Source organism: Pseudoalteromonas sp. TAE56, from assembly GCF_000497955.1.
Classification (GTDB): domain Bacteria; phylum Pseudomonadota; class Gammaproteobacteria; order Enterobacterales; family Alteromonadaceae; genus Pseudoalteromonas.
In genome coordinates this window covers 1-57,058 of record NZ_AUTN01000073.1, presented here as the reverse complement: position 1 = coordinate 57,058, position 57,058 = coordinate 1, and the positions used below count along the sequence as shown (strand labels likewise).

The window sequence follows — 57,058 nt, the reverse complement described above, 5'->3', positions numbered from 1 at the left end:
TGCTTTATACAAGCAGCCAATATTAGTCGTAATAGTAAGGTTATAAAAGTACCAGCTCTGTGGTGTATAACACCTCGGTCGGTGATCCATTTGGCGAGCCACCAATAGGTTCTAAACTTACTGCTAGCAATGCAATATCACTTGCGTTGAAGCGGTTATCTTTTAATAATATTTTACTTCCTTGCTTGGGAAGTAAACCCAATGAAATAGGCGCATCTTGCCCTTTTAAAATCATCCAAAGTTCATAATCTTTATTTGTTTGAGCAACCAATTGGCTACTGGCTTTGATAGAAAGCCCTTTATCGTTAACATCAATAAACCATAATGATTGTTTGTCTTGATTTTGGACCAAGGCAATTTGTTGCGTTTGAACAACATTATTAGAAGGTTGAATAATCAAAAAGGCTAAAACAATACACGCGGCTGTTGCAACAAAAGACCATGTACGCCAAATAGAAGGCTTAGTATGTATAACCGTTTTACTTGTTTGTGGCCTGTTTTCAATGCGCTGTAGAATATTTATCCATACATCGTCATGTGGCGTTTGCGGTGTAATAGCACTCGCTAAGTTATTTAGGTTTTGCTCCCACATACTTGTTGCTTCACGTGCTTGATTCGAACTAAGCAAAAGACGCTGAAAGCGCTTACGGGCAAGTCCTCTAAGTGTGCCAAGAACATACTGCCCAGCAAGTGCGTCTAATAATTCGGGTTTATTATAATTCATAATGTTAAACACCTTTGTAGCTGCATGAGCCCACGCCTGATCCAGCTTTTAACTGTACCTAATGGCGTTTCGATATGATCCACTAACTCGCTATGGCTCAGCCCTTTGTAATAAGCTAAGTGAATAGCTTGTTTTTGTTGCGGCTCAAGTTGTTCGATACAATTAACCAGTTTTGTTTCTTCATCGTAATTAACGTCGATGCTTTCATTCTCATATTCGTCATCGCCTAACGACTGCTCTTTTCGTACTTTGTGATAGCGCAGCGAGTCGAGACTTCTGTACCTAACTATACTTATCATCCAGCTTATAACAGTGCCTTTTGAAGCATTATACTCAGATGCGTTATGCCAAATTTTTATAAAAGCATCTTGTAATGCTTCCTCGGCATGGGCTCTATTTGTGAGCATGTTTAAACTAATAGCAAAAAGTTTGCCGCTAGTTTGCTGGTACAAACTCGAGAAAGCATTTTTGTCACCTTGTGCTGTTGCGCACAAAAGAGGGAGTAAATTATCGTTATCCATAGGGGTCCTGTTTTTCTTATTATCATTGAGTAAACGGTTGAGGGCGTGATTTGGATGCAAAAAATTTTAATTGATTTTTAGATTAGCTGCTTTATACGTTAGTACAAGCAATAACCGATCAGTATTTGAAATTTAGACGTGTAAGTATAATTTATTCACATGATTGTAAAAAATGCACAAAGAGCAGATTGCACTTAAATTTATTTTATTATTAATATTATATATCAATAGCTTATGATTTTAATTTGAATTTAAAATGCCGTTTATATGGCGTGATATTTGCAAAAGGGTACATAAAGCCGTTTAAATTAAAATTAGAAAATCGGAATTATTTACACAAAGGAGAGACTATGTGGGCTGCAATTGGTTATTCACTTTTAGCATTACTACTTATTTTTATTGGTTGGGAAGTAAACTCTGTTTACTTTGCTATTGTTTTTTATTGGACTGCGCTGTCACTTTTATTAGTGAGTACCGCATATATTTTTAATACAGCAAAAATATTTAGAAAACGTGAAAATGGGGTGATCCCATTTTATATACGTTGGGCATTTGTACCGTTTTTATTTGGTGTGCAAATATATAATGCATGGTCACGTAAGCGCGATAAAGTGCCGCCCATTCAACAAATAAACGAAAATCTATTTTTAGCTTGCCGATTATTTCCCTCAGACATAGACACATTAAAAGATAACGGAATTACGGCGATTTTGGATGTAACGTGCGAGTTTGACGGTCTAGAGTGGAGTTCAACGCAAGAGAACTTTAATTACTTAAATATTCCGGTGCTTGATCATAGTGTCCCTTCACATTCGCAGCTGAATCAGGCTATTAATTGGATACATCACCATATTAAAGAAAATCGTCGCGTAGTTGTACATTGCGCCTTAGGCCGTGGGCGGTCTGTTTTTGTAATGGCGGCTTATTTATTGAGTCAAAATAAAAATGCAGATGTGCATGAAGTACTTGCGCAAATAAAAGAAACCCGCGAAACCGCAAACTTAAATAAGCATCAACTTCGTCATTTAGCTAAGCGTCATAAAAAAGGCGAGTTGCTGATTAAAAACAAAGCTGTTTTAATTGCAAACCCTGTTTCGGGTACGCGATTATGGCAAGAAAAAGAGCATTTAATTGTTGCGCGGTTATCCGCCTATTACGATTTAACAGTATTGACTACTTCACAATACGTTAACGGTATTGAGCTTGCTAAACAAGCAATAGCGCAAAAGCCAGACATTATAATTGCGTGTGGAGGCGATGGTACAGTGGCCGAAGTTGCAAGCGTACTTGTAAATACACAATGTAAGCTAGGAATCATCCCAATGGGGACTGCAAACGCACTTGCGCATGTATTAATGGGTATAAGCTCTAAGTTTATTCCAGTAGAACAAGCCTGTGACCTAATTATAGATGGTCAAACAAGCACAATAGATACGGCTTATTGTAATAATGAATTAGTACTTTTATTAGCGGGTATTGGTTTTGAGCAATCAATGATTGAAAAAGCAGATAGAGAGTCAAAAAATAAATCGGGACAACTTGCCTATTTAAATGGTTTTTTTGAAGCTTTTGGCGAGCAAAAATCACAGCTACTTAATGTAAAACTCGACGATAATGAGCCCAAAGAAATATGTACAAATAGCTTTATTGTGGCTAACGCTGCGCCTTTTACAACGTTATTGGCTCAAGGTGGTGGGCAGCCAGATCATAGTGACGGGCTTCTTGATGTAAATTGGCTAACACCAAATGACGAAAACTCAACCACAGTATTGAGTATTGCAGAGCTAATGTTTAGCAGCTTAACGCAAACACATTTAGCTATAAACTCACACCATACAAATGCTAAAAGAGTCGAGGTTACAGGCGAAGGTGAGCTTAAATACGTACTTGATGGTGAAATTAAAACTGCTCACAAACTCGTTATTACTATTGAGCCGGCCTCATTAAAAGTGATTTGCAAAGAGCAATAAATCGCGCTTGTTACAATCAAAAAAGGAGCTAAATTAGCTCCTTTTTTACATCATTTTTTAATTGATGGCCAAACAAACCCTGTTGTATCCGGCGCTTGAGAAGATGTTTCTCTCGGTGCACTTTTTGGTCTACGAATAGGTTTATTATTTATAGTGTGAATATAAAGTGCTTCCACTTTATCGCGAGCCCAAGGCGTTTTACGCAAAAACTTTAAACTCGATTTAATGCTGGGTTGATCAGTAAAACATTTAATTTTTACTTGTTCGCCAAGTGTTCTCCAGCCAAGTCGCTGTTCTAACTCAACAAGTATTTGTTCTAACGTGACCCCATGTAAAGGGTTTTTAGGTTGATTATTCATAGCCATACTACTTATTTAAACTGCGTGCATTGTAGCTCAAATCAGCTTTTAGCGCTAATTCACAGTGATTGTTTTAGGAGCTGTTGGGTAAATAGCATTACCTTGTTTATCTATTTTTAGCCAAATGAGTTGGCTGTTACTGTGCTGGGGTGTTTTAGCACCGCACAAAAGTGTAAATGAGTGAATTTGTATTAATGCGCCTTCGCTATAGCGTTTGTTGTCGTACCAACAGTTAGATTCTTCATTTACAAACTGGTTTTCATCAATAATTGAATGGGTTTTAAGAGTTGTTGCTTCACTGAGTATTGAATACGATAAGCTGCTAAAACAAAAGCATAGAATTAAAAAGTTACGCATTAGAGGCCTTTAAATAGGGTGGGTTAAAAATAATACATTAAGCTAAAAAACGTGCTAGTGTAAAGTACACAAAGTGATTTTAATTATAAACTTAGTTACACACAGAACAACTTAGATTCAAATAAAAAGGTGCACACAATGCAATTTAATCAAACAATGATCGAAGAATTCACACTATTAGCAAAATTTCCTCGAGACAGTAAAATGCAGGGTATTAAATTACACTCAGACGCAGAACCAAGCTTACTTAGTGCAGCGCAACGTTTATTTGAAAAAGGGATTATAGATAGCCCAGATGGCGGATATTTAACTGATCTGGGCTTAGATTTAATTGAGCATATTACGGTTATTCATAGTGCGCTACAAAGTTAGACTAAATTAGTTTAATTTGCATCGGGTTGATTTTGCGGTGCAGCATCATTAAATGCAGCTAATTTATTACAGTGTTCGTAAATAGCTGCAATTTTTGGATAAACGTTCATATTTACGTTAAAACGAAGTGCATTAAATACTTGCGGCACTAAACAAATGTCAGCAAGTGTTGGTTGGTTACCAAAACAGTAGTCATCATTTTTGTTTAGCATCAGTTCTATTTTTTCAAAACCAACTTCTATCCAATGTCGATACCACTTATTTTTAGCCTCGTCATTAACACCTAATTCGCTTGATAAATACTTCAGCACGCGTAAATTATTAACAGGATGAATATCGCAGGCAATGGCAAAGCTTAAATTTCTTATTTGTGCTTTTTGCCACGCAGTCCCTGTAAGTAATGGCGATTGCGGATAAGTTTCATCAAGCCATTCCAGTATTGCAAGCGATTGCGCTAAAACACCATCATCGGTTTCAAGTGCAGGTAGTAACCCTTGGGGATTAGTTGCTAAGTATTCCTCCCCAAGCTGCTCCGATTTTAAAAGGTTAACAATAGCAAGTTTATGATCGATTGCTTTTAAGTTAAGCGCTATACGCACTCTATAAGCCGCTGATGAGCGAAAGTAGCTGTATAATTTCATAACTAATCCTCTGCACCTGTAAATTGTTTTTTTATAGTACGCCAGCAATCGGTGTAATTTGGTTGGCGTTCTTTACCTTCTAGTGCATATTTTGTCGGTGAAATTATATAGCGCGACTCAAACATAAAGGCCAATGTGTTTTCGTATTTTTGTGGTGTAAGCTCAGCGTTTGAGGCTTTTTCAAATACGTCGGCTTCAGGTCCATGTGGCGACATACAATTGTGTAAACTTGCGCCACCAGGTACAAAACCATGCTCTTTTGCATCATATACACCCTCAATCAAGCCCATAAATTCGCTCATAATGTTGCGGTGGTAGTACGGCGGGCGGAATGTATTTTCGGCTACCATCCAACGCGGTGGAAATATCACAAAATCGACATTTGCCATACCCTCAGTAGCCGAAGGAGAGGTTAGCACAGTGAATATAGATGGGTCGGGGTGATCAAAGCTCACTGTATTCATTACATTAAAACGCGATAAGTCGTATTTATAGGGGGAGCTATTACCCGTCCATGCAACAACATCAAAAGGTGAGTGTTTTATTTCACAGCTGAATAAATTACCGTTAAATTTAGAAACAAGCTCAAAGTCGCCTTCTTTATCTTCAAAGGCAGCAACGGGATATTGAAAGTCTCTGTCGTTGGCATAACCATTGGCACCAACAGGTCCTCGCTCTGGAAGCTCTAACGCATGGCCGTAATTTTCACAAATATAACCACGGGCTGTATCGTCAATTAAATCAACAGCGAACTTAATTCCTCTGGGAATTACAGCAATTTCACCTGGTTTAATGCTTAACTTACCGCACTCGGTGTGAATTAATAACTCACCTTGCTGAGGGACGAACAATATTTCGCCATCGGCATTACAAAAGTAACGCCCTTGCATTGACTGATTAGCGACATATACATGAATGCCAATACCCGATTGCCCATTGGCACTGCCATTAGCTGCCATCGTTACCAAGCCATCAATAAAGTCAGTAGGCTGTGAAGGCATATCAATAGGGTTCCAACGTAGCATTGTTGGTGGTGTTATGGCTTCAGTAATTGGGGCTGTTCTTATTAAGCCGTTATCAATTTCTTGGTAATCACCTTGCACTACCGATGGACGAAGGCGGTAAAACCAAGTACGACGATTTGAAGCACGCGGAGCCGTAAATGCAGTCGAACTAAATTGTTCGGTGTATAAATCGTATTTAACCTTTTGTGGGCTAAATTGTCCTATTGGTAATGCACCAGGTAGCGCTTGTGTTTCAAATTCATTCCCAAAACCTGTCATATAACTTAATTGTGTCGCCATTACTGACTCCTGTGAGAGGGGGTTGGTTTAATATTATTATTATTTCAGTTAAGGTACTCTCAAGTGAGACTAATATCAAATGTGCAACTACGCATCTGTGTAAATATTAATGAACACCAAAGTAAACCTTACAAAGCTGGGATAACCAAAAATGAAAATTGATTTAGCAACGTTTTTACCTTATCAATTAACGAATATAGCAACACATGTAAGTAACGATTTTGCCAAGGTTTATCAAACTAAGTACGGTTTAAATATTCCCCAGTGGCGAATACTTGCTAATTTAGCGCAGTATGGGCAAAGCAACGCAAAGGATTTATGCACACAAGCAAATATGGATAAATCGACAGTGTCGCGCGCGGTAAAAGTACTAATAGACAAAGGCTTAGTGAGAAGTGAATTAAATAAGCAAGACAAACGCGCGGCCTTACTTGTACTGAGTAAAGAAGGCCAAAGCTTATATGAGCAAATAACACCCGATGCACTAAATTGGGAAAAACAATTACTGAGCACTTTAACCAACGAAGAATACGAGGTGCTAGTGAGTATACTTGAAAAGTTAAATAACAAATTAAAGGCATAAAAAAGCCCACCAAAGTGGGCTTTTAAAAGATGTTTTAGGTTACAGTTCTAAATTAGAAAGTGTAACGAAGACCTACACGCATTTGCCATACAGATGCATCTGATTGTACAGATGTATTTGCATTATTCGCATTAAAGTCAGAGTAAACGTAACGACCCTGATCATCAAGTGATGTTGAAATCATGCTAGCACCAACGAAAGGACCTTTCTTAAGTACGCCCCAATCATCGTTTAACAGATTTGTAAGGTTATCAATTACGAAGAATGCTTCACCTTTGTGACCTTCCATAAAACCAGGAAGCTCTTGAGTTAACTTAAAGTTAAACTTAACAAACCAATCAGAGTTTTCTGCGTTACGGCTAGTCGTTTGACCACGTTCTAAACCATTTGATGCAATAAATTCATTGAATTCATTGATATCAGCAGCACTCATGTTGTAAACAACGTTTGGATCGTTTTCAAGTGGAACGTAAAGTAGTTGGCGGTTACCATTCCAGTTTGCATCGCCCCATACATTTTCGTCACTGCCATCAAATGTGTAGCTGTATGGTAAGCCTTTATATGCTTCACCGAATAGATTAAAGCGAGTAGCAAAACCATCAACAAACTCATGAGTATAACCAAGAGTCATAGTGAAACGATGTGGAATTTCGTAATCAGATGAAGCAACACCTGGGTTACCTGGATCTGTTAGGGCAATGTTACCGTAGTTTGAACCAGCTACAGAGCTTGTCATTGGGTTAACATCGTCTGAGTCTGTATATGCATAACCAAAGTTTACGCTTACGCCATTATCAAACATTTTGCTAACAGCTAATGAGATAACAGATGAATCACCGCTATCACCGCTCACATTTGTTAGTAAGTATTCGTTTTCACGACCTTCAATTGATTCGTAAATAGGGCGACCATCAAATGTAGTTTCGCCAGAATCTTGAAGTGCGATGTCACGCATTAACGCAGCGTCTTTCTTCTTCGAATATAAGTAATCAAGAGAGATTACGTACTCGTTTTCAGTTGTGTATGTTGCACCAAGTGAGTATTTCCACTCTGATGGGATTTCAAAGTCAGGGTCAACAGCGTTTGCAGTTGAATCGCCTGAGCCGATTACTGTGTCAGCTACTGCATCAAATTGAGACTGAGGTACTTCAAATCCTGGAGTACCATTATTTACATTAGGTGTTGCGAACAAGTCGATAGAACCAAACTGGTTTGCGCTAATGTTTGTAATGCCGTCGTTTGAGTAAGAGTTAGATAACCAAACGTTAGGGTTACCGCCTGAGAACAAGCCAACACCTGCACGGACTTCAAGTGCATCTGTAGCGTACCATTGGAAGCCTACACGTGGTTGAATTAAATCGATACCATCAAATGTACTTTGGTTACTGTAGCCATAGCGGTCAGTAAAGTTTTGATTTAAGTTAGGTACATCATCACTTGTATATTTGTCATAACGTAGACCAAACGTGATGTTTGCATCTAAATCAGTGAATGAATACTCGTCTTGCACGTAAAATGTATGCTGAGCGTACGAAAAGCTTGCAGCTGCATCGTTAGGATCATTTGTACCAGCAGCATTGTTGTAGTAAATAGCACTTGCAATACCATTTTCAAAATCATCAACATTGTTGAAACGGTACTCACCTTCAGTATGCTGAACGAATAAGTTAAATACATCTAACTCTTCAAACTCGTAACCAGCAGTAATTGTATGTTGATCTAGGTAATAAGTACCTGCAACTTTAAATGTAGTTGTATCGTAATCTAAATCGTTTGATTGGCGTGAGTCATCTGGACCAATATAAACTGTACCACCATCTTCGGTACGAATTTGCATTTCACCAAAACTGCTTGCTGCATCTAGTGATTGTACTGTTGCATCAAGCTCAGACTTACCAATACGAACTTCAGTAGAGAAGTCATCTGACCAATCAGAGTAAACAGATGCAATGATTGAAGTGAATTCTGCACTTTGGTCATAAAAGTGGTTAGATAGTGATACACGGCTAGAGCCAGTATCAGACTGTGAAACAGTATTACCATCGTTGTAGTTATAGATTAAGTTTGCACGGTGATCTTCGTTGATGTTCCAATCTAATTTAACTAAGATTTTTTCATCTTCAACAGGCATACTTGAAGGCATTCCGCCTACATCGTAACCATATACAGTTTGAGCAACGCTTGTGATACGCGAGATATCATCAGCAGTTACACTGCCGCTGCTTAAACCATCGTAGTTAAACTGTTGAACACCTTCAAGTTTTTCATATGAAGTGAATAAAAATAGTTTATCTTCAATTAGTGGAAGACCTACGTTGAAGCCGTAACGTTTTTCAGTATAGTTACCGTTATCAACGTCATCACCTTCAATTTTATCACCCTTGAAAGAGTCGCTAGTGTAATCGTAGAAAACAGCGCCATGAACATCGTTGCCACCAGATTTGGTTACAGCGTTAATGTTACATGATGTAAAACCACCGTATTGAACGTCAAACGGTGCAAGTTCAGCTGAAACTTGTTCAATTGAATCAAAAGAGAAAGGGGCGCGAATAGTAGGGTAACCATTTGAGCTTAAGCCGAAGTTATCGTTCATACGAACGCCGTCTAGCGTTAAGCTGTTGTAACGAGGGTTACCACCACCACAATTAATTGAACCACGGCTGTCATCAATTGTGATACGCGGGTCGATACGAATAATATCTTTTAAATCACGGTTAATAGCTGGAGTATTTTCAAGATCTGTTAGCGTGAATGTAGACGCCGGACCAGTTCCGCCAGACATAGAGCTAATTGGTGCCCCAGTAACCACAATTTGTTCCATGCTTGATTGTGACTCAAGAGAAACATTTACAGGGTAGTCGTTACCAATGTTTAATATAATGTTATTAAATTCTTGGTCTGCGTATACATCTGAATCAACAACTACTTTATAAGGACCGCCAACACGCAGGCCTTTAGCTGTAAAGTAACCAGCGTCATTTACTTCAGTTGTTTTTACTGATCCAGAAGGCACGTGTAAAATTGTTACTTTAGTGCCGGCTGCTGGGTTACCGTTAGGCCCCATTACTTGACCTTTAATTGCAGAGGTCGTTTCGTTAGCCATTGCAGCGCCACTTACACCAACACATGCTGCAATAGCAAGTGAAAGAGCTGTTTTGCGTAATTGAGTTTTCATTTAATTTTCCCGTGTAGTTATTAATTAAATTTTTATATTTTTATTTTAAAATTTTGTAAAATAAACAGTTGAAGTTCATTTATTCAAAATCCGTTACTAGTGTACCTTATTTATTCGTTACAAATAAAATACAACTGCAATATATTTTTAATAAATAGTAATATATTTGTCTATTTGAGTGTTTTTTTGAGCAATAACTCTATATCGGGGTATATATTACGTGGGCTTTATGACAAACATGTGAAATTGTAGGGGTAAAATAAAAAAACCCATTACAAATTTGCAATGGGTCTATTGTAACTTACAAATAACTTAACAAGTTATTGATGCAGTTTTAAGAACTAAAACTTGTAGCTAATACCAACTTTAGCCTGCCAAGCTGATGACGATGAACTGATTTGCGAGTAATTACGCACATCTGCACCGCCAAAACTGTTGTCTATTTTATATCTGCCTTGATCATCAAGACCACCAAAGTCATAAATAGTTTGGTTAGAGTAACCTAGGCGTTTTTCTACACCCCAATCGCTGTTTAGAAGGTTTGCGAAATTATCAATCATTAGATAAACCTCACCAGTGTGACCTTCAGCAAAGCCAGGTACTTCTTGCTTAATGCTAACGTCCATTGTAGTAACCCAAGGTTGCGTTGCTGTATTTTTACCTAAAATACCACCACGTTGAGATATACCAGCACGCTCTAATAACGGTTCTAACTCAGCCCAAGTCATATCTGATTCAGCCCAATTTACATTCGGATCATCAGCACCTGTAGGGATATAAGGTAAGTAAGCACCATTAGTGAATAAAGAACTAGTATCACCTAAGTCTTCATCTTTATACATATTCATTGTGTAACTAAACGGGCGACCTGAACGACGTTCAAAATAAACATTGAACTTGGTTGCGTATCCTTCAAAAAATTCAGTGTTATATGCTAAGTTAATTTTAAAGCTGTGCTCAACTTCGTAAAATCCACGTGCTGCAATATCTTCATTACGATTTACTGTAATATTGTGCTTATAGTTACCTTCTGCCTGAGAAGCTGAACCTGCTGATGATTCTGTAACATCTTGGTGAGCATAGCTTGCCGATACAAACAGGCCATTGTCCCATTGTTTAGCAATACCCGTTGAAATAATAATTGAACGACCATCATCCGATGAATTAGTCATTTCTATGTCAACATTATCGCCACTGTAAATACTCTGATTGATAACACGTTCGCCGTCAGCAGCTAAGCCGACTGGGTTAATAGACGAATTATGCCATACCGCTTCATTCTCTTTTTTATGGTAAGCAATTTCTGCTTGCCATTTAAAGCCATCACCCAATAGTTCAGAGTCAAACTCATATTCAAAACCTATTTGAGTACGAATGCTTGAAGGCAATTTAAAGTCAGGGTCGATATACGCAACACTTCCTGCACCTTGCTCTAATGTATTTTTTATTTCATCAGGAACCTGAGTAATATCAGCTGTGTTATTTGCATAGTAATCATTAATTACATCGTTTTGTGCTGTTACTAAAGTAATGCCATCACTTTGGAATGAATTATTATACCAAACATTTGGAATACCACCTTGGAAACGACCAATACCACCATTAATAGTAAGCGCTTCTGTAACGTAGTACTTAAAGCCAACACGAGGAAGTATAATGTCTAGACCATCAAGATTTTCTTGGTTAGTAAAGCCATACGTATTAGCAAAATTTTCATTTAGAGTTGGTTTATCATCAGATGATAAGCGCTCATAACGAACACCTGCAGTGACTTCTAAATCATCACCTACATAAAAAGTATCTTCTATGTAAAGCGCTAGCTGGTTACGCCTTACATCATATGCTGTATCAGCTGAATCATTAGTGTAAGCATTTTGATAAGAGAAATCATAAGAACCAATCTCACGGTTTTCAAAATTTTCTAAGCTATCAAATTTCCACGTTCCAAGAGAGTTTTGAGCAAACAAGTTATATAAACGAAGTGACTCGTACTGAGCTCCAAAGTTTATTTCATGCTCATCCATTAAATACGTAGCGTCTAACGTAAAAGTTAGGTTTTGTGTTTCTGAACGGTTTGCATGGCGGTATTGATCTGTACCAAAGTTGTAAGAAGGACCATTTCGACCGTCTTCCTCAACAGTAATGCTTCCTAAGTTAGAGCGAGTTGCGCTATCAGAAGTAACATCTTTATACGACACACCAATTTCTGTTGAAAAGTTTTCGCTCCAATCAGAGTAAAGTTTAGATGAAAAGTTATTAAACTTAGTTACGTAGGCATAAGTGCTTGAAACTAAAGCTATGTTGTCTCCGCCCGTACTAGAGTTACGCTCATCTTGATCGTCTTGCCATTGATAAGTGAAATCTAAACGGTGGTCATCACTTGCGTTCCAGCTTAATTTAACAAGCAAGTTTTTGTTTGTATCTTCTGGCGCACCGGCCAATGAATCAGTTAAGCCGTATTCATTATTTAAGATAGAGATGAAACGATTATAGTTAGCTTCAGAAGTATTAAATTCATTTGAAGCACCAGAGCCATCAAAGCCGTAATCTAGATCTAATTCACTTGACCATTCTGCATAGTTAACAAAATAAAACAGCTCATCTTCAATAATCGCTCCACCGACATTAAAACCAAATCTTTCTTCAGTTTTAATTGGCTCTACTTTATTTGTAGAGTAAGTTTTATGACCTAGCTCATCAAGATCGTCTTCTTGTACAATATTATCAACATCACCAGCTATCTCAGGAGTAGATATTTCATAAAAGCCAGAGAACTTAAACTCATTTGTACCAGATTTTGTTACGGCATTAATAGTACCGCCACCAAAGTTACCTTTAGAAGCCGAAAATGGAGATACATCAACAGAAACTTGCTCAATAGCATCAAGTGCAACAGGAGGCTGAGAAGTAGGGTAACCACCAAAGTTCAAGCCAAAGTCGTCATTTTGACCAATACCGTCAACAGTTAAACCGTTTGTACGTGGGTTACTACCTGCAAACGTTAGCTCGCCATTGCCATTAATACTAGCAAGTGGATTTAAGCGCGCAATATCTTTAATGTCGCGATTAAAGCTTGGCATATTTTCTATAGTATCAGAGCCAAATGTACTGCTAGAGCCACCTGATTGTTGAACAATCTTATAACCAGACACTTCAATCTTTTCGATGTTTAGCGGAGCAAGCTGCGAGCTTAAGCGGTAAGTTTCACCAAGGTTCAAGTAGATATTTTCAACAGTCGTATCGTTAAACGTATCAGAGTCGATGATAACCATGTAAGGACCACCTACACGTAAACCATTAGCGATAAACGTACCACTTTCGTTTGTAGTTAGTTCGCTAATAGTTCCCGTTGGTTGGTGAACTACTTTGATTTTAACGTTTGCAGCATTGCCACCTGATGGCGTTGTAATTTTACCACGCATTGCAGATGAAGTATCAGCAGCCATTGCGCTTGTAGAAACACCTAGAGCTAAAATTACCGCTCCAGTTAATTTCGAAAGGCGAAGCTTAGTCATAATGTTGATTTCCCGTGTGTAGGTTATATAAATTTAATACTGTTTATTTGTCAGTCGTCATTTTTAATGCCGTTTCTAACTCTTTTGCAGAAGGGTCAAATAAGGCGTTTAATAGTCCAGCTAATCGGATACCCGCTTGCTGTAAGCGTGTTTTTACAATTGGAGTGTTGTTATAAATGTAGCTGTACCCAACTTCGTCGTTGGTATATTTATAAATTTTTGTAGCTAAATTATGAGATTCTTCAACCCATGTCATAGGTGAGCTTTGTAAATACTCAGCAATTAACTCGCTGTTATTTGTATCAATAAATTGTGCGTACTCAGTAAACGACAAATTCTCGTTCTCAACTAACTTTGTATCCCAAAGGCTGTGAAGATTTGTTTCTTCGTTAAAAAATGAAACCTTAATACGGTTACCACCTCTGTCTTCACCTCTACCAGCATGAAATGGTTGGTGACTGTCGCCCACCAAATGTACTAAAAAACGTAAACTGAACTGTTTAGCATCTAACGTGCTGTTGGTATCAGTAAGTGTTTGCATTGAATAGTGAATGCCTTCTAGGATATTACTTACAGATTCTTTGTTTTTAGTGTGATCGTGATTGAAGCTGAAAGATTTTCCTGGTGCTGCATTAATATAATGCCAACGAGATGATTGCTTTTGCCAAAACTCGCCAGGAGCTGAGCGCATTTCATCAGGCCAGGTTGATATTTGTGCTAGTGATTCACCATCAAGGTAGGGTTGTATTGCTGCTTTAGTTGTTTCGCTTATATGAGATTGTGCAATCTGCCCTACAATACGGTGGCCATTTTGACCCCAAGCATGTGAGTCAGTGCTTGTAAATATTGCACTAATTAAAAGCGCAGAAGATATCGAGTACTTTATATTGCTATGCATTAGAACTTCCTTAATGAATATTTCATGGCGTTGCTATGGGCTAATGCGGTCAATTGTCCTTACTTTTGGTGTTGATAGGAAGGACTCATTAAAATTCATAATTTCTTATTAACATTACTTTTAAATCAATGGTTTATATTTAACAGGTAAAATTACTTATTGTAATAAGTAAGCGAAATTGTTCAAATACACTATATCGTCTATTTTTGAGTGGCATTGCTTTGAATTTTAAAAATATTGTGTTGCACAAAATGTTAATTGTTACATTTTTGTTTCTGTTGTTGGTCGTTACGTGGGTTTGCGGTCAAGTTAGTGTATACAATGATGAATTACACTTTCCAGTTATGATAGAAACCTCAACTGAGTGTCAAACAACTGCAACAAGTAATAAAGGCCAATTAATTGTTTTTACACAATCAAAAAAAATAGCTAAGTTACTAACACAAAAGTTATGCTCTGATAACGTAGTGGCTAAGCAATATGGCTCTGTAAAAGGGTATTGGGGATATAGAACGGCAGACAGCTTTGAGTTCGTGGGTAAAGGAATTGCTGACTTAATTTTGGCTAAAAACAATATTATGGCAGCCTTTAAAGCGGAGTCGACCTATAACTACCAGCCCGTTGTTGGTTTTTCTGACTACACGGCTTTTTTTATATCTTCTAAAGAAAAGCCTCGACTCACCAAACAATACTTTTTAGATAAGCGCATAGGTTTACTTGATTATCCGACCAGCCGATCAGGGCATATTTTACCAAAGCAAACGTTTAAAGAGTTGGATATTAATATAGCCAATTTGAAAATCACTTATGCGAGTTCTCATAACGAATTACGTGATTTACTCGCTAATGGAAAAGTAGATATTATTGCTTCGTTTTGGAAAGAGAGCGACGAAAAGCGTTTTTCAAAAAACTATATTACGCCTTTGAGTAATAATATTTCTGGAACAAGGTGGTATTTAAAAATGCAGCAAAACAACACTGATTTATTATGCGCAGTGCAGGAGAACTTGCTTGATATGTCTAAAGATCAAAGTTTGCATTACTATCAAAACGTACAGCCATTTTGGCGTTGCGGTGCCAACTTAGTAAGCTTAAAAGAGGGGGATGGTGATGAGTAAGTATAAGCAACTAATTGTTATTATAAGCTTATTTTTTATTTTATCGTCAGTCTTTTATATTTCTGTAACTCAGAAAGGCCAGCAAGTAGTTAAACAAAAAATAACGCAGATAGAAAGGCAAATAGCACTCGACTTACCATTACTCGATTTATCAAATGAGCTGCTAAAGCATTCAGGTAATAAAGATGCTGTTAACAGCTACATTAAAACTTTAAATAGCTACATTAATTCGAACGAGCTTAAAGTTGTTGCTATTGCACCAAAAAGTGAAGTGGTAACGCCTGTAAACTCAGACCAAATAATACGTAGTTTGAGCACTAATAACGGACTCGTATTAGTTGTATTTAACGTACAACAAACGCACTTTACATTAAGCCATTTTATTTACTATTTTATATTTTTAGTATTAAGTGTGCTGATTAGTTTTTGGGTAAAGTTTGCGTTTATTAAACAAAGCAATAAGCAGTTTAATAATGCACAGCATCAACTAATTACTGAGCCTACGCCGCTTGTACTTATAGTTGATCTTAACGATAAGACATTCTCAAGTAGTTGTAATACAGAACAAAAAATGTGTTTAGCCAATAAGCCATTGTGCTTTTATTTAGCACTTGTAGAGTATTGTACAAATAACGATGACGTCGCGCTTAGCCATAATAAAGATGTACCAGAGGAGCTGCTAGAGCTTGCTAACAAGTATTTTTATAGGTTGGTCGAACTCGGCCATACGGTTAGAAAAAGGCCTAACTTTAATAATAGCCTAGAAAAAACCCTAAGCGAAATACGTGCGGCATTAGATGAAGTACTCAGCGAGTATCCTGAAGAAAAAGAGTTATATTATCCACCTAAAGCATACGGGGAGGGGTCTCGCTCTCGTCTGCATAGTTATGGGCTGGTCAATATTAGAAAGGGCAATATTGAAATAATAGGAAAGTAACAAGGTTACTTTCCTATTATTAGAGGCTATTTAGGAGTAAATTCAGCCGTTTTAAGAGGGCTGTTTTTTGAGATGAAATCTTGAAGTGCTTGGGCATCTGTTTCGTCTGTACTAACAAAGCCTTTTTTATTTGTAAGCGCAGGATAGCCATCACCGCCTGACGCGTTATAGCTATTTAAGCTCATTCTATACGTTTTATTTTTGTTCAAAGGTTGGCCGTTAATAACAACATTAACTAACTGATTATTTTTACGCTCAAACGATAGTTTATGGTATTGCAAATAAGCGCCAGCATCTGGTGGGAAGCTCGTTACTGTATTTAAATAATCCCATAAATCGCTGCCTTGCCAATCCATATAAGTAATACGGTTTTTAAAAGGATGTACTTTTAAAATATCTTTATAGCTTACTTCACCAGCTTCTATTGAGCTGCGAATACCACCACCACTTATTAGTCCAAAGTCTGCACCCACTACATCCATTTGAGCTTGAATAATTACGCGTGCAAGATTTGTTTGTTGGTAACGAACTTTGTTTCTGTCACCTTCTAAGCGAGCATCTACTTCACCAATGGTACCTTCAATTTGTTTAGCGCCTTTTGCTTGGTATACCGCTAAATAAGATTCAAGTTTTGAGTCTGGTTTAATGTACTCGTTTGCTAATACTTCTTTAGTTGAGCCATCAGCTTGTACTTTATCTACATACAAATTAACTGGCATCAGTTTGTAGTCTAGTAACGTTAATTTTCCGTTTTCAAGCTTAAACTCAGCTTTACCAACATACTTACCCCATTCATGGGCTTGCATAATGTAAGTACCGTTTTGTTGGTCCGGTTTACAGGCAAGACCTGGTTTAAAACTATTGTCATTTACATTTTTATCGCTCATACAAACAGGTTCTTGAGAGTGGCCACCAATGATCATATCAAGCGTGTTCGCAGGAAGTGAGCGAGCAAGTGTTACATCGCCGGGTGCGTTAATACCAAAGCTAGCATCAACATAATGACCCATATGAGTCAGGGCGATTGTAATGTCTGGGTTGTACTTAGCTTTTATTTCTTTAGCTAGTTTTGCTGTAACATCAACAGGGTCTTTAAACTCCAAGTGCCCAATATATTGAGGATTACCAATTTTAGCTGTGTCGGTTGTTGTTAAACCAATAACAGCAATAGTTAAGCCATTCTTTTTGAATATTTTGTAGCTATCAAACGCGTGTTCGCCTGATTCTTTTTCAAATATATTAGCTGATAGAAAAGGGAAATTTACCCATTCTTGTTGTTGATTCAGTACATCAATAGGATTGTCGAATTCATGATTACCCAATGCCATCGCATCGTAACCAATCAGCGACATACCTTTAAAGTCAGGTTCTGCTTTTTGTAAATCTGACTCAGGAATACCTGTATTTATATCGCCACCAGAGAGAAGTAATACTGCATGACCTTGCTTTTGAGCTTCATTGCGTAATGAGTCAATTAACGTTTTGCGAGCTGCCATACCGTATTCGCCTTTTTCGTTTTGCCAAAAGCGCCCATGGTTATCATTCGTATGAAGTACAGTTAGATATTGAGTTGCAGGAGAGTTGCTTGCACTTGGGTCGGAAGTTGCCGATGTGCACCCAAGTACGCTTAAAAAAACTGAAAATAAAATAATTATTCGCATAAAATACCTGTCTATTAAGGCCCACTTAATTTATTGAGCGGCTAGTTTAAACTAGTTTTATGCGAAAAAAACGTACTTATTTACATTTTACCTTAATTACGGCTTGTTGCAGCTGTTTCTCTGCGCTTTAACTCTTCACTCGCATATTTAGATTTTTCATGGTTTGTTGCAATCATCCACGTTAAAAAGCTAGCGGGTAGTTTTGTGTAAGCTTCGCCTCGGTGTAAACCAAAGTCGCAAATTGTGTGTTCAGTATGTTGCATTGTCAGTTCCTATTGTTTTGTGTTTTTTAAAGGTAACAAAAAGTAGGTATGCTTTTAAGATGATTTAATTTTAAATGATTAGATTTATATAGCTAAAAAGAATATAAGTAATACTATATGTAATTAATTTGTTATCAACGCGGTCTAATTTGTATCAACTCACACTTTATAATCGATTTTAGTCGCCTATGGTATTAATGTGTTAACACATTAATAATTAACTAAAAAATATAACAACGGGAATATAACATGAAAAAACTTTTACTTGGCTCAGTACTCGCTGCAGCAAGCTTTACAAGTGCTGCCACTATTGTCGAAATGAACACGAGCCAAGGTGTCATAGAAATTAACTTGTTTGATCAACAAACACCTAAAACAGTCGCCAATTTTTTAAGTTACGTTCAAGACGATTCATATAACGAAACAGTAATTCATCGCTCTGTTAGTAACTTTGTTATTCAAGGTGGTGGATTTACATACTCTGATTCATTAGATGCGATTACTACAAAGCCAGCTGTAGAAAATGAGCCTGTTTTTTCAAACGTTAAAGGCACCATTGCAATGGCTAAATTATCAGGCAATGAAAATAGCGCTACAAGTCAGTGGTTTTTTAATATGGCTAATAATAGCGCAGGAAGTGCAGCGCTAGATACGCAAAATGGCGGNCCGCGAGCCAATCAACCTTAGATAAAATTGCTGCTTTAGTGCATTGTGGTGATACACCGGTGGTTGGTATTACCACTGAGCAATGCTCAAGCAGTGATGTAGCCATTAGTAGTGCTAATTTGGTAACTATTCAAAGTGTAACTGTTATGGATGATGATCCTAATTCAGCCGTAGGCCTTACTGTAACTGAAAACACGTTAATTGATTCAGGTGCACCAATAGGTTCAGATAGTAGTTCTGGCGGTGGGCTAGGGTGGCTTTTAGGCGCTTTTTTACTTGTGTTTCCTCGTTTAAAACGTGCTAAATAATTAAATCTTATGCAATAGTAATGTGGTAGGCGTAAATTGCCTTTCACATTACTATTATTAAACTTTGCTATTTAAAGTAATACTCGCCAAACCATAGCAAGCCAAATTGAAAATACACAAATACAACCTAGTAAAAACACTTTAAAACGTGCGCGTACGTTATTTTCACCTAAATGAATAACACTATGCACAATGCGTGTTGCTACAAATAAACAGGCCAGTATAGCCACAAGTGTACTGGCGCTATTTAGTTGTAGTGCAAGTAAACATCCCGCGTAAAAAAGTACAGGTATTTCAAACTGATTTGAAAAGTTTCTATCTGCAACCCTAATAGTGTCGCCAGCCTTATCTAACTGCATTGTTTTAAAATCGCTTAAATCTAGCTGTTTGTTTTTAGCTGCTGCAAAGCGCCTTTTACCCATAATGAGCATTACAACCAGTGAAAGCGTAACTTGTGAAAACATGGCAAGTATGATGATTTTTTCCATTGTTTTTCCTTATTATTATTTAGAGTTTGTGTATCTTTTTATATTGAATGATTTTTAATCTCGAAGATTGGCATACTCGCAACTAATATTCGATTATGAAGGCATTTTTCACAATGTGTTACACAAAATAGCTTTATTTTGTAGAAAGTTATTAATTGAAAATGTTAGTTTAGCTTAACTATATTGCTTTGAATTGGCGCACGCTATTTTGCGCAATACTTTTTAATGGAAAACAAAAATGAAAAAGATTATTGGTTTTAGTGCTATTGCACTTGCAGTTTTAAGTGGTTGTTCAAATACAGCTTCGGTTTCTGTGGCGCCTCAGGCCTTTTTATTATCAGATACGTTAGTTGTAAGCCCTAACGATAACCGCGAATATAAAACACTTAAGCTGGCAAACGACATTGAAGTTATTTTAGTGTCAGATCCAGGTGCTGAAAAATCAGCAGCAGCACTAAGCGTTGGGGTTGGTTTACTACACGACCCGATGTCGCAACAAGGTATGGCTCATTATTTAGAGCATATGCTGTTTTTAGGCACAGATCGCTACCCAGACACAAAAGGGTATTCTGATTTTATGACCAAAAATGGTGGCGCGCACAATGCGTATACTTGGCTCGATATTACTAATTACATGTTTAAAATTAATAACGACGCGTTTGATGAAGGGCTAGACCGTTTTTCTGACTTTTTCAAAGCACCTAAGTTATACCCAGAATACACAGACAAAGAAAAAAATGCAGTAAACGCAGAGTGGTCAATGCGCCGCGAAATGGACTTTTTTGGTCAATTTAAACTCGCGCGTAAAATGATGGGCGATCACCCAGCTAATCGCTTTTTAATTGGTAACCTAGAAACGCTTGGCGATAAGGAAAACAGTTCACTTCATAAAGAAACGGTTGATTTTTATCATAAATATTACTCTTCAAATATTATGAAAGTTGCGCTTATTTCTAATTTATCTATTGCTGAAATGGAGCAAAAAGCGCAAAAATACTTTGCAGATATAAAAAATAAAAATATCGAAAAACCAGCAGTAACTGCAAAACTTGATTTTGATAACGCTGGCGGAAAACGCGTGTTTTATGCACCAAATGAAGATGTAAAACAGCTACAACTTGATTTCACCATTGCTAATAATAATAGCGAATTTGCGCTTAAACCAAACCGATTTGTAGCGTATCTACTAAGTAATGAAATGCCAGGCAGCCCAGCGCAACTACTTCGTGACAAAGGGTGGGTATCTCAGTTGTCAGCTTCAGCTGCACCAAATCAATATGGTAACTACGGTTCGTTAAACGTAAATGTAGAGCTTACAGATGAAGGCATGAAAAATCGTGATGAAATAGTTGCAACTATCATGCAGTACATCGATTTAGTTAAAAACGAAGGCGTTGATAGCAAATACTTCAACGAAATTCGTACATCACTAAACAACCAGTTTAAGTTTTTAGAAAAAGGTGATGAGTTTAATTATGTAAGCTCGCTTACACAAAGCATGCAAGATTATCCGTTAAATCACGCTATTAATGCGCCATATTATTATGCAAAGTTTGACGCTGACGCTGTAAACAAGGTACTTGAGCAGTTAAATGCCGATACCCTTCGTATTTGGTATGTATCGCAGCAAGAAGAGACAGACTCGCAATTACATTTTTACGACGGCAAATACCGCATTAGTGATATTAGCGATGATGAAATTGCCAGCTGGAAAAAACCAAGCGAGTTTAAGCTAGCACTACCAACTGTAAATAATTTATTACCTGAAAATTTTGCAATAAAAACTCAAGCTTTTAAAGAGCAAAAACACCCTGAGCTTGCATACGATAAAAATGGTGTAAAAGTATGGCGCCAAGCAAGTCAAAAATTTGCAGAGCAGCCAAAAGGGCTTGTTGAAGTTTATATAAATACTCAACCAGGTTTAAACGATATTAAAGCAGAAGTACTTTATTCTGTTTGGGCTGATTTATACAATATTCAACAAAGTCAGTTAAGTACCGAAGCAGCAATCGCTGGTATGAGTGTAAGCCTCGCGCCGAGTAATGGCCTTGTTTTATCTATGAGTGGTTTTACAGATAAACAAGATGTATTACTTAAACAAGCTTTAACCGGATTAAAAGCCGATGAAACAGCGCAAGCATTTAGCCAAGCAGTAGATCGCTTTAAACGTAATTTACTAAACCAACAAAAGCAGTTTCCGTATGCACAAGCATTTGGCGAGTACTCAAAACTAACTCGTACAGGTGGATTTGATACAGAGGCGCTTATTAAAGCCGCTGACTCACTGAGTGTTGCCGACTTAGCACAATTAAAAACAGCTACGTTTGCACAAAACGATTTACGCGTATTTAGTTACGGTAACTATAATCAGCAAGATATAGACGCGATTGCAGAAGAATTAAGCGCAACACTACCAAGTAACCATAAACTCAGTGAATTTGCGCGCAGCAAAGCTTGGTTACCTCAACCTGGCGAAACGCTGGTACTGCAAAAAGATATTGATGTAGCTGATGTAGCTGTAGTTGATATGACCGTTCATCCAGTTGCGGGTTACAGACAAAAAGCAGAAGCGGCTGTATTACAAAGTCACTTTAGAACGGTTGCGTTTGATAAAATGCGTACTGAGGAGCAACTTGCGTATGCAGTAGGTGCATTAGCTCGCCCAATCGAGGGTTACTCTGCAATTGGTTTGTATATTCAAACACCGGTTAAAGGTCCTAAAGAAATACAAGCTCGTTTTGATAAGTTTAAAAAAGAATACGCAGTTGAACTTGATAACATGAGCGAAGAGACTTTTGAGCAGCTTAAAAACTCAACCCTAGTATCACTTAAAGAGCAACCTAAAAACTTAAGTGACGAAATGAGACCACTTATAAACGATTGGTACCGTGAAAACTTTACCTTTGATTCTAAGCAAAAGCTGATTGATGAAGTTGAAAAAGTAACGCTTGCAGATATAAAAGACTACTACAAGCAAACAATGCTTAATCCTAATGCCGCACGTTTAAATGTGCAATTACGCGGTACTAAGTTTATAGAAAGTGACTTTGCCGATTTACCAAATCAAACTAAAATCACAACGCTTGATGCCTATTACAATGGTATTAAACTACAAAAATAAGCTTTATTTATACAGCTAAAAATAAACCCCAATGTATTGCTACATTGGGGTTTATTATTTATCTCACTATATTTACTAATAATACCAATTCGCTTAATTAAGTGATCTATTTTGAGGATGGAAAAACGTGTTGATAGCTAGGCAAAAATTTGCTATTTAGTTGTTCTAAATGAAATTTTTTTAACGCAGGTAGCGACACGTTTAGCCCCGTAAAATGATTAAGTATTATTGCGGATTGGTATAATATTTAAGCCATTATTAAAAAGCCTATAACAGCTAATGCCGCAGCAATTAGCGTGTAAGGCAATTGTGTAACGGCATGGCTCATTAAATTACAACCAGAGCCTTGCGCTGCGAGCACCGTTGAATCTGAGTAAAAACACGCTTGGCTACCAAAAGAAGAAGCCGATAATAGCGCACCAATGACCAGCGGTATGTTTGCATCAACTGCATTTGCCAGTGGCATAACAATCGGAATTGATACAGCAAAAATACCCCAGCTAGACCCCGTTGCAAACGCTAAAATAGCCATTGAAATAAATACCACGGCTGGTAAATATGCTGCGGTCATATAAGGGCTTAAGCTGCCAATAACAAACTGAGGCAAACCAATTAAGTCGCATACATCTTTAAATATAAACGCCGCTATAACAGTACCAATAGCGGGGATCATACTTTTAAAGCCATCAAGCATGCGCTCAATCATTTCACTTACGCTCATTAATTTTTGTAGCGCATAAAATGGGAGAGTGACCGCCATTGTTGCTAATAAGCCTTTGTATACGTCTATTTCAAAGTAAACAGTAAATGCGACTAGTAAAATAATAGGTACTAAAAAGTTACGTAATTTACCTTTAGGGTCGGCATCTTCAAAGTTTTCTTCAGCTGCTTTTACTGCGTACTCATCTGCTGTTTGAATGTTGTTGTATTGAGCTGGATCGACTTGAGCTTGCTCAATTTGCGCCATTTGTTCTGCTTTTTTCATTGGACCAATCGCAGGAATAACACCCAACACAACAAGTAAAACAACAAGCACTGCAAACCACGCGTAAAACATGTACGGAATAGCTTGAATATAAACAGCAATCCCTTTGCCTTCTTCAGCAATACCGTTATCTACGAGTAAACCACCAAAAAATACCGCCCAGGTAGATAAAGGGACAAGCACACAAATTGGTGCAGCTGTTGAGTCAACAACGTAAGCTAGCATTTCACGGCTAACTTTAAATTTATCGGTAATGCGTTTCATTGTTTCACCCACAGTAAGGGCATTTAAGTAGTCATCAATAAAAATAACCACACCTAAGCAAAAGGTCATAAACAAAGATGAACGCTTACCTTTGGTGTACTTAAGAGCTAACTTACCAAAAGCTGATGCGCCACCTGTACGCACTAATAGCGCGATAAGAGCGCCAAAACCACCACACACAAGTATTAGCCAGCCGATGGTTTCGTCTGTCATCACTTTTAGCGATGTACTCGCAAAGTTAGTAAGTACTTGTGCAGGGTCGGCTAAGACTAAACCAACTAAAGCACCAATAAGTAAAGATAAAATAGGGCGGCGTAATACTACAGCCAATACGACCACCACTAACGGTGGTAGTAAACTCAACGCAGAAGGTTCAAGCATTTAAGTATTCACAAAATTAAAAGCATGCATAAAAATTAAATTAATTTTCAAGCTGCTTATACAAAAACAAAGAAGATGATAAGTTTGTTGTTAAATCATTTTCCAAGTCACTGCTTTTGTACGCGTGGGAGGGACACATAAACAGTTATGTTAAATAGCAGCTTAAGTGAAACGCGTTGGCTTTGGCGCCAGACGGTGCAAGGAGTGCAAACCGCTATTGTTGTGCCTGTAAAAACATCGGCGCAAAAATAATCTGCTTTTTAATTTCAGTCAACAAAAAGTTACATGCTAAACAAAGTTTTTTAGAGGAACTTATATTGAACGCAGTATTTAAAACAAATCGACTGTTGTTGCGCCATGCAAATGCAAGTGATGCAGCTGTGCTGCTAAAATTAGTTAATCAGGCTAGTTTTATAAAGCACATTGGCGATAAAGCAATTTATACTCTTGATGATGCTAAGTCATACATCAATCAGTCATTTATTGCTTCTCATAAATACCAAGGCTTTGGGCCTTACGTTATTACTTTGCATAATGCTGTAGTGGTTGGCGTTGTTGGGTTTTATAAACGAGCAGCGTTACAACAACCTGATTTAGGTTTTGCACTTGTAAGCGATTTTGAAAAAAAGGGCTATATTTTTGAGGCGGCTACCGCACTTTTGCAACATAAGCATAAATTTGGAATTACAAAGCTGTGTGCAATAGCATCACCAGATAATAGGGCATCGCAGAATGTGTTGTTAAAATTGGGCTTTAAAATAGAGGGCAAGGCGGTTATCAACAATGATAAAACCGCCGTGATTATATTTTCACTTAATGATTAAAGTCTTGCTTGTTCTATTTGTTTTGCAACATTTAGGTTTATATTTAGCCATGTTGCTTCAAGTGTCGAAACCAAACCGTCATAACCGTCATCATCAATAGGGACCAATTGCGAAAAATTATGAATACTTATAAGACGTCGGCCTGTTTCAGGGTGTGTGTAATATAAACGCCAAAGTCCTGAAATATCAGCGTTACCTTCCATATCGCCATTAAAGTGGTGAATCTCGTACTCAAGTTCATAAAATGTTTGTTGATCGAGTTCAGTAATGACCGGTAAGCCCTTTATTACCATCCAATTTGGCATAGCATTAAAAAGCGCTTGCTGGGCTGTTGCAGTGAGCATTACATCCGGCGATTCGCCCCACAAGTTGTAATTAGCAGCATGTATTTGGTTACTGTCTATTTTCATAGCAATACCTAAATTATTTAAAGCACCTCTGAGTACAACGGTTTGTATTCTTAGTTGTGCGTCTGTATCTGTTACATTTCGAGACGATGCACCAATAGGCTGCTCAAACTGATAATACTGTGTGGCAGTTTGTATTGATGAACTACAACCTGCCAATAGTAATAATGAACTTGCAGTTAAAAATAACGATTTCATTATTGCTTCCTTGGTTTTGGATCTGCTGGTAATGATTTATCAAAAATTAGCATATTAGGTTGCTCGTTTAATCCGCGAGTTAAAGGCTGTAGGCCCTCACTTAAACGTTTAAACTCTTTTAACGTTTGTTGTATTTGATGATGAAGTTCAGAACCTGCTTGGTAACTGGCCATGGTTTTATCAAATTGGCGCATAGTTACTTCAAATTGCTCCATACTTTTTGTCATCTTTTCGAAGTTACGGTTAAAGTCGCCTGGTAAGTTTTGCGTATCTTTTTGGCTTAGCAGCTCTCGCATTTCATTAGCAAGCGCTCGGTAATCGGTAAATGTGGCTTGCATTTGTTCTAAGCTATCTTCAACTTTTAAGTTATTTACTTTATTAAGTACGTCAGAGACTTGGTCTGCTAATACGGTTATGCCGCTAGAAATACTCGGAAAAACATCATATTGCACAAGTTTACCTAGGTGGGCTTCTGGTGCATCTGGGTATATATCAAAATCAACGTACACTGCACCCGTTAATAAATTGCCCGGTTTTAATGAAGCGCGCATACCACTCTCAATCCAGCCTTTTAAACTACCTTGCCAATATTCTTTAGCTGAAGCACTGTCGTGATACAAGCGTCCGTACTCTACTTTTATAAGCACCGGAACCNCAGGTTTACCGTCAATAATTACATTGGCAGGAGTTTCAACAACAGTACCTACACGCATTCCTCTATATTCTACAGGCGCACCAGTGCGTAGTCCTCGAACTGATTGTTCAAATTCAATTAGGTAGTAATCAAAGTCGTAAAAACGCTCTTCTAGCGCTTCTTTATAGCTTTGGCTTAATGAGAAGCTATGGCCATCTTGTGCTATTTCACCTGGTGCCTGCTGCTCAGGTAAGCCAACCGAAATGCCGCCCTTTAAAAGCTTACTCAAAGAGCCCGTATTAATATTGATGCCATCGGCAGATAGGTCAATTTCAATCCCTGCGTTCACCCAAAAAATAGAGTTCATGGTGATCAGGTTTTGATATGGTTCTTTAATAAATACGCCGTACTTCATTGCCTGGTTTTCCCAATCAAAAGTGGCGGTTTCTATTTGACCTATTTTGTAATTTTTGAAAAATATACCGGTACTCACATCAAGCACTTCAGCGTTGTAACTCATTAATTTGAAACGGCCACCTTTCACATCTTTACCAATGAGGGCGGGTTCGTCTTGTAATTTAAAACGCTCTTTTAGCTCTTTACTTTCACCTGGTGAAAACTCTAAATATACACCAGACAATAGCGTGCTCATTCCGCTAATACCTGTTTCATCAATGCGTGGTTTAACGACCCAAATTTTGGCATCGTCAGTCAGTAGCTCGTTATAATTTTTATCTATTTGCGCGCGGGCAATAACGCTGTCTTGGGTGTCTGATAGTCGAACATGGTCAATTTGACCTATTTTTACACTGCGCACTTTTATTTCAGTTTTACCTGCAATAATGCCTTCGGCTTGTGGCATCTCGATAAAAATTGTAGGGCCTTTATTAGCTTGGTATTGGTATAACATCCACATGCCCACTAAAAGCGCAATTGCCGGAATGATCCAGATAGCGGAAATTTTCGGTTCTTTTGTTATTTCGGCAGTTTCGGTCATGCTTTGTTCTCTGATTTTTTGTTTTTAGGGGAATCCCACAATAAGCGTGGGTCAAAGGCATGGGCAGCCATCATTTGGCATATTACCATAACTGTAAAAAATACAATGCCTAATCCTGGAGTTACTGACATTAAATTACCCAGCTGAACTAAGGCAACTAAAATAGCAACCACAAATACATCTATCATCGACCACTTTCCAATAAATTCAGTAAGTTGATAAATCCGGGTGTAACTTTTAGTATGCCTATTGGCAGGCCTTGTTACCATAAAGCATAAAAAGCTGAGTACAAAAGCTTTAGCAAGTGGCACCACAACGCTGGCTAAAAATATAATAGCGGCAATAGGGTAGGAGCCACTTTTCCAAAGTGTAATTACGCCACCAATTAAAGTCGAAGGCGATTCATCTCCCAAGCTAGTGGTATGCATAATCGGTAAAATATTAGCTGGAATATAACAAACGACAGAAGTAATTAACCAAGCTGCTGCTTTTTGTACGCTGTAAGGGTTTCGCACATGCGTTTTTGTATGGCAACGCTGACAAATATTACCGGTACATAGTTGATGGCAAACATGACAGGCTTTAATATTTTCATCTATTGCACGTTTAGCATGCTCAGCGCCTTCGAGTATTTTTACAGGCTTTATTTGAGCCCATAAGCGCGGGCGATTTAAGTGAACGAGCGCAGCTATGTATAAAATAACAAACCCCACATAAGCCCAAAAACTCGTGCCGAAGCTAATATCAGCCAGCGACATGATTTTAACCATACTAACAAGTACACCAATTAAAAATATTTCAGACATAATCCAAGGCTCTAGCGCAAGCGTGAATTTTAGTAGTCGCCTTGCAATGCCCTCTGGTAATGCTCTTAAAACCCCAAGATGCAAAGGAATTAAAATAAGAAGCAAACCCATAGGTAGGGCAATAATGCTCAAATCAATAAATAAGCCAAGTAGCTCACTATCGTAATTAAACAAAATTCGAGCCGCGTCGGGCAGTGTAATAGTTTGAGTAATACCGCTACTACTAAATGAAATAAAAGGATAAAACATACTGCTCAGCAGCATTAATAGTGCGCTAAAGCTTAGTGCAACTATACGGCTGTCGTGATTAAGATCCGCTTCGCAAAGTTTATGGTGACAATGTGGGCATATCGCCATTTGTTTTGCGATTATGCGAGGTATATCTATGATCAGATCGCAGCAGGGGCATACAGTTTGCAATTTAATACCAAGCAAGAAGAATATTTCTTCAATTTTGCTATATTTAATACATTAATACAACGCGTTCTGCTAATAAGCATTTAATAGCCAAACATATTAATTTTGTTTGGCTTTAGTACTTTTAGTCAAATAAAGCCACGGTTTGGCGTGTAAGCGCAATGAGTTCACCCGACTGCGACCATATACAGCCATCTTCTAAACCGTAGCCATCTTTAGAATGATGAGTAATTGCTTCAAAGCCAAGCCATTCTCCAGGTGTTAAGTTTGGCTCTTGCACAAATTCTAAATACCACGACATGCTACTTGCAGGAGCGGGTTGTTTAAACATTTGTAAAAGTGTTGGCGGCCAAGCATCTGTTAATGCAATAACATGAGCCTCAGTTATGTGTTCTGGGATTTGCTTAAAGCGCATCCAGCCACCCAGGTGAGACGTTTCTGCACTACTAAATGGCATCGCGCCTTGCTGCGGGCATAAATCAACATGTTGGAAAAATTCAGGCATCTGACCTTTTATAAAAGGTAGTGTATGGCGCTCGTCTACCGGCTTTAAACCCAAAGATTTTGAAACAGGCACATTAATACCCGATTCTCTACTTTTAGCAAAACACGCTTGTACAATTACGCACACTTGTTCATTTTGAATTGCTTTGGCGAGTACCTGTGTACTGCTTTTACCTTGGCGCAATATTTCAACGGACAAAGAAAAAGGAGTATCGGCAAGTAATGGTCCTACAAAATTAGTACTAAGCGAAAGTAAGCGACGATCATTCGTTACCTTACCTCTGATTGCTTGATACAGCAGTGCGGCTGAAAGCCCACCAAAAGCAGTTCTGCCTTGGCACCAGTTTTCTGGAAATTGCATTGTATTATTTAATTGTTCTGTATTTTCGGTTTGACCAATTTTTTCCGCTTGTTGAAGTAGTTGCTCAAAATGCATGAAGATGTCCTTTTATAGTGCGATTTAATAAATTTATAACACAACGTCACTAGTCAGACCAGTAATTAAAAGCGTCCCTGGCGGTGTAAAAATCACCATTCCTTACAATTATTAGGGTTATTTTGTAAATAAATCACAAAAAATGAATTTTTTTTCATTTTTACAGTTGAAATAAGTTTGGAGCAACCCTATTTACTAGTCATCGAACGTTTAACGAATATTGAAGTTGGAGAGATTTCATGGGTAAAATTATTGGAATAGATTTAGGTACTACAAACTCTTGTGTTGCAGTACTTGATGGTGGCAAAGCACGTGTTATTGAAAACGCGGAAGGCGATCGCACAACCCCGTCTATTATTGCTTATACGCAAGACGGAGAAACTTTAGTAGGTCAATCTGCTAAACGTCAAGCGGTTACTAACCCGACAAATACATTATTTGCAATTAAGCGTTTAATTGGTCGTCGTTTTGAAGACGAAGAAGTTCAACGTGATATCGGCATCATGCCGTTCAAAATTATTAAAGCTGATAACGGCGATGCATGGGTAGAAGCGGGTGGCGAAAAACGCGCTGCACCACAAATTTCTGCTGAAGTACTGAAAAAAATGAAGAAAACAGCTGAAGACTTCTTAGGTGAAGAAGTAACTGAAGCCGTAATCACAGTACCTGCATACTTTAACGATTCACAACGCCAAGCTACTAAAGATGCTGGTCGTATTGCGGGTCTTGAAGTTAAACGTATTATCAATGAGCCAACTGCTGCGGCACTTGCTTACGGTATGGATAAAAACCGTGGCGAAAACGTAGTTGCAGTATATGACTTAGGTGGCGGTACTTTCGATTTATCAATCATTGAAATTGATGAAGTTGAAGGCGAGCACACTTTTGAAGTGCTAGCTACTAACGGCGACACTCACTTAGGTGGTGAAGATTTCGATAACCGCGTAATCAACTACCTAGTAGCTGAATTCAAGAAAGATCAAGGTTTAGACTTAAAAACTGATCCTCTTGCAATGCAACGTGTTAAAGAAGCTGCAGAAAAAGCAAAAATCGAACTTTCATCTGCACAGTCTACAGAAGTAAATCTTCCGTATGTAACTGCTGATGCATCTGGTCCTAAGCACATGAACGTGAAACTAACACGTGCTAAGCTTGAGTCACTAGTTGAAGATTTAGTAATGAAGTCTCTAGAGCCATTAAAACGTGCACTTGCTGATGCTGATTTATCAGTAAGCGACATCAACGACATTATTCTTGTTGGTGGCCAAACACGTATGCCTTTAGTACAAAAAACTGTTGCTGATTTCTTTGGCAAAGAGCCACGTAAAGACGTTAACCCTGATGAAGCAGTTGCAGTAGGCGCAGCGATTCAAGGTGGTGTACTTGCTGGTGACGTTAAAGATGTACTATTACTAGATGTTTCTCCATTATCTCTAGGTATTGAGACAATGGGTTCAGTAATGACTGCATTAATTGAGAAAAACACGACGATTCCTACTAAGAAATCGCAAACATTCTCAACAGCTGAAGATAACCAATCTGCTGTAACAATTCACGTGTTACAAGGTGAGCGTAAACGTTCAAGCGACAATAAATCACTAGGCCAATTTAACCTAGAAGGTATTCGTCCAGCGCAACGCGGTACACCGCAAATCGAAGTAACATTCGATGTTGACGCCGATGGTATCTTACATGTATCTGCGAAAGATAAAGATACAGGTAAAGAGCAAAAAATTACAATTCAAGCATCTTCAGGCTTAAGCGATGAAGAAGTTGAAAAAATGGTTCGTGACGCAGAAGCACATGCTGAAGACGATAAAAAGTTTGAAGAACTTGTAGCTGCTCGTAACCAAGCTGATGCTCTAGTTCACGGTACTCGCAAGCAAATTGAAGAAGCTGGCGATGCATTACCAAGCGAAGACAAAGAAGCGATTGAAGCTGCTGTTGTAGATTTAGAAGCTGCAATTAAGAGCGACAATAAAGAAGAGATTGAAGCTAAAACTCAAGCTCTTGCTGAAAAGTCTCAAAAACTAATGGAAATTGCTCAAGCGAAAGCTCAGCAAGGTTCAGCAGATGCAGGCGAGCAACAACAGTCAACTAAGCAAGACGACGACGTTGTTGATGCAGAGTTCGAAGAAGTGAAAGACGACAAGTAATTGTTGCTAACGCTTCTCGCTGACCAAAAGTACTTAACTCAGTTAGGTGTTTAGGTTAGGATGAACAATTGAGGCGCGCGAGCAATAGCTTGTCGCGCCTTTTGCATGTATTTAAGGTTTAAAAATTCAATGATAAATCGATGCGATTTATCGGTTTATCCAGCAGCTCACGCTGCAAACAGAAAAGAGTAGTGTGATAGATATGTCAAAACGCGATTATTACGAAGTCCTCGGCGTAAGCAAAGATGCGAGTGAGCGAGACATAAAAAAAGCGTATAAACGCTTAGCGATGAAATATCATCCAGACCGTACCGCAGGTGATAAAGAGCTTGAAACTAAGTTTAAAGAAGTTAAAGAAGCTTACGAAATTTTAACTGACGGTCAAAAACGTCAAATGTATGACCAACATGGTCACGCAGCGTTTGAACAAGGCGGCGGTGGCGGTCACGGTGGTTTTGGTGGCGGACATGGCGACTTTGGTGATGTATTTGGCGACGTATTTGGCGATATTTTTGGTGGCGGCGGTGGTCGACGTCAATCTCGTCAACAACGTGGATCTGATTTGCGTTACAACATGGACTTAAGCTTAGAAGAAGCTGTTCGTGGTAAAGAAGTTGAAATTAAAGTACCTACATGGGTTGGCTGTGAGCCGTGTGATGGCAGTGGTGCTAAAGCGGGTTCTAAACCTAAAACATGTACTACTTGTCATGGTGCTGGCCAAGTACAAATGCGCCAGGGTTTCTTTGCTGTACAGCAAACGTGTCCTACATGTCAGGGACAAGGTCAGATTATTTCAGATCCTTGTAACAGTTGTCATGGACAAGGCCGCGTAGAAAAAACTAAAACGCTTTCAGTTAAAATTCCAGCTGGCGTTGATACAGGCGACCGTATCCGCTTAACGGGTGAAGGCGAAGCCGGAATGCATGGCGCGCCATCGGGCGACTTATACGTGCAAGTATCGGTTCGCGAGCATGAAATATTTGTACGTGAAGCGAACAATTTATACTGTGAAGTACCAATTAGCTTTACTACAGCAGGCCTTGGTGGCGAAATTCAGGTGCCAACACTTGATGGTCGAGCAAAGCTTAAAATACCTTCTGAAACTCAAACGGGCAAAATGTTCCGTATGCGTGGCAAAGGTGTTAAGTCTGTTCGCAGTGGTGCACAAGGCGATCTAATTTGTAAGGTGGTAATCGAAACGCCAGTTAATCTTAACGAGCGTCAACGAGAACTACTTCAAGAGTTAGATGAAAGCATGGGTACAGATAGCTCGAAAAACCGTCCTAAAGAGCAAGGCTTTTTTGATGGTGTTAAAAAGTTTTTTGATGATTTAACTAAATAAATTTAAATTATTATGAACAAAAAAACGACGCTTTTAGCGTCGTTTTTTTTGCTTTAAACTTAATTTTTGTTACTGTGAACAAAAAAGATGAAACAGCATGACTCCAGCAATAGATCTACTTAAAAAGCAAAAAATCCCCTTTGAAGTACTCAGTTATGAGCATGATAAGAATAATAGCCATTATGGGTCTGAGGCTGTTGAAAAACTTAACCTCAATAGTGACAAAGTCTTTAAAACCTTAGTACTTGAAACACATGAACGGCAACTGATTGTTGCCGTAACGCCTGTATCTCAACAAGTTAATTTAAAACAGTTAGCTAAATTATGTGGAGCTAAAAAAGTAATTATGGCGCCCCCACAAAAAGTACAAGTTAGTACCGGTTATATTTTAGGAGGGGTGAGTCCGCTTGGACAAAAAAAGCGTCTAGCTACGTTTATTCATAGCAGTGCTTTACTCTTTGATACTATTTTTGTAAGCGCCGGAAAACGAGGCTTAGAAATAGCACTCTCACCAACTGATTTAGCCTTATTAACCAATGCAAAATTTGGCGATTTATAAACTATATTTTAATAATTACCTTCTATACAAACAATTAATTCAAGTTAAGCAATTTGCTCAATACCTTATTTATAACTACATTGGGAGTATCTTTATACCGTTAATATTTTATCCAAACGGTATCACACATTTTGTATACGGCTGTTTGTATGAACCTTTTAGATGTTAATTATTTTGCGATACTAGTGGCTGCGCTGTCTTCTTTTATGCTTGGCGGTATATGGTACTCAAAAGCTTTCTTTAAAAATGCTTGGCTAGAAAGTAGTGGCTTAACTGATCTGGACTTACAATCGGCTAACCCTAAGTTGATATTTGGTGGCAGCTTTTTTTTAGTTTTTATAGCGGCTTTAATGCTGTCTCTTTTTTTAGGTAAGGACGCAAGCGTAGGTGAAAGTATAGGGGCAGGCTTTGTGATCGGCTTTTTTTGGATCAGTAGTTCATTAGGATTAAGTTATATATTTGAGCAACGTCCTTTAAAGCTTTTTTTAATTAACGGGGGTTATCATGTTTTACAGTTTTCGTTAATGGGGCTCATTTTAGGAATATGGCCGTAAGTTCAAATAATTAGTAAAACCAAATTTGCTCCTTATCTTCGAGTAGAGTAGTTTTATATAATCCCCTTTACATGACTTGGTAAACGTACTAATGAAAATATTAGTTGTTGATGATATGCCGCTTATGCGACATGTATTAATTAATATGCTGAGAAAACTAGAGTATAGCAATATCGTTGAGGCGACTGATGGATTGCAAGCTTTGGCTTTATTACGTCACCAGCATTTCGATTTGGTTATTACAGATCTTCATATGCCAAAAATGGATGGCGTTGATTTACTCACTAATATTCGACAGGATAAAGCACTCACTGATATCCCCGTTTTAATGGTTACTTGTGAAGACAGTACGGATAAAGTTAAGCAAGTTATCGCAGCTAAAGTATCGGGGTTTATAATTAAACCTTTTAATATGAATGTATTATCATCTCAATTAAACCGCTTCTTTTTTAGGGATTAGGTTATATTTCTCATAATCAATAATTTATTATGAGCTAGCTTGAACGAACATACTGCACAAAAATTCTAAAACCCAGTTGTCACCTTTACCTATCGAAACTGATATCATAGTTAATAACTCTTCATATAATACAGCAGAACCTAATGGCAAAACCTAATAAAAAAGGCCCAACTAAAACGGTCGATATTTTTTGCTCAGCCTGTAAAGCTTCCTTATTTAAATATCGAAAAGGAGGGAAGGGAGCATTAGTTAAGTGTTTTAAAGAGCGTATTAGTCAAGACTTTACAAGTGAGCCATGTATTTGCCCTAACTGTAGCCGCCCATTTGCCCGAGAGGCTATTATTCGTGGTGCACCAGCCTATAAAATCATCGGCGGCAAAGTAACGTTTAAATAAAGCTTTCTCCATACGGACATATGGCCTTGTTAGAATTTACCATATTGATAGAATCGCCCGGTTTGCTGTTTCAATGAATGAAAAAATACCCTCCCCATGGATCGGGCCAGTTTATTGGGTTATTTAAAAATGGATAAAGGATAGTTTCGTGATAGCACTCTTATTTGACATCATAGGTATGACAGGTACTTTTTTAGTAGTTGGTTCGTTTTTTTTACTGCAGCTAGGTAAAACATCTCCAGCTAGCTTAACGTATAATATGATGAATTTAACAGGGGCGATTTTACTATTAATTAGTCTTTGTTATAATTTTAATTTAGCGAGCTTTGTAATCGAAATATTTTGGATTGCGGCGTCGTTAATTGGCTTATATAAATATGTTAAAAATAGATCAGCATTAGCTACAAATTAATTGTTTTTTAATTTAATGCTAAACAGATCGCTGTAAACATAGTTGTTTACGGCGATTTTTGTTTTTAAGCACTTTAAAACTGTTGTTAACAAAAAGTTTATATCTCTGCTAGAGATTAGCCGTTACACTAGCGCCCTAAAATTTTCTTGGCTATTTTTTTGCGAGCTATCCATGTTTTCCTTTTCTAAAAAAATTATTACTATTTTTGTGTTACTCGTACTTATATTAGTTGTTACGTTTTGGCTTGGTAGAGCTCATGATGTTGAGCAAGCAACTTACCAGGCTGAACGCCAAGTTACGCAATTAAATAACTATATTGATACTGAACTTGCTCGTTTTTCTGCTATTCCACAGTTACTTACCTATAACTCGTTAATGATAGACTTTGTTGATGCGCAGCCACAGCACTATAACGCTATTAATAACTACCTTGCTGATATTCAACAAGCCAGCGGTGCATCAGATATTTTTGTACTAAATACTCAAGGCGAAGTTATTGCCAGTAGTAATTGGCAAGCAGATTACACTTTTTTAGGTAGTAACTTTGCATTTAGACCTTATTTCAAACGTGCGTTTGCAGGCGAAAAAGTAGCGTATTTTGCACTAGGTATGCGCTCTAAAGAGCGTGGTATCTACTTTTCACAGGCTGTATATCGCGATAATAAAGCCATTGGTGTTGTTGTGCTAAAAGTCAATGTAAGCAAATTTGAGGACGACAGAGAGCTTTTAAATACGTCAAAGGGCAGCCACTTTTTCTTACAGCTTGCAGATGACGTAATTGCAATGTCAGATATGCAAACGTGGCGATTAAACAGCTTCACTGATCTTGATATAACTATGCGCAGAGATATTAAATCTCGTCGGGCTTATTTAGATCATCAACCTTTGTATATAAAGCAGTTTCAATTTTCTAATGAAGGTATTAAACATTTTAAAATAGATAAAAAACTTTACGTAATATCGCAAAGACCTTTACGATATTTTAATGCCACAATGAACGTACTCGTTGATATAACAAAAGTTAATTCTGCCCAACTGCCTCGCTTATTTTGGGTATTTATTATCTGTAGCTTGATAATTATTATTAGTTATATTTTATTAACTCGGTTTGCGGGCTATAAAAAGCTGGTGTACTCCAGACATAGCCTTGAACTTGAAGTACTTGAGCGCACTCAAGCTTTGGAAAAAGTACAAACAGCCTTAGTGCAATCTGCAAAGCTTGCGACAATAGGACAGTTAAGTGCAGGAATTAACCACGAAATAAACCAGCCGCTCAGTGCTATTAATACTTATTTAGCTTCGGCAAAGCGTTTATTAGCGAAAGGAAATACTTCAGCATTAGCTGAAAGCTTAGTGGTGATTGAGGGGTTAGTTGATCGAGTGCATCAAATTGTAGGTCAACTAAAGCATTTCAGTAAACCTTCAAAAATGCAGCTCAGACCTTACCCGCTTGCAGGGCTTGTTAATAACGCCTTAATGATTTCTAGCGCGCAACTAAAGCAAGATAACGTACAAGTAGAGCCACCTCAATTTGATGAAACAGTCGTTGTATGGGTCGATTCGCTCAAGTTTGAACAAGTACTTGTTAATTTAATTACGAATGCTAGCCAAGCTATGAACGGCGCAATTATTCGTAACTTAAGTTTTCAGTTGGAGTGTTTTGAAGAGCGTGTAAAACTGTCGATTTTAGATACAGGCTCTGGTATTGAGCAACATGCATTTAGTCATTTATTTGAACCTTTTTACAGCACTAAATCAAGTAATGGTCTAGGCCTTGGTTTATCCATATCAAAACAAATAATTGATTCGTTTAATGGATGTTTGAGCGCACACAACCGACTAGAGGGAGGGGCTGAATTTATAATTAGCCTTTCTAACAGGCAGGAAAATACAGATGATTGACAGCCTACCTTGTAATCACATAATAGTCATTGATGATGAAGCAATGATCAGAGACTCTTTAAAGCAACTGCTCACTCTCGAAGGGTACACCGTTGAGTGCTTTAATGACGCAAGTACCGCTCTTAGCAAACTCAATAGGCGCTTTGCTGGAGTTGTGCTGAGCGATATAAATATGCCGAACATGGATGGCTTAACGCTTTTAGATCAAATAACGGCTTTTGATAGTGAGCTCCCTGTAATATTTTTAACTGGTTACGCTGATGTATCGATTGCAGTTAAAGCGATGCAACTAGGTGCGTATGATTTATTTGAAAAACCAGTTAACGAACACCTTCTTGATTGCATAGCACGAGCGTGCGACAAACGAAGTCTTGTTATGGAGAACCGCGCATTAAAAGTGGCTGTACAGAAAACCTCAGCCCCAGGTGTACGCATACTAGGTGACACACCTAAAATGCAATACATGATGCACTTGTTAAATACAATTATAGATACCCCAACCGATGTGATGATTGAAGGTGAAACTGGCACTGGTAAAGAGCTGGTAGCGCGTTATCTACACGATCAAAGTAATCGATCTAGCTGTAATTTTGTTGCTATTAACTGTGGCGCAGTACCAGAACAATTAATAGAAAGCGAATTGTTTGGTGCAGCAAGTGGGGCATACACCGGTGCTACGCAAAGTCGAAAGGGTAAGTTTGAATTTGCTCAGGGCGGTACGGTATTTTTAGATGAAATAGAAAGTACCCCAATGTCGCTGCAGGTTAAGTTACTACGCGTATTAGAAGAGCGAAAAGTAACACCTGTAGGCGATAACAAAGCAATTGATTTAGACATCAGAATTGTTGCAGCGACTAAAGTAGACTTACTTTCTTTAGTTGAAAAAGGTGAATTTAGAGCAGATTTATACTACAGACTCAGCTTAGTTAAAGTAAATATACCGCCTCTACGAGAGCGAAAAGCAGATATACTTTTATTGTTTAAACATTTTAGCTCAATTGCAGCTACTCGCTATCACAAAGCACCAGCGCCCTTAAACAGTGAATTACAACAGCGTTTATTAGCTTACGACTGGCCTGGGAATGTGAGAGAACTTAGAAACCAAGCTGAGCGTGCTGTGCTATTAGGCGTTGAACTGGCGTTTTCGGTCACAAAAACACAAGGTCAGGGTGAGCTTTCGCCCGATTTAAGTTTGTCAGAGAAAGTATCATTTTACGAACAATCACTAATTGAACATGCACTTGAGGTAAACCATGGAAGTATTAAAAATACCATGGAAGCATTACAAATTGCCCGAAAAACGCTTTACGATAAAATGAGTAAATATGGGCTCAACCGCGATATGTTCATCGATTAAAATGTGTGGATAAAGTGACATAGCCTAGTTTTTAATGTGCGGTAATCCGCACAATCTTGTATAGATAAAAACCACAGCTAGTGTCAAGGTTATGAAATATATACCATTTACATCATTGGCAATGTGTTTGCTTAGTTAGAGTCGACAATAAGTAGATTCTAATAATTAGGACACACAATGATAAGGTTCAAACACACTACTATTTATCTAGCTTCACTGAGTTGCTTAGCTACATTTTCGCATACTGTTTTAGCGGTTGATTATACCGTTTATGGTAAAGCTGAAGTACAAATTGCAAATACTGATACAGGCACTATGCGATACGCAGATGAGGGTACGCAAATAGACGCGCCCTTCTCACGTATTGGTATTAAAGGCGACCACAAACTTAACGAATACCTAAGCGTTGTTTTTAAATACGAAGTACAAGTTAAAGGGTTTGAGGAAGACGACACCGATGAGCCTTTTACTGCACGTAATACTTACTTGGGCTTAAAAGGTGCGTTTGGTGAAGTTGTAGTAGGAAGAAACGATACACGCTTTAAATACTCTGAAGGAAAAGTTGATAACTTTAATGAAACTCAAGCCGACATGGCACAAGTTATTGCAGGGCAAGATCGCCTCGGAGACACCATAACCTACACTTCAAGCTATTGGCATAATACACAGTTTTCGTTTACTTACGCGCCTAAAGACGATAATAAAGATAATGAAGCCGGTTTTGCTGCTACGATTATTTATGGCGATCGTAATTTAAATAACACCCCGTATTATGTGTCACTAAGTCATGTTGATTCACTTAATAATATTACAGCAAGTAGACTTGCAGGCGTTTATAAGTTTAAGCAATTACAGTTAGGTGGCTTATACCAGCATTCTGAATCAGTGGATGGCACTAAATCTGGTAATGGTTATGTATTGAGTGCAAGTTACACGCTTGACAAGTGGGTACCAAAGATTCAATTTGCTAAAGATGACTCTACACTTCGTCAAGTTTCTGAGGCAACGCAATGGAGCACAGGCCTTGACTATGTATTTGATAAGCAGACAACAGCTTACCTTTTATACACCGATCTTAATCTAGAAGAACAAGGCGACAACAGTGTTGCGCTTGGTCTTAAATATAAGTTTTAGAGGCTTATCATGACAGACAACATACTGACGCAAGAACCCGATAAGAAAAAACATTTTCAATGGCTTTTTTTAATACTAGGGCCTTTAGTAATGCTATTAACCTGTTTATTCGATCCGCCAACAGGTATGTCGGTTGCGGCATTTAAAACTGCAGGCTTAGCATTTTGGATGGCATCGTGGTGGGTGAGCGAAGTTGTACCAATTCCGGCAACTGCATTGCTACCACTGGTAATATCACCACTAGCTGATATAGCAGCAATAAAAAGTGTGGCTGCACCGTATGCACACCCGCTAATCTTTTTATTTTTAGGTGGGTTTTTAATTTCCATTGCTATGGAGCGCTGGGGTTTACATAAACGTATTGCGCTTAGCACTATGCTATACGCAGGTAAAAAACCAAGCTTACAAATTTTAGCTATGATGTTGGTTACCGCATTTTTGTCGATGTGGATGTCTAATACGGCTACANACAGCCGTAATGATGCTGCCTATTGCACTTTCGATTACCAGTTTAGTTAAACAATCAGACCCTGAAAATGAAGGTTTTGGTAAGGCTTTACTGTTATCAATCGCTTATGGTGCAAGTATTGGTGGTATTGCTACTTTAATCGGCACTCCACCTAACGCTTTAATGGCTGCTTACTTATCAGACAGTTATCAAATAGAAATTGGCTTTGCGCAATGGATGATTGTAGGTGTACCTCTGTCTTTAAGCATGCTAGTTATTAGCTGGGTTTGGCTTACTAAGTTTGCGTATAAAGTAGATGCTAATGTTAAAAGCGATCAGAAAATTGATACAAAAGCGGTGTTTACAACTCAGCTAAAAAATCTTGGAATAATGCAACGTGCAGAAAAAGGCGTGTTGTTTGTATTTGTACTTGCTGCACTTTGTTGGATATTTAGACCTTTATTAGGCGATATTACAGGTCTTAATATTTCAGATACTACAATTGCAATTGCTGCGGCATTGCTGTTGTTTGTAATGCCAGCGAATAAAGGCAAAAATGAGCGTATTCTTGATTGGCATCACGCATCAGAGGTACCGTGGGGCGTACTACTTTTGTTTGGAGGCGGATTAACATTAGCGTCCCAAATAAAATCATCAGGCCTTGCTGATTTTATTGCCCAAATGATAGAGGGTGTAAGTACTATTCCACTTGTTATGAGCGTACTTGTTGTTGTGGCATTAATTACGTTTTTAACGGAGATCACGAGTAATACAGCAACTGCAGCTGGCTTTCTTCCTTTATTAGGACCCGTTGCAGAATCTATAACAGGTTCGCCACTTGTATGGGTTATTCCTGCCGCTATTGCATGTAGCTGCGCGTTTATGATGCCAGTAGCAACACCACCAAACGCCATTGTATTTGGCTCAGGGCAAATTCAAATGCGCGACATGATAAGAGCAGGCTTTATACTAAATATTGTTGCTATTGTATTAATTACGTTAGTGACAATGACTATAGCAGCTCAAGTATTTGGCTTTTAAAGCTGTACTAAATCAACCTATACCAGAGTAGCTTTGTTTATATTTACAGTTTTAAACAAAGCTACTCTTTATACTTATTTATATTGCTTAAGAAGCTCTTTTTTAGATAATTAGTGTTATTGCTCGAAAAACAGAACAAGGTTATAGTCTGCGGTAACTTTAAAAATTGAGTAATCTATTTTGAGCACTGAGACATCACAGGCAATGCCTTTAATTCCCCAATTTGATGAATTGCAAAAAAGCTTTCTCGAAACGCCTTACTTGCCAATTGATAAACGTCTCGTTTTATTAAAAAAACTTCGTGTACGTATTGTTGAACTTGAGCAAGAGCTAGTGGATGCTGTTTCAAAAGACTTTGGTTATAGAACTGCTTTCGATACTTTACTTGGCGATATATTACCTACGGTGCAAACGCTCGCACACATTATTAAAAAGCTCCCAAAATGGGCAAAGCCAAGTAATCGCTCTGTTGGTTTAAGCTTGTGGCCTTCAAAAGTAAGTGTTAATTACCAGCCCAAAGGTGTGGTTGGCATTATTGCACCGTGGAATTATCCGATTCAGTTAGCGTTAGTACCTGTGTTTACTGCTATAGCTGCCGGTAATAGAGTCATGCTCAAATTAAGCGAGTTTACACCTCACACAAACGTCGTTATCGAAAAAATATTTAAAGACGATATGCAAGCGCATTGTAAAATAATACAAGGCGGCAGCGATGTAGCCGCGCAATTTTCATCGCTTCCATTTGCTCATTTATTATTTACGGGCTCAACGGCAGTAGGTAAATTAGTAATGGCTTCGGCGAGTCGTAATTTAACACCGGTAACGCTCGAACTCGGTGGTAAATCGCCAGTTATTATTACGCAAAATGCCGATATTAAAAAAGCGGCGCAAGCCATACTGTTTGGAAAAATGGCTAATGCAGGGCAAATATGCGTTGCTCCCGACTATGTATTTGTACCCAAAGCGCTTGAGCATCAGCTGGTTCAGCAATTGTGTGAGCTGTATAAAAAGCATTTTAAAGACGGTGTTGAAGGTAAAAACTTAACTTCTATTATTAGCGATGCACACTATAAACGTTTAGCAACCTATTTAGAGCAAGCACAAGAGCTTGGCGCAAACATTATTAAGCCACTTGAGCAAAACCAGCAAGATGAGCAAAAACATCGTATGGGGTTGCATTTAGTGACTCAAGTGACTGACGAGATGAGCCTAATGCAAGATGAGTTATTTGGTCCAATATTACCAATAATGAGTTACGAAAAGCTCGACAGCGCAATTGATTATATTAAAGCGCATCACCACCCATTAGCGCTTTATATTTTAGGGCAAGATAAGCGCGCTCAAGAATACATTATGAAGCAAACAATCAGTGGCACTGTGGCAATAAACGATACGTTAGTGCAAGTAACTGCTGACGATGCCCCTTTTGGTGGTGTAGGGCATTCAGGAATGGGGCACTATCATGGTATTGAAGGTTTTTTAACGTTCAGCCACGCTAAAAACACCTTAGTATCAGGCTCATTTAATCCTCGTATTAATCTGTTACTTAAACAAAGTAAACTTATTATTAAGCTATTAAAATGGCTTTATATAAAATGATAGGGTGTTGATTTTGTAAAGTTGAATAGATTTTATTTTGCTAATCAAGATATATTAAAAAGGCTGAATTACGTTATGTAATTCAGCCTTTTTAGATAGAGTTAAAACCTAATCATCAAACTCTAAAGATTTAAAATAAGCGACCTTCACCAGCATAAGTACCCACTTGTATTTTTGCATAAATGGCATCGGCTTTTTCTTTAGCTTCTTCAATTTCTTTAGGTAGCATTTTACGCTCATCAAGCTTACGGCTGTGACTTGCTTGCATGTTGCCATTGTATTCAGCGATAGTATTCCAAATGTACGACTTTTCTAAATCTTTTGGCATGCCTAGACCTTCAAAATACATTAGCGCTAAATTAAATTGAGCCAAAGAGTAATTATTAGCGGCCGCTTTTTCATACCAATTACGCGCAGCTTTATAATCTCGAGTCACACCTACGCCGTTGGAGTACATTACCCCTAAATTAAACTGAGCCGCAGGCAGGTTTTTATTGGCTGCTTGTTCAAATAAGGTAACAGCCATTTGGTGATCAAGTTTAACACCTTTGCCTTCGTCGTATAAAACCGCTAGAGCAAACATTGAATCCGGGTGGTTCTTTTTTACGCCTTGTTGATAAAGCGCAGCTGCTTTGCGGTAATCGCGCGTTACACCGTATCCACCTTCATATAATTTAGCTAGTTCGTAAATTCCTGGTGCAAAGCCTTTATCGGAAAGGTATTGAAATTCTTTTAGGGCGACTGCAAATTCACCTTCGTTTGCTGCTTTTATGCCATCTTCTAATGTTGCATGAGCAAAGGGGCTGGCAAGTAAAACGCCAGCTAGAACGAGTGATTTCAAATTAAACTGTGACATATTAATGTCTCCAATTAGTAATAGTTACAATAGGTATTAACGCCTGTTTATCTTTCTAGTTTAAATTTGTGCTGCTATTTAGGTTCGCTCTAGGGACGGTTTGCTCTTTGTTGCTCGGTTTTTAATGAGCCTACTAGGTTACAAACTTCGTGCGGCGATTAATACCAACCTGCATAAATCTTTGATCAATTTAACGAATTAAATTGCACTTGAACGTCGTTAAAAATTTTTCATTTAGAACAACTAGATACAAAAACTTTTGCCTAGTTCTAGCGTAATTTTCTTAACGTTAAATAGGCCCCATATATAAGCAGATTGGTATAAATAGCGCCTAGATAGAACAAATTTTAATACTAAAAGGTCAACAGGCCATAGTTGAATGCTAAATTATTAAATTTTTGCACTATTTGCGCATTTTAAACGTTTAATACTCAATGCATTTAAGTAGAGATTAAATCGGTTACTATAAATAGATGCAAAAAAGGGTGTCTACTGTTATGTTTTACGCCAGCTTTAGCGTAAACGCAAGGCGATACCTTATCAGATCGTGCGTATAAAATGTAAATAACAGCACGGTGGACTTTTAAGGTAAGTAAACGAGTTTAGAAGTGTAAGATACAGATTTTATAGAAAATTTAAAGAAATAAAAAAAGCCCGTTAGGGCTTTTTTGAATCATATTAACCGTCACTAATATGAGCAATGTAGCAAGTAAATGTGATATTTGATGTTATTACTTGGGTCGAGTAAGTAATAACACGAAGCGGCACGCTCTTCTTTTAATGTGTCAGCATCCTTGCTGAATATTCTTCCGTAGGCACTGAGGTCGTTACACTGTGTTTGTGCGAACGATTATCAGTTAGGTCTAAATGTAAGTCAACACTTAAATGATAATTATTATCAAATGAGTTTTGAGCTTTGCCACAATCTAAATAATAGAGAAGGTTATGCTTAATAATTTCAAAGCAAAAAAACTAAAACAGATATTCCTTGCTGTAAGTATGTTGTTTTTATGTAGTTGCTCGGCATCTTTTACTTACAATAATTTGAGTTGGCTTTCGTCATTTTGGGTAGATGATTATATTGATTTAAATAAAACACAAAATAAGCAGCTTAAAAAGATCATTAACACGACCCAAGCGTGGCATAGAAGTACGCAGCTACCAGCCTACAAACAAGACATTCAAAATATTAAGACACTTTTTAACAACACACTAAGCATTGAGAAGTTAAAAGAGCAGGTGGTTTTTGCTAAAAAGCATTGGCAAAACCTACTTGAATACGCGCACATGCCTTTAGCCGAACTGGGTGCAACTTTATCAAGTGAGCAAAGAGAAGAACTTTTAAACAATATCCAAATAAAAATTAACGACGAACGCGAAGAGTTTAACGAACAAACTCCACTTGAGCGAAAAAGTGAGCGCCTGGAAGAGCAATTTGAATATTACGAGCAGTGGATAGGCAAGCTTAATAAACAACAAAAAGCGCTGATTAAATCAACTAATGAGCAACATCAAGACTCAGGAACGCTGTGGCTAAAGTACAAGCAAAACCGTTTGAATGCAGCCAAGCAGGTATTTACAAATGCTGAAATTACAAAAAAAGAATTTATAAATCAGTTGAGTACGGTTATTAAAGAGCGCGAACTTTATATGAGCGACGCACTATTGAAAACCAATGAAGGAAACTTAAATTTATATATAAATTTACTCTACGAATTAAACTCAACTTTAAATGATAAACAACGCCAAAGCGTTAATGATCAATTTGATGAGTTAATTGAGACCTTAAACGATATAATAGAGGAGTAAATTGTGCGTGAATTATTAAGTTTTAGATTAGCTGTTTAGGCTGGTTTGTTTTTGTACGCAAAAAATGCTTTTAAAGGGCAATATATGGTTACAGATTTAAAAAGTATCTTAAACACTTGGTATCCGAATAGGGATAACCAAGAGTGGGTTTTAGCTACTTTGTACAAAATTGAAGGCTCTAGCTACAGAAAACTAGGGGCTATGATGCTTATATCTAGCCTAGGCGAGCGCTTGGGGATGCTTTCGGGTGGCTGTTTAGAAGCTGACATACAGCGCCATGCTAAACAAGTAATGAGTACTTTAACAAGTAAAACCATCAGTTATGATGCCACCGATGAAGACGATTTAACATTTCAACTTGGTATTGGTTGTGGGGGCATAGTACACATTTTACTGCAGCCCATTCACAAAGCTAATGACTATTTAATGTTAGAGCTTGTATCTAAAGCACTTAATGAGAATAAACCAGGGCGATACCTTCAACAGGTAAGCCCCATTTTGCCAGCCGGTAGTGGTGTATTTACGCAAAATGATGAGTTACATGGTTTATCAATGAACCGCAAAGCGCAGTTAGTAGAACTAAAAGGCGCTACGTGCTTACAAACATCTATTTATCCGCCGCCTCATTTACTAATAGTGGGTGGTGGGGCCGATGCGGTTCCGGTTTATACATTTGCCAAACAACTTGGTTGGAGTGTAACTGTATGGGACACGCGTGCAGCCAATGCAAAAAGGCAATATTTTAAAAATGCAGATGCTATTTTGCGCATCACACCGAGTGAGTTAAAAGAATATTGCATAACTAATAAAGTCGATGCGGCTATTTTAATGGCTCACAGCGTTGAGCTTGACGCGAGTACGTTAGCTCAATTTAAAGATGTTTCTTTTAAATATATAGGGTTATTGGGTCCTAAGCACAGGCGTGAACAAGTTTTAGAGCACGCGAAGACGCGTGTTTCACAAATAAAGTCTCCTGTTTTTGGGCCTGTCGGTTTAAATTTAGGCGGCGACTCGCCAGAGAGTATTGCACTATCGCTGATCAGCGAAATACATGCAGTGCTGTGTGACAAAAACGCCCAATCGCTAAGCCATTGGGGGCAAGAGGAGTGCTAATTGCAAAAGTTGTTTTAGCCGCAGGGCAATCATCTCGCTTTAACGGCTGTAAATTAACGGCTGATATCGGGTTTGGCAAAACAATGATTGAACATGCAGTAAATACACTTCAAGCACTTGATGACACGCCCGTGTATGTAGTTACCGGGGCATGGCATAAAGAAGTAGCACAAGTACTGACCGGTTATAAAAACATAGAGCTAATTGAGAATAAGCAATGGAGCCAAGGTTTAGGTAATTCAATCGCGATAGCGTCTCAAACTGTGTTTAAAAATAAGTCCTTCGATGGGATTTTATTTATGCTTGCGGATCAGGTTGAGCTAAAAGTAGCGCACTTAAGTGAGCTAGTTACTGGTTTTACACGTAATCCATCGCGCTGGTGCGCAAACTATGGCGAGCGTTTAGGTGTACCCGCTATATTCCCAGCGGTTGATTTATCTCAGCTTGCAAGCTTAACTTCAGATAGAGGTGCACAGCAATTATTGCGCTCTAGTCGTGAGGTTGTTAACACAATTAGTTTAAGTAGTGCGAGTTTAGATATAGATACGCAAGAGCAATTAAGTGAGTTTTTAAGTAAAACAGAATATAAAAATTTTAATGAAAAAATATAACGAGTAGGGTCAGTAGTTATATTTTTAATAGCTATAGTCACTTTTGAAGCTGTTCGTATAGTTTAAAAGTGACTATAGAAATCGTAATTAAGGGGCAAGCTATGGTGACGTTTACAATTAATGGCAAGGTGGTCGAATCACACGCAAGTGAAGATACACCATTGTTATGGGTTATTCGTGATGAAATTGGATTAAAAGGAACGAAGTTTGGTTGCGGTATTGCAATGTGTGGTGCGTGTACGGTGCATTTAGATGGGCAAGCAACTCGCTCATGTGTTTTACCAATTGGCGCAATTGCAGGAAAAAACATTACCACAATTGAAGGGCTTAATAACGAACACCCACTGCAAAAAGCATGGGTTGAAGAGCAAGTACCACAGTGCGGTTACTGTCAATCTGGGCAAATAATGCAAGCGGCCACATTACTGGCAGCTAACCCAAGTCCTTCAGATGAAGAAATAGTAAGCCATATGAATGGTAATTACTGTCGCTGTATGGCTTATAAACGTATTAAAACTGCTATTCAACGCGCTGCAGATGAGTCACAAAGTGTAGTAAATATATTTGATCCAAATGCACAAGACGCTTAACTGGAGCCGATAATGAAAAAATTATTTCAAAAAAATAGCGAAACCGTTAATTTAAATCGTCGCTCGTTTATGATTGGCACTGCTAGCGCAGGTTTAGTCATGGCGTTTGCCCCTGCGTTATTTTCGGGGTCGGTAAGTGCAAAAGAGTCAATTGCGCAACAGGCTTTTTCACCAACAATTTGGTGGACTATGAGCACCGACGGCGCCGTAGAAGTAAGTATTGCTAAAGCTGAAATGGGCCAACATATTGGTACTGCTCTTGCGCGTATTGTGGCTGATGAGCTTGAATGTGATTGGGATAAAGTATCAATTACCTACGTAGATACCCATGAAAAATGGGGCTTTATGGTAACGGGTGGTTCGTGGTCTGTATTTCAAAGCTTTAAGCCATTATCTCAAGCCGGTGCTGCAGGTCGAATTGCATTAATAGACGCAGGCGCGAAAATGCTCGGTGTGCCTGCAGATAAATGTCGTGCTGAAAAGGGCTATATTATTTCAGGCGAAAAATCGGTTAGTTACGCAGACATAGTCAAAAAAGGCGAGTTTAATCGTACATTCACCAGTGATGAAGTTGCAAACCTTCCACTAAAACCTGCTAATAAGCGTCATTTAACAGGGCTTAAACAAGACTTTAAAGCGCTTGATATACCAGCCAAAACAAATGGCACTGCGGTATATGGTATAGATGTAGAAGTTGAAGGCATGCTGTACGCGCGACCAGTTATTCCACCAACACGCTATGGCAGTACAGTAACAAACGTTGACGATAGTGCAGCAAAAGCTATTAAAGGTTACAAAGGCTATGAAATTTTAAATGACCCTAGTAACACAGTGCAAGGCTGGGTTGTTGTATTAGCTGACAGTTACCCAAGCGCCATTAAAGCAGTAGATGCTTTAAAGGTGAGTTATAAAAAGGGTGAGTCAGCAAATATATCTGAAGATGATATTCAAAAAGAAGGTAAGCGATTATGCGAGCAACGCGACTCGGGTACTTTATTTGTTGATCAAGGCGATATAAAGAAAACTCAAGCAGACGCCAGTGAGTCGTTAGAATCAATGTATACCACAGCGACAGCAAGTCATTATCAGCTAGAGCCATTAAATGCGGTTGCAGAATTTAAAGACGGAAATTGGATTACTCATACTGGTAACCAATGGCAGTCACTTACGTTACCTGCGCTTGCTAAAGCACTTGAAATAGAACAAAACAAAGTAATTATTCGTCCTTATTATTTAGGTGGTGGTTTTGGTCGTCGATTATTTGGTGATTGGACTGTACCTGCAGCTCTAACTGCAAAAGCAGTAGGTAAACCAGTAAAACTGGTATTTACACGAGCAGACGATAGTTTATTCGATCAGTCTCGTTCTGCATCTGCTGCAAAAATGACGGCGTCGTTTGATAAAAACGGTACTTTTACTGGTTTAGAGCATGCATTTGCTGCAGGTTGGCCTACTAAAGCAATGGCACCAGGGTTTTTATCACCGGGTGTGGATGGTAAAGGTAAATTTGATGCATTTTCGGCATCGGGCGCTGATCATTGGTACAGCATGAGCAGTCATCGTGCACGTGCTATTAATAACGAAGTTGCACAAAGCACCTTTACTCCTGGTTGGTTACGTTCAGTAGGGCCTGGCTGGATTGCATGGAGCCTTGAGTCGTTTATTGATGAAATTGCCCATAAGCAAGGCAAAGATCCAGTTCAATTTAGAATTGAAATGTTAGACGGTAAAGGCAAGCAAGCGGGTAAAGCACCTGAGAGCGTTGGTGGAGCACTGCGCTTACGTAATGTGCTTAAAACGGTGTCTGATAAAGTAGCTTCTGTTAAATTAGCTAAAGATGAGGGCATTGGTTTTTCTGTAAGCTCAGGGCAAGAACGTACCATGCCAGCATGGCTTGCAACCGCAGCGCATGTTCACGTTAACCGTGATAGTGGTAAAATAACGCTTAAAAAGCTCTATGTTGTTGTAGATGCGGGCTTAATAGTTCACCCTGATGGCGCACTGGCGCAAATTGAAGGGTCGTTACTATGGGGCAGCAGCCTTGCATTGCATGAATCAAATACGTATAAAGATGGACAGGTATCAGCGACTAACTTTAATACTTATTTACCGCTAAGAATGCAAGATGTGCCAGATATTGACATTGAATTTTTACAAAGCGATGAGTTTCCAGTTGGTTTAGGCGAACCTGGCGTTATAGGGGTCGCTCCTGCTATTGGTAATGCTGTGTTTAATGCAGTAGGCGTGCGTTTACGTGACCTACCAATGAAGCCAAGCGAACTTAAAAAAGGCTTAGAAGCGTAAAACAAAAATAACTAAAGGGGGTATGCTTTAAGCTGCCCCTTTTAGTTATTAAATATATTTATGTAATTATTATTTATGTATTAATAAGTAGCGTTGTTTATACCAATTTGCTTAATTAAATGATTAAGTATTATTGCAAATTGGTATTAGGTTGTTATTACTTGTTGATATTAGTTAAGGTTTATTTATGCTAATCGACCCAACAGGGCGAGAGTTTAGTTACTTACGTTTGTCTATTACTGATGTATGTAATTTTAAGTGTGTTTATTGTTTACCAGATGGTTATCAGGGGGGGCACGACCGTGGCTTCCTTACAATTGATGAAATTAGCAACACGCTTAAAGCGTTTGCACACCATGGTATCGAAAAAGTAAGGATCACTGGCGGAGAGCCAACCCTTCGTAAAGACTTTATAGATGTTGTTCGCGCGGCAAAAGATGTCGCGGGCATAAAAAAAATTGCAATGACTACGAATGGTTTTTCCCTTCATAAGAATATTCATGACTGGGTAGATGCAGGCTTAAACGCCATTAATGTAAGTATTGATAGCTTAGATTCACGCATGTTTAACACCATTACTGGGCATGACAAATTTACCTCAGTAATGAAAGGTATTGATACTGCGCTTGAAACGGGTATTGATTCGGTAAAAATAAACAGCGTGCTGATGAAGCAATACAACGCAAAAGAGTTTGATACATTTTTAAATTGGGTTAAACACCGTCCCGTTACCATCCGCTTTATAGAATTGATGCAAACAAACGACAACAAAGCCTTTTTTGATGCTAACCATGTTTCTGGGCAAGTTTTAAAAACTCAGTTATTACAAACGGGTTGGCAGCAAGTTGCGCGTAGTGCATCAGCAGGTCCTGCTCAAGAGTTTGCCCACCCTGATTATCAAGGCAGAATTGGTTTGATCATGCCTTACAGCAACGACTTTTGTAGTACCTGTAATCGATTAAGGGTTACAGCTAAAGGAAATCTGCACTTGTGTCTGTTTTCTGAAGAGGGTATTTCGCTAAGAGAATATATGAACGACAGTTCAAACAGTAAATTAATGGCATTGTTATCTCGTTATATTAAGACCAAAAAACCAACTCACCTTTTACACCAAGGTAATACGGGTATCACTACGAATTTATCCATGTTAGGTGGCTAGTTGTTAAAGCCACTTAGTGATACTAAATCACCAAACGTGTCTCTAAAATACGCTATATCATCCTAAAGAATCAAATAACAGGTTGTGTTTACATGCTCTATACCAACAAGGCTTGTTAAATTATATTTTCACGTTAAACTTACTTTTTATATTTTATCAAGTGATTAGAATGGATATTGCGGCACTTAACAGCACTAAATCATTAAGGAAGAGCGTTCTTAGATGGATGTGTCTTTGTTTTGGTTTTTTATCGCTAGTATTTGCGAGTGTTAATTTAACCGTAAATAACTTTCCATTACTTGGCTATATCGAAATATGTTTTTCCGTTTATTGTATATTTACTTATATTTCAGTTACACGCCGTCCACTACAGTTTTGGCAATCCTTAATAATGTGCGCACTGGTAACGTTAATCATTATTTTAGGTACATACTTAGCATCGCCACGTAATGGTGTGTTTGTATGGTCGTTTGCATTACCTATTTTGTACTACCTGTTGTTAGGTAAACAATACGGTGTAATTTTCTCTGCAAATTTATTAGTTATCCAAGTGCTTATTTTAGGGAGTAAGTCTACTCTTACCCCCTTTGAAACTTTTAACTTATCCCTTAATTTAATCTGTGCTTATTTTAGTATTTGGGCGATTTCTCATGTTTTTGAAGGAAGCCGCTCGCATTTTTCAAAGCGCCTTAAAAATTTAGCGTTACTTGATCCATTAACGGGTGCAGGTAACCGCCTTTCAATGAACCACTACTTTGAAGTAGAACTAAAAGATAAGTCGCAGTTATATTTGTTTTTACTTGATTTAGACTTTTTTAAACAGGTAAATGATGAGCATGGCCATGGTGTGGGTGACCAAGTACTTGTCGAGGTGGCCACTTTACTAAGAGTTGTCCTTGGTAGAGGGTATGTATTTAGAGTAGGCGGTGAAGAGTTTGCTTTATTTAGCTCTTTTGCAAATGAAGAGGCTGCACTTAATACCGCTGAACAAATAAGAGCACGTTTTGAAAATACCACATTTGACATTGACGGCCTTGCAATTAATGTTACAACCAGTATTGGTGTTGCAAAATTTAAAAGTACTAATTCATTGGAAAGCTTTGTAAACCAAGCAGATAAACAGTTATACAAAGCAAAACAATTTGGTCGCAATAAAGTGTATTGTAAGTTTAAAAAAGAACATGACTACGAAACGGTAGTTGCTTAAGCAGGGTTACTTAATACATTTGCTCAAAATTGGGGATCCCGTTTTCCCAAATCGGTTTATCTTTTCCTAAATGCTCGCGCACAGCATCAAAAAACAACCGGGTCCTCACTGGTAAATCTCGGTGCGGATATACGGCATACATCGCACTAAACTCCATCAGTTTTACATCGGTCAATAAAGGCACTAGCTTACCTTGTATTATTTCATCACCAATAATAAATGCAGGGGCGACAAAGTAAGTTGTGCCCGATAATGTTTTCATTAACAATGACTCGGCATCATTAGCACGAAACACACTTTTTATTTTTTGCTCGCAGCGTTCACCCTTACTATCGTAGTAATCTATGGTTTCTACTCGAATAGAATTACTGGCATAGCTTGCTGCTGGTAATTGCGCTAACTCTTCGATTGTTTTTGGCATACCGTAAGTTTCAATAAACTGTGGTGCAGCTAAAATTAATAATCGGTTACGCGCTATTTTACGTGCAATAAGTGACGAATCTTTAGGCTCACCTACACGAAAAGCCAAATCAAATCCTTCAGAGACTATATCTACTAATCTATCGTCTAAACGCAGTTCAACTTCTACTTGCGGAAAGCGTTTTTGAAAATCATTAAGTACAGGTTGTAAATAACGACGACCAATAAGTGTTGATGAAGTGATTTTTAATACGCCACGCGGTTCTAAATGGTAGTTTTCAGCCATGCGTACGGTTTCGCCAAGCAGCTCTCTAAGCTCAGCGGCTTTTTTGATCATTTCGGCACCCGCCGCTGTAAGCGAAAATGAACGCGTTGTGCGGTTAAGTAACCTAACGCCTAACTCATCCTCTAAACGGCTAATTTGTTTAGATATAACAGAGCGATCTATGTTGCGGATTTCTGCAGCTTTTGCAAAAGAGCCTTGCTCAACCACTTCAAGTAACATTAAAAGTCGACTTGTTGTATCCATTATTACACCTTAACTAATCTATTGATGCCATTTTGGCATTAATGAATTTAAAAATCTATGGTTTTTACACACGGGTTTAATCCGTATTATGCGAGGCTAATCAACAATGGAGCGTCTTCATGAACAAACATCTAATTGCTGCTGCACTTACTGCGGCATCTTTAACACTTGCGGGTTGTGCTGATGAGAGCACAGCTCAATCAGCACCTGCACAGCAACTTCAACCAATTGATGTAGCACAGGTGCTTGTTAAGCCGGTACAAAGCTGGCACACATATACAACTCGTTTAGAGTCTCCACAAGAAGTTGCTTTAATGCCGCGTGTATCGGGAATCATCGATAGCATTGAATTTAAAGAAGGCGATGTGGTTAAAGAAGGCGATGTTTTATTTCAATTAGATGCTCGTCCATTTGCTGCTGTGGTTGCTAGTTTAAAAGCGCAAATTAACAGCGCAGAAGCCGCACTTGAACAAGCTAAAAGTGAAGACAAACGTGCGGTACGCTTATTAGACCGTAAGGCAATCTCAACTGAGCAAGCACAAGCGCGTACTTCAACACTACGCCAACGCGAAGCACAGCTTTCTGCACTTCAAGCACAACTTACCTCAGCAGAGCTTGATTTAGAGTTTACGTCAGTAGTATCACCAATTGATGGCATTATTTCTCGCGCAAATATTACCAAAGGTAATAACATACTTGCGGGTCAAAGCGTATTAACGTCAATTGTTTCAAACCAAGCTATGTATGCTTATTTTGATGTTGATGAACGCACATGGAATAGCTCTTTCAATGATGTTACTGCTGCGAGCCATCAAACTGTTGTAATGCAAAAGGTCAGTCAAAGCGATTTTGCATACAAAGGCTACATTAACTTTATTGATAACCAAATTAATTCATCAACAGGTACATTACGCGTACGTGCGGTATTTAATGAAGACAGCAACCAATTACGCGCAGGCTCGTTTGCACGTATAAAGCTGGCTGCAAATTCTATTAGCGACGCGATTATTATCCCAGAACGTGCAATTGGTACCGACTTAAAAAATCGTTTTGTATTAACGGTTGGCGAAAACAACGTACTTGAATACAAGCTTATCACTACAGGTGAGCGTTACGGTGCATTACGTGCTGTTACATCAGGCCTTAATGAAGGTGATGTTATTGCCGTAAATGGTCCTGCTCGCGTAGGCCCTGGTATGCCAATCTCTCCGCAAACCGTAACAATTGATACCAGCGGTGTAGCATTTACATTGTCAAACGACAACGCACAATTTGTGGCTAAGCAATAAGGTTTATTGATGAAATTTTCGCATTTCTTTATACAGCGCCCAATATTTGCGGCCATGCTGTCATTGGTTATTTTAATTGCTGGTGGTATATCACTATTCCAATTACCAGTAAGTGAATATCCAGAAGTAGTTCCTCCAACTGTTGTTGTTACCGCTAACTACCCGGGTGCTAACCCAACCGTTATTGCGCAAACAGTGGCAACACCGCTGGAGCAAGAAATTAACGGTACTGAAAACATGTTGTATATGTTTTCGCAAGGTACAAGCGATGGCCGTATGACATTAACGGTGACCTTTGCGTTAGGTACCGATTTAGATCGTGCTCAAGTACAAGTACAAAACCGTGTAAACAGTGCACTTCCGCGTTTGCCAGAAGAAGTACAACGTTTAGGTGTTGTAGCCGAAAAATCATCGCCAGATTTAACCATGGTAGTGCATTTATATTCACCTGAAAAAACGCACGACACAGCGTACTTATCTAACTATGCCGATTTAAACATTAAAGATGAAATTGCGCGTTTACCGGGTGTAGGTGATATTCGCATGTTTGGTGCTGGCAAATACTCAATGCGAGTATGGCTAAACCCAGATGCACTTGCTGCACGCGAATTAACAGCAACAGATGTAGTAACAGCACTTCGCTCGCAAAACCAGCAAGTTGCTGCCGGTAGCTTAGGTGCACAACCAATTTCAAACGACAGTCAATTTCAAATATTGTTAAACGTTAAAGGTCGTTTAAACAGTATTGAAGAATTTGAACAAGTTATTATTAAAGTAGGCGACGAAGGTCAGTTAACGCGTTTATCTGATATAGCCCGTGTTGATTTAGGTCAAGATACTTACTCACTACGTGCAGAGCTTGATAACCAACCAGCTCTTGCAATGCCAATATTTCAGCGCCCTGGTTCAAACGCTATTGAGCTTTCCGATCAAGTACGCGAAACAATGGCGCGCTTATCAAAAGATTTCCCTACCGGTGTTGAATACGACATTGTGTACGACCCTACAGTATTTGTTCGCGGCTCAATTGACGCGGTAATTGCCACTTTGCTTGAAGCAATTGTGCTGGTAGTTATTGTTGTTATTGTATTTTTACAAACGTGGCGCGCATCTATCATTCCGCTAATTGCTGTGCCTATTTCACTCATTGGTACCTTTGCAGTAATGCAATGGTTAGGCGTGTCGATTAATACCTTGTCGTTGTTTGGCTTAGTATTGGCCATAGGTATTGTTGTAGATGATGCGATTGTAGTTGTTGAAAACGTAGAGCGAAATATCGAAAAAGGCTTATCGCCACTTGAAGCAACCCGCGTTGCAATGAGCGAAGTAACAGGGCCTATTATTGCAATTGCGCTAGTACTAAGTGCTGTATTTATTCCTACTGCGTTTATTACCGGTTTATCAGGTCAATTTTATAAGCAATTTGCCCTTACAATCACAATTTCGACGATTATCTCAGCGTTTAACTCACTCACGTTATCGCCTGCGCTTGCTGCATTGTTATTAAAATCGCACGATGCAAAACCAGATGCGTTCACGCGTTTACTCAATAAACTGTTTGGTCGTTGGTTGTTTAAACCATTTAACCGCGTATTTAATCGTGGTGCTAAAGGTTACGAAAAACTGGTACAAAAACTAATTCGTATGACTGTTATTGTAATGGTGGCTTACATTGCACTGGTTGGCGGCACAATTAAATTATTTGATTCCGTACCAGGTGGCTTTATTCCACAGCAAGATAAACAGTATTTAGTGGCTATTGCGCAGTTACCTGACGCTTCAAGCCTTGACCGTACTGAAGATGTGCTTTCTCAAATGCAGCAAATTGCACTAGAGGTACCAGGCGTTGCACATACAGTTGCTTTTCCTGGCTTATCAGTGAACGGTTTTACTAATAGTCCTAACAGCGGCATTGTATTTACACCACTTGAAAGCTTTGACAAACGTACCGATCCAAGCCAATCAGCGATGGCAATAG

Annotated in this window: 46 protein-coding genes and 2 pseudogenes; 29 read left to right on the top strand and 19 right to left on the bottom strand. The window is 38.5% G+C overall.

Going from position 1 to position 57,058, the window contains the following annotated elements; genetic code table 11:
- Positions 1-40 precede the first annotated feature (40 nt).
- The gene (locus tag L656_RS0106610) at positions 41-724 is read right to left on the bottom strand and encodes an anti-sigma factor (RefSeq protein WP_024598588.1); all 684 of its coding nucleotides are present in this window, start codon (positions 722-724) and stop codon (positions 41-43) included.
- Complete coding sequence (locus tag L656_RS0106605) at positions 721-1,245, bottom strand: sigma-70 family RNA polymerase sigma factor (protein WP_024598587.1); 525 nt, start codon at positions 1,243-1,245, stop codon at positions 721-723. Before L656_RS0106605 ends, L656_RS0106610 begins: the two co-directional genes overlap by 4 nt.
- A gap of 350 nt (positions 1,246-1,595) precedes the next feature.
- Here L656_RS0106605 and L656_RS0106600 point away from each other — a divergent pair, with 350 nt between their 5' ends.
- Positions 1,596-3,215 carry a diacylglycerol kinase family protein gene (locus tag L656_RS0106600; protein ID WP_024598586.1) on the top strand — a complete coding sequence of 540 codons (1,620 nt, stop codon included), beginning with the start codon at positions 1,596-1,598 and terminating at the stop codon, positions 3,213-3,215.
- Positions 3,216-3,265: 50 nt separating this feature from the next.
- Here L656_RS0106600 and L656_RS0106595 read toward each other — a convergent pair whose 3' ends face one another.
- Complete coding sequence (locus tag L656_RS0106595) at positions 3,266-3,574, bottom strand: VF530 family protein (protein ID WP_024591820.1); 309 nt, start codon at positions 3,572-3,574, stop codon at positions 3,266-3,268.
- Between the two features lie 54 nt (positions 3,575-3,628).
- On the bottom strand, positions 3,629-3,931 hold the full coding sequence (locus L656_RS0106590; RefSeq protein WP_024598585.1) for a DUF1496 domain-containing protein: 303 nt from the start codon (positions 3,929-3,931) through the stop codon (positions 3,629-3,631).
- A gap of 138 nt (positions 3,932-4,069) precedes the next feature.
- Between L656_RS0106590 and L656_RS0106585 the strand changes: the two genes are divergently transcribed.
- Positions 4,070-4,303, top strand: coding sequence for a TIGR02647 family protein (locus L656_RS0106585; protein ID WP_007582405.1), 234 nt, complete (start codon positions 4,070-4,072; stop codon positions 4,301-4,303).
- 11 nt (positions 4,304-4,314) lie between these two features.
- Here L656_RS0106585 and maiA read toward each other — a convergent pair whose 3' ends face one another.
- On the bottom strand, positions 4,315-4,944 hold the full coding sequence (maiA, locus tag L656_RS0106580; RefSeq protein ID WP_024598584.1) for a maleylacetoacetate isomerase: 630 nt from the start codon (positions 4,942-4,944) through the stop codon (positions 4,315-4,317).
- Positions 4,945-4,946: 2 nt separating this feature from the next.
- On the bottom strand, positions 4,947-6,248 hold the full coding sequence (gene hmgA, locus L656_RS0106575) for a homogentisate 1,2-dioxygenase (protein ID WP_024598583.1): 1,302 nt from the start codon (positions 6,246-6,248) through the stop codon (positions 4,947-4,949).
- A 151-nt stretch (positions 6,249-6,399) separates the two neighbouring features.
- Between hmgA and L656_RS0106570 the strand changes: the two genes are divergently transcribed.
- Positions 6,400-6,831 carry a MarR family winged helix-turn-helix transcriptional regulator gene (locus L656_RS0106570; protein WP_024598582.1) on the top strand — a complete coding sequence of 144 codons (432 nt, stop codon included), beginning with the start codon at positions 6,400-6,402 and terminating at the stop codon, positions 6,829-6,831.
- Positions 6,832-6,883: 52 nt separating this feature from the next.
- Here the strand turns inward: L656_RS0106570 and L656_RS0106565 are convergent, their stop codons facing one another.
- The 3 genes from L656_RS0106565 to L656_RS0106555 form a co-directional block, all read right to left on the bottom strand.
- Positions 6,884-10,006 carry a TonB-dependent receptor gene (locus tag L656_RS0106565; RefSeq protein ID WP_024598581.1) on the bottom strand — a complete coding sequence of 1,041 codons (3,123 nt, stop codon included), beginning with the start codon at positions 10,004-10,006 and terminating at the stop codon, positions 6,884-6,886.
- Positions 10,007-10,347: 341 nt separating this feature from the next.
- Positions 10,348-13,521 (bottom strand): TonB-dependent receptor, encoded by a 3,174-nt coding sequence (locus L656_RS0106560; RefSeq protein ID WP_024598580.1) that lies wholly within the window; start codon positions 13,519-13,521, stop codon positions 10,348-10,350.
- A gap of 43 nt (positions 13,522-13,564) precedes the next feature.
- Positions 13,565-14,419 (bottom strand): S1/P1 nuclease, encoded by an 855-nt coding sequence (locus tag L656_RS0106555; RefSeq protein ID WP_024598579.1) that lies wholly within the window; start codon positions 14,417-14,419, stop codon positions 13,565-13,567.
- A gap of 251 nt (positions 14,420-14,670) precedes the next feature.
- On the opposite strand from L656_RS0106555, the gene L656_RS0106550 reads away from it, so the two are divergent.
- Entirely contained in the window at positions 14,671-15,537 is an 867-nt protein-coding gene (locus L656_RS0106550; protein ID WP_080668957.1) for a hypothetical protein, read from the top strand.
- On the top strand, positions 15,530-16,474 hold the full coding sequence (locus tag L656_RS0106545; RefSeq protein ID WP_024598577.1) for a hypothetical protein: 945 nt from the start codon (positions 15,530-15,532) through the stop codon (positions 16,472-16,474). The genes L656_RS0106550 and L656_RS0106545 overlap by 8 nt, the downstream gene beginning before the upstream one ends.
- A gap of 26 nt (positions 16,475-16,500) precedes the next feature.
- On the opposite strand, the gene ushA is transcribed toward L656_RS0106545, so the two are convergent.
- Both ushA and L656_RS1000000123250 read right to left on the bottom strand, forming a co-directional pair.
- Positions 16,501-18,135 (bottom strand): bifunctional UDP-sugar hydrolase/5'-nucleotidase UshA, encoded by a 1,635-nt coding sequence (gene ushA / locus L656_RS0106540; protein ID WP_024598576.1) that lies wholly within the window; start codon positions 18,133-18,135, stop codon positions 16,501-16,503.
- A gap of 92 nt (positions 18,136-18,227) precedes the next feature.
- Entirely contained in the window at positions 18,228-18,398 is a 171-nt protein-coding gene (locus L656_RS1000000123250) for a hypothetical protein (RefSeq protein ID WP_182720648.1), read from the bottom strand.
- Positions 18,399-18,647: 249 nt separating this feature from the next.
- Between L656_RS1000000123250 and L656_RS01000000121995 the strand changes: the two are divergent.
- Positions 18,648-19,372: pseudogene (locus tag L656_RS01000000121995) on the top strand (peptidylprolyl isomerase).
- A gap of 71 nt (positions 19,373-19,443) precedes the next feature.
- Here the strand turns inward: L656_RS01000000121995 and L656_RS0106525 are convergent.
- Complete coding sequence (locus L656_RS0106525) at positions 19,444-19,860, bottom strand: MAPEG family protein (RefSeq protein ID WP_024598575.1); 417 nt, start codon at positions 19,858-19,860, stop codon at positions 19,444-19,446.
- 238 nt (positions 19,861-20,098) lie between these two features.
- Here L656_RS0106525 and L656_RS0106520 point away from each other — a divergent pair, with 238 nt between their 5' ends.
- Positions 20,099-22,981 carry an insulinase family protein gene (locus L656_RS0106520; protein WP_024598574.1) on the top strand — a complete coding sequence of 961 codons (2,883 nt, stop codon included), beginning with the start codon at positions 20,099-20,101 and terminating at the stop codon, positions 22,979-22,981.
- A 247-nt stretch (positions 22,982-23,228) separates the two neighbouring features.
- Here the strand turns inward: L656_RS0106520 and L656_RS0106515 are convergent, their stop codons facing one another.
- Positions 23,229-24,611: a Na+/H+ antiporter NhaC family protein gene (locus tag L656_RS0106515; RefSeq protein ID WP_024598573.1), complete on the bottom strand. Its 1,383-nt coding sequence runs from the start codon at positions 24,609-24,611 to the stop codon at positions 23,229-23,231.
- A 317-nt stretch (positions 24,612-24,928) separates the two neighbouring features.
- Between L656_RS0106515 and L656_RS0106505 the strand changes: the two genes are divergently transcribed.
- The gene (locus L656_RS0106505) at positions 24,929-25,435 is read left to right on the top strand and encodes a GNAT family N-acetyltransferase (RefSeq protein WP_024598572.1); all 507 of its coding nucleotides are present in this window, start codon (positions 24,929-24,931) and stop codon (positions 25,433-25,435) included.
- On the opposite strand, the gene L656_RS0106500 is transcribed toward L656_RS0106505, so the two are convergent.
- From L656_RS0106500 to L656_RS0106485, 4 genes are all read right to left on the bottom strand, one after another.
- Positions 25,432-26,040, bottom strand: coding sequence for a PqiC family protein (locus L656_RS0106500; protein ID WP_024598571.1), 609 nt, complete (start codon positions 26,038-26,040; stop codon positions 25,432-25,434). The two genes, L656_RS0106505 and L656_RS0106500, sit on opposite strands and share 4 nt — an antisense overlap.
- Entirely contained in the window at positions 26,040-27,671 is a 1,632-nt protein-coding gene (pqiB, locus tag L656_RS0106495) for an intermembrane transport protein PqiB (RefSeq protein WP_024598570.1), read from the bottom strand. The genes L656_RS0106500 and pqiB overlap by 1 nt, the downstream gene beginning before the upstream one ends.
- Positions 27,668-28,834, bottom strand: coding sequence for a paraquat-inducible protein A (locus L656_RS0106490; RefSeq protein ID WP_024598569.1), 1,167 nt, complete (start codon positions 28,832-28,834; stop codon positions 27,668-27,670). Before L656_RS0106490 ends, pqiB begins: the two co-directional genes overlap by 4 nt.
- A gap of 184 nt (positions 28,835-29,018) precedes the next feature.
- Complete coding sequence (locus L656_RS0106485) at positions 29,019-29,834, bottom strand: thioesterase family protein (RefSeq protein WP_024598568.1); 816 nt, start codon at positions 29,832-29,834, stop codon at positions 29,019-29,021.
- Positions 29,835-30,073: 239 nt separating this feature from the next.
- Between L656_RS0106485 and dnaK the strand changes: the two genes are divergently transcribed.
- The 12 genes and pseudogenes from dnaK to L656_RS0106425 all read left to right on the top strand — a co-directional run bounded on the left by dnaK (position 30,074) and on the right by L656_RS0106425 (position 43,193).
- Positions 30,074-31,990: a molecular chaperone DnaK gene (dnaK, locus tag L656_RS0106480; protein WP_024598567.1), complete on the top strand. Its 1,917-nt coding sequence runs from the start codon at positions 30,074-30,076 to the stop codon at positions 31,988-31,990.
- Between the two features lie 202 nt (positions 31,991-32,192).
- Complete coding sequence (dnaJ, locus tag L656_RS0106475; protein WP_024598566.1) at positions 32,193-33,332, top strand: molecular chaperone DnaJ; 1,140 nt, start codon at positions 32,193-32,195, stop codon at positions 33,330-33,332.
- A 97-nt stretch (positions 33,333-33,429) separates the two neighbouring features.
- On the top strand, positions 33,430-33,891 hold the full coding sequence (gene ybaK / locus L656_RS0106470; protein WP_024598565.1) for a Cys-tRNA(Pro) deacylase: 462 nt from the start codon (positions 33,430-33,432) through the stop codon (positions 33,889-33,891).
- Between the two features lie 149 nt (positions 33,892-34,040).
- Entirely contained in the window at positions 34,041-34,445 is a 405-nt protein-coding gene (locus L656_RS0106465) for a DUF1761 domain-containing protein (RefSeq protein ID WP_024598564.1), read from the top strand.
- A gap of 91 nt (positions 34,446-34,536) precedes the next feature.
- Positions 34,537-34,905 carry a response regulator gene (locus L656_RS0106460; protein WP_024598563.1) on the top strand — a complete coding sequence of 123 codons (369 nt, stop codon included), beginning with the start codon at positions 34,537-34,539 and terminating at the stop codon, positions 34,903-34,905.
- Positions 34,906-35,048: 143 nt separating this feature from the next.
- Positions 35,049-35,300 (top strand): hypothetical protein, encoded by a 252-nt coding sequence (locus tag L656_RS0106455; protein WP_024598562.1) that lies wholly within the window; start codon positions 35,049-35,051, stop codon positions 35,298-35,300.
- 148 nt (positions 35,301-35,448) lie between these two features.
- A complete protein-coding gene (locus L656_RS0106450) occupies positions 35,449-35,712 on the top strand; it encodes a CBU_0592 family membrane protein (RefSeq protein WP_024598561.1) in 264 nt (87 codons plus the stop codon).
- 171 nt (positions 35,713-35,883) lie between these two features.
- Positions 35,884-37,614: a sensor histidine kinase gene (locus L656_RS0106445; RefSeq protein WP_024598560.1), complete on the top strand. Its 1,731-nt coding sequence runs from the start codon at positions 35,884-35,886 to the stop codon at positions 37,612-37,614.
- Positions 37,607-38,971, top strand: a complete 1,365-nt coding sequence (locus tag L656_RS0106440) for a sigma-54-dependent transcriptional regulator (protein ID WP_024598559.1) — start codon at positions 37,607-37,609, stop codon at positions 38,969-38,971. Before L656_RS0106445 ends, L656_RS0106440 begins: the two co-directional genes overlap by 8 nt.
- A 177-nt stretch (positions 38,972-39,148) precedes the next feature.
- Entirely contained in the window at positions 39,149-40,105 is a 957-nt protein-coding gene (locus tag L656_RS0106435; RefSeq protein ID WP_024598558.1) for a porin, read from the top strand.
- Between the two features lie 90 nt (positions 40,106-40,195).
- Positions 40,196-41,594: pseudogene (locus L656_RS01000000121990) on the top strand (SLC13 family permease).
- A 204-nt stretch (positions 41,595-41,798) separates the two neighbouring features.
- Complete coding sequence (locus L656_RS0106425) at positions 41,799-43,193, top strand: coniferyl aldehyde dehydrogenase (RefSeq protein WP_446727578.1); 1,395 nt, start codon at positions 41,799-41,801, stop codon at positions 43,191-43,193.
- 130 nt (positions 43,194-43,323) lie between these two features.
- Here L656_RS0106425 and L656_RS0106420 read toward each other — a convergent pair whose 3' ends face one another.
- Entirely contained in the window at positions 43,324-44,049 is a 726-nt protein-coding gene (locus L656_RS0106420) for a tetratricopeptide repeat protein (RefSeq protein WP_024598556.1), read from the bottom strand.
- Positions 44,050-44,994: 945 nt separating this feature from the next.
- Between L656_RS0106420 and L656_RS0106415 the strand changes: the two genes are divergently transcribed.
- From L656_RS0106415 to L656_RS0106385, 7 genes are all read left to right on the top strand, one after another.
- A complete protein-coding gene (locus tag L656_RS0106415; protein ID WP_024598555.1) occupies positions 44,995-45,858 on the top strand; it encodes a DUF6279 family lipoprotein in 864 nt (287 codons plus the stop codon).
- An 84-nt stretch (positions 45,859-45,942) separates the two neighbouring features.
- A complete protein-coding gene (locus L656_RS0106410) occupies positions 45,943-46,971 on the top strand; it encodes an XdhC family protein (RefSeq protein ID WP_024598554.1) in 1,029 nt (342 codons plus the stop codon).
- Positions 46,965-47,582, top strand: coding sequence for a nucleotidyltransferase family protein (locus tag L656_RS0106405; protein ID WP_024598553.1), 618 nt, complete (start codon positions 46,965-46,967; stop codon positions 47,580-47,582). The genes L656_RS0106410 and L656_RS0106405 overlap by 7 nt, the downstream gene beginning before the upstream one ends.
- Positions 47,583-47,683: 101 nt before the next feature.
- The gene (locus tag L656_RS0106400) at positions 47,684-48,172 is read left to right on the top strand and encodes a (2Fe-2S)-binding protein (protein WP_007582016.1); all 489 of its coding nucleotides are present in this window, start codon (positions 47,684-47,686) and stop codon (positions 48,170-48,172) included.
- 12 nt (positions 48,173-48,184) lie between these two features.
- Positions 48,185-50,476, top strand: a complete 2,292-nt coding sequence (locus tag L656_RS0106395; RefSeq protein WP_024598552.1) for a xanthine dehydrogenase family protein molybdopterin-binding subunit — start codon at positions 48,185-48,187, stop codon at positions 50,474-50,476.
- Positions 50,477-50,663: 187 nt separating this feature from the next.
- On the top strand, positions 50,664-51,635 hold the full coding sequence (gene moaA, locus L656_RS0106390; RefSeq protein WP_024598551.1) for a GTP 3',8-cyclase MoaA: 972 nt from the start codon (positions 50,664-50,666) through the stop codon (positions 51,633-51,635).
- A gap of 169 nt (positions 51,636-51,804) precedes the next feature.
- On the top strand, positions 51,805-52,842 hold the full coding sequence (locus L656_RS0106385; RefSeq protein ID WP_024598550.1) for a GGDEF domain-containing protein: 1,038 nt from the start codon (positions 51,805-51,807) through the stop codon (positions 52,840-52,842).
- Between the two features lie 10 nt (positions 52,843-52,852).
- Here L656_RS0106385 and L656_RS0106380 read toward each other — a convergent pair whose 3' ends face one another.
- Positions 52,853-53,791: a LysR family transcriptional regulator gene (locus L656_RS0106380; protein WP_007582020.1), complete on the bottom strand. Its 939-nt coding sequence runs from the start codon at positions 53,789-53,791 to the stop codon at positions 52,853-52,855.
- Positions 53,792-53,910: 119 nt separating this feature from the next.
- Here L656_RS0106380 and L656_RS0106375 point away from each other — a divergent pair, with 119 nt between their 5' ends.
- Both L656_RS0106375 and L656_RS0106370 read left to right on the top strand, forming a co-directional pair.
- On the top strand, positions 53,911-55,080 hold the full coding sequence (locus L656_RS0106375) for an efflux RND transporter periplasmic adaptor subunit (protein ID WP_024598549.1): 1,170 nt from the start codon (positions 53,911-53,913) through the stop codon (positions 55,078-55,080).
- 9 nt (positions 55,081-55,089) lie between these two features.
- Positions 55,090-57,058, top strand: a 1,969-nt coding sequence (locus L656_RS0106370; RefSeq protein WP_024598548.1) for an efflux RND transporter permease subunit, incomplete at its 3' end; no start/stop codon positions are given.

Bases quoted from the DNA above. Each gene is read 5' to 3' on its own strand.
- L656_RS0106590 (WP_024598585.1), bottom strand. From the start codon at position 3,931: ATGCGTAACTTTTTAATTCTATGCTTTTGTTTTAGCAGCTTATCGTAT.
- moaA (WP_024598551.1), top strand. From the start codon at position 50,664: ATGCTAATCGACCCAACAGGGCGAGAGTTTAGTTACTTACGTTTGTCT.
- L656_RS0106425 (WP_446727578.1), top strand. From the start codon at position 41,799: ATGCCTTTAATTCCCCAATTTGATGAATTGCAAAAAAGCTTTCTCGAA.
- L656_RS0106440 (WP_024598559.1), top strand. From the start codon at position 37,607: ATGATTGACAGCCTACCTTGTAATCACATAATAGTCATTGATGATGAA.
- dnaK (WP_024598567.1), top strand. From the start codon at position 30,074: ATGGGTAAAATTATTGGAATAGATTTAGGTACTACAAACTCTTGTGTT.
- L656_RS0106485 (WP_024598568.1), bottom strand. From the start codon at position 29,834: ATGCATTTTGAGCAACTACTTCAACAAGCGGAAAAAATTGGTCAAACC.
- dnaJ (WP_024598566.1), top strand. From the start codon at position 32,193: ATGTCAAAACGCGATTATTACGAAGTCCTCGGCGTAAGCAAAGATGCG.
- L656_RS0106605 (WP_024598587.1), bottom strand. From the start codon at position 1,245: ATGGATAACGATAATTTACTCCCTCTTTTGTGCGCAACAGCACAAGGT.
- L656_RS0106585 (WP_007582405.1), top strand. From the start codon at position 4,070: ATGCAATTTAATCAAACAATGATCGAAGAATTCACACTATTAGCAAAA.
- L656_RS0106570 (WP_024598582.1), top strand. From the start codon at position 6,400: ATGAAAATTGATTTAGCAACGTTTTTACCTTATCAATTAACGAATATA.
- L656_RS0106420 (WP_024598556.1), bottom strand. From the start codon at position 44,049: ATGTCACAGTTTAATTTGAAATCACTCGTTCTAGCTGGCGTTTTACTT.
- L656_RS0106460 (WP_024598563.1), top strand. From the start codon at position 34,537: ATGAAAATATTAGTTGTTGATGATATGCCGCTTATGCGACATGTATTA.
- ybaK (WP_024598565.1), top strand. From the start codon at position 33,430: ATGACTCCAGCAATAGATCTACTTAAAAAGCAAAAAATCCCCTTTGAA.
- L656_RS0106410 (WP_024598554.1), top strand. From the start codon at position 45,943: ATGGTTACAGATTTAAAAAGTATCTTAAACACTTGGTATCCGAATAGG.
- L656_RS0106415 (WP_024598555.1), top strand. From the start codon at position 44,995: ATGCTTAATAATTTCAAAGCAAAAAAACTAAAACAGATATTCCTTGCT.
- L656_RS1000000123250 (WP_182720648.1), bottom strand. From the start codon at position 18,398: ATGCAACATACTGAACACACAATTTGCGACTTTGGTTTACACCGAGGC.
- L656_RS0106465 (WP_024598564.1), top strand. From the start codon at position 34,041: ATGAACCTTTTAGATGTTAATTATTTTGCGATACTAGTGGCTGCGCTG.
- L656_RS0106400 (WP_007582016.1), top strand. From the start codon at position 47,684: ATGGTGACGTTTACAATTAATGGCAAGGTGGTCGAATCACACGCAAGT.
- L656_RS0106525 (WP_024598575.1), bottom strand. From the start codon at position 19,860: ATGGAAAAAATCATCATACTTGCCATGTTTTCACAAGTTACGCTTTCA.
- L656_RS0106560 (WP_024598580.1), bottom strand. From the start codon at position 13,521: ATGACTAAGCTTCGCCTTTCGAAATTAACTGGAGCGGTAATTTTAGCT.
- L656_RS0106595 (WP_024591820.1), bottom strand. From the start codon at position 3,574: ATGAATAATCAACCTAAAAACCCTTTACATGGGGTCACGTTAGAACAA.
- L656_RS0106500 (WP_024598571.1), bottom strand. From the start codon at position 26,040: ATGAAATCGTTATTTTTAACTGCAAGTTCATTATTACTATTGGCAGGT.
- L656_RS0106610 (WP_024598588.1), bottom strand. From the start codon at position 724: ATGAATTATAATAAACCCGAATTATTAGACGCACTTGCTGGGCAGTAT.
- L656_RS0106515 (WP_024598573.1), bottom strand. From the start codon at position 24,611: ATGCTTGAACCTTCTGCGTTGAGTTTACTACCACCGTTAGTGGTGGTC.
- L656_RS0106545 (WP_024598577.1), top strand. From the start codon at position 15,530: ATGAGTAAGTATAAGCAACTAATTGTTATTATAAGCTTATTTTTTATT.
- L656_RS0106445 (WP_024598560.1), top strand. From the start codon at position 35,884: ATGTTTTCCTTTTCTAAAAAAATTATTACTATTTTTGTGTTACTCGTA.
- L656_RS0106395 (WP_024598552.1), top strand. From the start codon at position 48,185: ATGAAAAAATTATTTCAAAAAAATAGCGAAACCGTTAATTTAAATCGT.
- L656_RS0106555 (WP_024598579.1), bottom strand. From the start codon at position 14,419: ATGCATAGCAATATAAAGTACTCGATATCTTCTGCGCTTTTAATTAGT.
- L656_RS0106550 (WP_080668957.1), top strand. From the start codon at position 14,671: ATGTTAATTGTTACATTTTTGTTTCTGTTGTTGGTCGTTACGTGGGTT.
- L656_RS0106490 (WP_024598569.1), bottom strand. From the start codon at position 28,834: ATGGCGATATGCCCACATTGTCACCATAAACTTTGCGAAGCGGATCTT.
- ushA (WP_024598576.1), bottom strand. From the start codon at position 18,135: ATGCGAATAATTATTTTATTTTCAGTTTTTTTAAGCGTACTTGGGTGC.
- L656_RS0106435 (WP_024598558.1), top strand. From the start codon at position 39,149: ATGATAAGGTTCAAACACACTACTATTTATCTAGCTTCACTGAGTTGC.
- L656_RS0106385 (WP_024598550.1), top strand. From the start codon at position 51,805: ATGGATATTGCGGCACTTAACAGCACTAAATCATTAAGGAAGAGCGTT.
- hmgA (WP_024598583.1), bottom strand. From the start codon at position 6,248: ATGGCGACACAATTAAGTTATATGACAGGTTTTGGGAATGAATTTGAA.
- L656_RS0106455 (WP_024598562.1), top strand. From the start codon at position 35,049: ATGGCAAAACCTAATAAAAAAGGCCCAACTAAAACGGTCGATATTTTT.
- L656_RS0106380 (WP_007582020.1), bottom strand. From the start codon at position 53,791: ATGGATACAACAAGTCGACTTTTAATGTTACTTGAAGTGGTTGAGCAA.
- L656_RS0106600 (WP_024598586.1), top strand. From the start codon at position 1,596: ATGTGGGCTGCAATTGGTTATTCACTTTTAGCATTACTACTTATTTTT.
- L656_RS0106375 (WP_024598549.1), top strand. From the start codon at position 53,911: ATGAACAAACATCTAATTGCTGCTGCACTTACTGCGGCATCTTTAACA.
- L656_RS0106565 (WP_024598581.1), bottom strand. From the start codon at position 10,006: ATGAAAACTCAATTACGCAAAACAGCTCTTTCACTTGCTATTGCAGCA.
- L656_RS0106520 (WP_024598574.1), top strand. From the start codon at position 20,099: ATGAAAAAGATTATTGGTTTTAGTGCTATTGCACTTGCAGTTTTAAGT.
- maiA (WP_024598584.1), bottom strand. From the start codon at position 4,944: ATGAAATTATACAGCTACTTTCGCTCATCAGCGGCTTATAGAGTGCGT.